The following is a 50,717-nucleotide window of genomic DNA, read 5'->3' as shown; positions in this document are numbered from 1 at the left end:
CGCGATCTCCCGGCCCGCCCCCGGGGTCGTCGGGGTAGTGAGGCTAACCCCCGCGGGCGGGGGGGGCGGGGGGGGGGCCCGGGGGCCCCGCCCCCCCCCTCCGTCCGCTGAGGCCTCCGCCGGGCCGCCCGCTGCCTCAGGCAGCCGTGCCGAGCGCCGGCTGCGCTGCCGTCGCGTCGCGCTCGCCGGTCCGCAGCGGCACGGGCACCTGCGTGCGGCGCTTCCCCAGCAGATGGCCCGCACCCAGGGCGCCGGCGACGACCATGCCGCCGATCACCAGGGCGCCCCTGGCACCGGCGAGTTCCATCAGCAGGCCGAGCAGCGGCGGACCGGCAAGGCCCCAGCCCGTGCTGATGCTGCCCCACACACCGAGGACGCGGCCGCGCATGTGGGCGGGCGGGTCGGTCTGCAGGACGGTCGTGCCGGCGGTGTCCGAGACGGACTCCACGACGGCCATGGGCAGCACGAGCACGAGCAGGACGGCGACCGACGGCGACAGCCCCGCCACCGCCTGGAGCAGCGCGCCGACGGCGGCCAGGGCACCCACCAGCCGCACCGAGGGCTTGCGCAGCCGCGCGCCGAGCACGGCGCCGACGATGCCACCGACGGCGAGGACGGTCGAGACGGTGCCGAAGGCGCCGGCGCCGGCCGCGAGCGGGCCGGTGACGAGGACGGCGAGGGTCAGGCCGTAGTTCCGGCCGAACATCGCGCTGAGTCCGGTGATCCCCGCGAGAGCGACCAGCCTGGGGCGGCGCGCGAAGTAGGCGAGGCCCTGCCGCACGCTCATGTCCTGCGCCCGCCGTCGTGCCGCCGCCTCGGTGCCCTGCGGGGCGGGGACGACGTACTTGACCGCTGCGGCGGCGGGGCGCAGGAACGGGATGACCGAGGCGACGAAGAGGAACGACAGCCCGTTGGCGGCGTAGGCGGCGGCCGTGCCGAGGAAGCCGACCGCGATGCCGGCGAGCGCGGTGCCGGCAAGTCGGCCCGCACTGTGCACCAGCGAACCGACCCCGATCGCGGAGGGCACGTCCTCGGCGGGGACGAGGTCGTTGCCCAGCAAGGCGCAGGCGGGTCCGTCGACCGTGGCGATGGTTCCGGTGACGGCGGCCAGCACCAGCAGGACGGTCAGGTCGAGCCGGTCGGTCGCCACCAGCAGGGCCGTCACGAGGGCGACGACGCCGAGCAGCGCCTGGCTGACGAGGGCGGTGAGTTTCCGGGGCCAGCGGTCGACGGCGGCGCCGCCCGCCAGGCTCACCAGGAGCGCCGGCGCGGCCTGCACGGAGACGGACAGCCCGGCGGCCGCGGCCGACCCCGTGATCTGCAGCACCAGCAGGTTCTGCACGGTGAGCTGCATCCACGTTCCGGCGTTCGACACGAAGTTCGCGAGCGACCACCATCGCATGCTGCGGTACTTCAGGGACCGCCACGGCGAGCTGGAGCCGGCGGCGGAAGGCATGGAGGAGGCAGGAGAGGAAGGCACAGGAACACTCGGAGACAGGGGCGCGGTCGGCGCGGGAGCGGTCGTTCAATCCGGCTGAGCTCGGAACACCGGCTGCGCTGCGCGGCCGCTCCACCTGGATCTGGGCGTCGCCCATCGTGGCAGACGGAACGTGTGAGCCGGGACCGGCGCACAGACAGCGCGAAGATCCACGAAGGGCAACCGACCGTCGCGCTCCGGGATTTGCCGACGCATGTGCACTTGCTCACAGGTTCCTGCGCCCATTGCGTTATGCGACGCACGTCACGGGAACGCGGGAGCTGAAACCTCACCACAGTGGAGGAGTCATGGCTGGTATCAGCCCCCCGGATCTGCAGAAGGCCCTGTCCGGCGCGGAGTACCCGGCCGACCGCGAACAACTGGTCGAGGTCGCCCGGCACAACCACGCGCCCAAGGAGGTCACGGATCGGATCGAGCACCTCGGCAAGGAGCAGTACGAGAACCCGGCCGAGGTGAGCAAGGCAGTCTTCCGGAACGAGTGACACCCACACGGCCCTGGCGGCGGTCGGCCTTGCGCCCGGCCGCCGCTTCGTGTGACCGCGGCGCCTCTCGTGCGCGATCCGCCGCGGACGGTGACATCACGTGACGGGTTGTCAGTTTCGCACATGGCTCAGCGCCAACCGCGAACCTTCCGCTCGGGCACCGCTCACGGGGTCGCCCGGTCCAGCAGCCGGGCCGCTTGTTCGATGCGTTCGGGGAGCCTCTCCCGATGCCTCAGCGCCGCGGGGAGCCGCGCGAGGGCGCCGCGCAGGGCTGTTCCGGCCTCCCGTTCGCCACGAGCCGCTGCGGCGCAGAGGTGAGCGGTGTGCCGTAGCGCGACCTGCACGGGGCGGCGCAGCCATGCGGTGAGCAGGGCGTTGCGCAGTTGTGCGGCCGAGCGGCCGGGGCGCTCGCCGGGGTCGGGGTGGTGCAGGGCCGTCACCGTGGGCACATGGCTCACGCCCCAGCCGCGCGCCGCCAGATCGTAGGCGAGCAGGGTCTCCTCGCCGCCGAAGAACAGCACCGGGTGGTAACCGCCGGCCTCCAGGAACGCCTCGCGCCGGACCACCGCCGCGCAGGCGAGGAACCCCAGGACCGGTCGTCCGGGCAGGTCGGCGGCGGGCGGCAGCGGTGAGGCGGCGAGCACGGAGTTCAGCGGATCCTCGAGGGCGTCGGGGCCGACCAGGATCCGCGCGGCCACGAGGCCCAGGCGCGGGTAGGCGTCGAGGAGGTCGGCGGCTGCGTCCAGGGCGCCCGGCGCCCACCACGAGTCGTCGTCGCTGAAGGCCACGTAGGGCGTCGTGGCGTGCCGTACCGCGAGGTTGCGGCCCAAGGCGCCGGTGTTCTGCCCGGCGGCCAGGAGGTGCGCGGGCACCGGGTGCTGCCGTACGGCCTCCACCGTCCCGTCGACGGAGCCGTTGTCGACGACGACGATCTCCGGGTGTTCGGGCAGCGCGGCCAGCTGGTCAAGGGTGCGCAGGACACTCCGCCGCCGGTTGCGCGTGATCATCGCGACGGTGACCCGGCAGGGGCGCCGATCGTCCACGGCGGGCCATGGGACGACGACTTCGGCCACGGGGTCCTCCAGGTGAGGTGTCGGGAACGGCGGGCAACGGGCCTGGCCTCCCCCGCCCACGCGTACCGCCGGACGCACGGCGAGACCCCCCGCGATCTCCCACGCGCGCAGTCACGCGTCGGCCAGCTTCCGCACGGCACTCACCACCTCCTGTGCCGTGGCGTCGTCCCCGCCCGCCAGGACGGCCGGCACGCCGTAGGGGCCGCGCCGCTCGGGCGGCGGCACCGGAGGGACGAGCGAGACGACCGGCGTGCCGTTGGCCGCGGCGAGGTGGACCGCGCCGGAGGATCCGGCCACGACGACATCGGCGGCCCGCAGTACGCCGGACAGTTGCCGCGCGTCGGTTCGGCCGCCCAGGTCGACCGCCGTACCGCCGCTGACGTACCGGGTCACGGAGGTCTCCTCGGGGCCTCCGGTGACGACGACGCGGTGCCCCGCGTCGGCGAGCAGCGTGACGACCTCCGCGCAGCCGACGGGCGGGGATCCGGCGCCGGGGTGGACGACTACGTAGGGGCCGTTGCCGGTGAGGCCGACGGTGTCCGGCGCGGGCACCACGCGCAGCCGTCCGTCGTCTCCCGCTCGGGGGGCGAAGCCCATGGCCGCGGCCGCGTCGAGTGCCGCCTCGACGTCGTGCCGGCCCGGTGGCCGGGACGGGACGGTCCGGTCGGCGCCGGTACGGGGCACCTGCGCCCGGCTCAGCAGGTCCACGGCGGACGACGGGGTCTCCCCGTAGGGTGCGAGGACGAGGGCCACGTCGTAGGCCTCGTCCCGTAGCCGCCGGACGAGGGCGGCATCGTCGTCGAGCGGCGCCCCGGGCACTTCGAGTACCTCGTCGACGTGCGGCAACAGCCGCGCCGCGGGCACGCCACCGGGTTCGCACAGCACGGCCACCCGGCCGGCCCTGGCGGCCACCGCGCGCACCGCCGGTCCGGCCAGCAGCACTCCTCCGAAGCCGTCGAGTCGCACGACGAGGGCCTTCACGTGAGCCGCTCCCCCGCCGGCCTGCCCGGGTCACCGGCAACGCGCACGCCCGGCCCTTCCTCGGGGCCCGTCAAGGGACCGTCTGTCACCGCGTACTCGCCGCCATGTGAGCGCGGGCCCGCGAAGTGGTCGATCGTCCGCTGGAAACCTTCCTTCCAGGACACCGCGGGCGTCCAGCCGAACAGTTCGCAGGCGAACGACGGATCGGGGCGCCGCCGGGCGGGATCGGGGGAGTGAGCGGTGCCGAACTCCAGGCCCCCGCGGCAACCGGTCAGGTCGATCACCCGGCGGGCGATCTCCTGGACGGTCGTCTCGTCCCCGCCACCGATGTCGACGGGGCGCAGGGACCGGCTCGCGGCGACGCGCAGCACACCCTCGACCACGTCGTCGACATAGCACAGGGAGCGGGCGCCCGTCCCGTCGTCCTTCACGGTGACCGGCCCGCCCGCCAGGGACTGCGCGACGATGACCGGGATCGATCCAGGGCCGTCCGCGCGCATCCGCGGGCCGTAGGTGTCGAAGAGGCGCACGATTCCCGCGTCCGTGCCGTGCGCGACGGCGTACGCGGCCGTCAGGGCCTCGGAGAAGCGGGTGGTCACGTCGTACACCCCGCCGGGTCCGTCGGATTCGGCGTCGTCAGGCGCCTCCTCCGGCGTGGCAGGCCCCAGAGGGTCCCCGCGTACCCGCCCCGTCGAGGCGAGCAGGAACCGCGCCCCGGCCCGGGCCGCGACGGCCAGCGCGTTGCGGGTGCCGAGGCCGGCGGCGTCCAGCGCCTCCAGCGGGCGGTCCCGGCAGTCGGCCGGGGAGGCGGGTCCCGCGCAGTGCAGGACCAGGTCGTAGGGCCCGGCCAGCGCGTCCGGCACACCGAGGTCCGTCACGTCGAGTTCCAGGAACCGGAAGCCCGGCTGGCCGGCGAGGTGCCGGATGTTGTCCGCCGCGCCGGACGACAGGTTGTCCGCGCAGTCGACGCCGACACCGGCTTCGATCAGGCGTTCGCATAGATGCGAACCCAGGAACCCTGCTCCGCCGGTCAGCAGGGCTCGCCGCCAGGGGGGCCGCGTCGCGGGCACCGCAGAAATGGCCGTCGTCGTCATCAGCCCGACCTCCCTTCCGCCGCTGAGGCACATGCCCCCTCGTGCAGCCCCCGCGGTGTCCGCCGCCTTTCGGTGACGGCGGCCCGAGTGCCCCCGCCGGGTCCTTCATACTCGGCCGCCCGCAGCACCCGTGCCACACGAGCCTGCGCGAAGCGGTTCGTACGCGGCAGACGTTCGGGCTCGCCGCACTCGGGACACTCACCAGTGCGGCAACGGCCGAGGCGGCACCGGCAGACGCAGGACCGGTGATCATGCGGGGGAAGGTCGCGGTGGGCGGTCGTCCGGTGCGGCGGGTGCCGCAGCCGGCGGTGCACACGCCCCCGAGTACGCGACGGCCTGACGATCGCCGAGGTGGCGGAAATACGATGCGGCGGCCGGGCTCGGTGCATGCCTTCAGCCGACGATCAGGGACACAGGGACCTCACGGTCTGAGGCCGCTCACGATGTCGGCCGTGGCCGTGAGGCCGCTGTGGATGGTCGGGGCGATGCTCGAACCGGCGAGGTAGAAGCCGAGCAGCAGGCAGACGATCGCGTGCGTGAGCTTGAGCCCTCCGTTGCGCACGAAGATCACCGCCAGGATGAAGAGCAGCAGCACCACAGAGATGGAAATGGCCATCGTCAACCTCCTCCGCCACGTCCGCTTCGCGGCGTTCGGCCGCAAGTGTGGCGTAGCGGAGGGTTCCTCCGGGCGGCTGACCTGTCCCCCGAAAGTGTGGTGTCCGCGACCGGCGGGCGGGTGAGGGCTACGCCCGCTCGTGGGCGTCCAGGAACGCCTCCAGCCCGAGCAGGTCGTCGGTGTTGAGGAAATCGACGTCCGCGGCGAGCAACTCTGCCCACAGCGCGTCCCGTTCCGGCCCCGCGACGTCCGGAGTGGCCCAGAACCGCACCTTCTGCCCGCGCGAGTGCGCCGCCCGCATGATGCCGTGCAGCTTCTGCCGCTCGGCCGCCGGGAACTCGCCCGCGCCCCGCCAGCTGAAGTTCAGGGTCCAGTTGTCGCTGATCAGCGGGACGAAGGAGGCGGGCGCCGGGCTGCCGAGGTCCGCGAGCCGGCCGTCGTAGAAGGCGCGTCGCACCTTCTGCGCCTCCATCGGCCCACGCGCCGCCCGGTCGCCGGAGATGACGGCGGTGACCGGTCCCGGGAGCACCTTGCCGTGGGCGTACGTCGTGAACAGGTGCCGGTAGCGACGCAGATGACGGTCGAGTTCGCGGTAGGTCGAGGCGCCCTCGGTCTTGATGTCGATCAGCAGCTGGAGCGAGCCGCGGTGACCGCGGTGGACCGAGCCGCGGTTGGCCTTGACGCGGGCGGCGAGGGTGTCGAGGTAGAGGGACTCCAGGGTGCGGGCCGGATCGAGGTCCTCGGGGTCGTGGGCGACGAGGAGCTGGTCGCCGACCAGGTAGATGTCGGCCTCGACACTGCCGAAGCGGTGGTCGAGGGCGTCGAGCAGGGGCCGGGGGTGCTCGTAGTCGTTGTGCGCGTGGGCACGCCACAGCGGGCGCGGCGGGCGCGGGCGGGGCGTGCGGTCGTCCGCCAGCGCGCTCGCGCCGGGCAGGGCCACCGCGCCCGCGAGGGCGGCGCCGAAGGTGGTGAGGGCTCTGCGACGGGTGGTGAGGGCCATGCTCTGCCTCCCTGGTGTGGGCGGGGAACGGAACCTCAGCGAGTATGGGGTTCGCCGCCGCTCAACTGGCAGATGCCGGCGAGTGAGTTGGCCGGACCGCCGTCATGAGTTCACTTCACCGGCGTACAGGCACCGAAAAGCCCGCCCCAGGTGGGACGGGCTTTCCTCGGGGTTCCCGCGTGCTTCGGCGGCGCGTCTCCAGGTGTACGTCAGGGGGCCTGAAGGTCCACCAGCTCGGCAAGCGCCGTACGGTGGGCGCCCGCGGAGCCGTACGCGAGGGAGTCCGCCTTGGCTCGCTTCAGATACAGGTGTGCCGGGTGCTCCCAGGTCATCCCGAGGCCTCCGTGCAGTTGCAGCGCCTCCTCGGCGGCCCGCACGGCCACGGGCGCGGCGTACGCCTGGGCGACCGCCACGGGCACGTCGGCGTCCTCGCCGGTCGCCAGCGCGTCCGCCGCGCCGCGTGCCGCGGCCCGCAGGTGGACGACCTCCAGCCACCGCTGGGCGAGCCGGTGCTTGAGCGCCTGGAATCCGCCGACGGGCCGGTTGAACTGCTTGCGGTCCTTCAGGTAGCGGACCGTCTCGGTCAGCGCCCAGTCGGCGAGCCCGAGTTGCTCGGAGGCGAGCAGTCCGGCGCCGGCCCGCAGGGCGCGGCGGACGGCCGGTTCGGCCGCGCCGAGGCGACGGCCCGCAGCGCCGCTCAACGTGACGGTCGCCAGGGGCCGGGTGAGGTCGAGGGAGACCTGCGCAGTGACGGTCGCGGCCGAGGCGTCGACCGCGTACAGACCGCCGTCGTCCGCGGGCACCAGCAGCAGGCCGGCCCCCGTCGCGTCGGCGATGCCCGTCAACTCCCCGTGCAGCGCTCCGTTTTCGAGCCGTACGGTCTTGAAGGCGGCGCCGGGAGCGGTGTGCAGGGCGACGGCGAGCGCACCGACCAGCGTCGCGGACGCCAGCTGCGCCAGCAGGTCGTCGGCCCCGCACTCCAGCAGCGCCTCCGTCGCGACGACGGCACTCGTCAGGTACGGCACGGGCGCGACCGCTCGCCCGAGTTCCTCCAGGACGACGGCGGCTTCCCGGTGGGTGGCGCCCTGGCCGTCCAGCTCTTGCGGGACCAGCAGACCCGCGAGGCCCATGCCGTCGGTGAGCGTCTTCCACAGCGAGACGTCGTGCGGGGCGTCCGACTCGGTGCGCGCGATCACCCCGGCCGGGTCGCAACGGTCGGCGAGCAGGTCCCGCACCGCCGATCGCAGGGCCTCTTCCTCCTCCGAGTAGAGAAGATCGGTCATCGGGCCAGGTCCTTCCAGGCGACGTCCTTGTCGGTGCGCGGCTCGGAAGGCAGTCCGAGGACGCGTTCGGCGACGATGTTCAGCAGGACCTCGCTGGTCCCGCCCTCGATGCTGTTGCCCTTGGAGCGCAAATAGCGGTAGCCGGCGTCGCGGCCGGTGAAGTCCACCAGCTCGGGGCGGCGCATGGTCCAGTCGTCGTACAGGAGCCCTTCCTCCCCGAGGAGTTCGACCTCCAGGCCGCTGATCTCCTGGTTGAGGCGGGCGAAGGCGAGCTTCATGCCGGAGCCCTCGGGGCCGGGCTGGCCCGCGACGAGCTGCTGGCGCAGCCGTTCGCCGGTGAGCCGGGCGACCTCGGCCTCCACCCACAGGGTGAGCAGCCGCTGGTGGAGGTCGTGGGTGCGCAGTTCCGGGCGCTCGCGCCAGGTTGCGGACACGGGGCCGATCATCCCGCCCTCGCGGGGCAGTCGGATGCCTCCGATGGAGACGCGTTCGTTCATGAGGGTGGTCTGCGCGACGCGCCAGCCGTCGCCGACCTCACCGAGGCGACGCGCGTCCGGGATCCGGACGTCCGTGAGGAACACCTCGTTGAACTCGGCCTCGCCGGTGATCTGGCGCAGCGGCCGCACCTCGACGCCGGGGTCGGTCATGTCGCAGACGAAGTAGGTGATGCCCTGGTGCTTGGGGACGTCCGGGTCGGTGCGGGCGATGAGGATGGCCCAGCGGGCGACGTGCGCGCTGGACGTCCACACCTTCTGCCCGTTGACCACCCACTCGTCGCCCTCTCGCACGGCCCGGGTGCCGAGCGCCGCGAGGTCGGAGCCGGCACCGGGCTCGCTGAACAGCTGGCACCAGACCTCCTCCCCCACCCACAGGGGCCGCAGATACCGCTGCTTCTGCTCCCCGGTGCCGTAGCGCAGGATCGTCGGCGCGGCCATGCCCAGGCCGATGCCGATCCGCCGGGGGTCGTTGTCCGGTGCGCCCGCGGCCGCCAACTCGGCGTCGACCACCGCCTGGAGGGAGCGCGGGGCGCCCAGCCCGCCGAGCCCCTCGGGGTAGTGCACCCAGGCCAGCCCGGCGTCGAAGCGGGCTTTGAGGAAGTCGTCACGGTCCGTGGACGCGGGCGGATGCGCAGCCAGCAACTCCAGGGTCCGTCGGCGCAGTTCGGCGGCGTCGGTCATGCGGAGGCTCCGTTCTCCGGGACGACGGCGACGCGGCCGGTGGTCACTCCGTCGGCGACCCGCTGCACGGCGGCCGCGGCCCCGCTCAGCGGCACCCGCTCGCTCACCAGCGGCTTGATCGCGCCCCGGGCCGCCAGTTCGGTGAGCTGCTCGTGGCAGTGCTGGACCAGCTTCGGGTTCTTGGTGTTGTACAGGCCCCAGTGCAGGCCGAGGATCGCGTAGTTCTTCACCAGGGCGTGGTTGAGCGCGGGGCTCGGGATCGCGCCGCTCGCGAAGCCGACGACCACGATCCGGCCCTCGAAGGCGACCGTCTTGGCGGACTGGGTGTACGCGTCGCCGCCCACGGGGTCGTAGATCACGTCCGCGCCCCTGCCGCCGGTGGCCTCCTTGACCGCCGCGACGACGTCGTCGGCACGCCGGTCGATCACGACGTCGCAGCCCAGCTCACGGGCGACGGCGGCCTTCCCGGCGCCGCCCACGACGCCGATGACCGTGGCGCCGGCCGCCTTGCCGAGCTGGACGGCGGCGCTGCCGACCCCGCCGGCGGCGGCGTGGACGAGCAGCGTCTCGCCCGCCTCCAGCCGGGCCCGACGGTGCAGGCCGAACCAGCCGGTCTGGTAGCCGATGTGCAGAGCGGCTGCCTCGGCGTCGTCCAGGGCGTCGGGCGCGGGCAGCAGGGCGGCCGCGTCGGCGACGGCGTACTCGGCGAAACCGCCGTGGGGCAGCGCCGGGTTGGCGATCACGCGGCGGCCGTCCTCGGTCTCGCCGCAGATCTCCACGCCGGGCGTGAAGGGCAGCGGGGGCCGGACCTGGTAATGGCCCCGGCAGAGCAGGGCGTCCGGGAAGTTGATGTTCGCGGCCCGCACCTTCAGCAGGACCTGGCCGTCGCCGGGCGTGGGCGGCGCCACGTCGCCGAGGCGCATCACCTCGCTCGGCTCGCCGTTCTCGTGCACCTGCCATGCCTGCATGCGGGGCCTCCACGGGGGACTGCGTCGTCTGACCGGTCCTCCGCATACTAAGCGGTCGCTTGCCGCGCTGGGAACAGTCGGGTAGGTCACGCCTGCCCGGCAGCAAGAGGAAGACCGCCCGTCGCGTCACGCCTGCTTCGGCCGCGCCCGCACGTGCATCCGCTCCCCCTGCGGCCCGAACAGGCTCAGGAACTCCACCGGCCCCTCCCCCGTCGACCCGAACCAGTGCGGCACGCGGGTGTCGAACTCCGCGGCCTCCCCCGCCGCGAGCACCACGTCGTGCTCGCCCAGCACCAGCCGCAGCCGCCCGGACAGCACGTACAGCCACTCGTATCCCTCGTGGGTCCGCGGCTCCGGTTCGAGGGCGCGCTGCGGCTCCAGCACCTTGAACGCCTGGAGCCCGCCGGGCTGGCGGGTGAGCGGCCAGTGGACACGGCCGTACCTCTCGATCGGCTTGGACCGCACGCGCGGATCACCCACGGCGGGCGCGCCGACCAGCTCGTCCAGCGGCACCTGATGGGCCTGCGCGATCGGCAGCAGCAGCTCCAGGCTGGGCTTGCGCAGACCCGACTCCAGCCGGGAGAGCGTGCTCACCGAGATGCCGGTCGCCTCCGACAGATTGGACAGCGTCACCTCCCGCTCCTTGCGGATCCGCCGCAGCCGCGGCCCCACCCCTGCCAGCACGTCGTCGGTCGTCATGCCGCTATTGCAGATTCGGCAAACACATTTGTCAATCCCGCAGCGGTCGGGCGACTGTCTCCGTGGAGGTGGTCACCATGACCGGAACAACCGAGTCCTACGAAGTGGTCGTCATCGGCGGTGGCGCGGCGGGCCTGTCCGCCGCGCTCGTGCTGGGCCGGGCCAGGCGCCGCACCCTCGTCGTCGACGCGGGCGAGCCGCGCAACGCGCCCGCCGCGCACATGCAGGGATATCTGTCGCGGGACGGTATGTCGCCCGCCGAGTTCCTCGCGACCGGCCGGGAGGAGATCGCGCGGTACGGCGTGGAGCTGGTCCGGGACCGGGCGGTGGACGTCACCCGGGGCGAGGACTTCGCCGTCGAGCTGGCGGGCGGCCGGACCGTGCGCGCCCGGCGCCTGGTCGTCACCACCGGCCTCAGGGACGAACTGCCGGACGTGCCCGGCGTCGCCGAGCGGTTCGGCCGGGACGTGCTGCACTGCCCGTACTGCCACGGCTGGGAGGTCCGCGACCAGGCGTTCGGCGTCCTCGCCACCGGCCCGCAGAGCGTGCACCAGGCACTGATCGTCACCCAGTGGTCGAAGGACGTGACGTTCTTCCTGCACCGGGTCGCCGAGGACGACCTGTCCGACGACGACCTGCGCCGGCTCGCCGCGGCCGGGGTCAAGGTGGTGCCCGGCGAGGTCGAGGGCCTGGTCGTCGAGAACGACCGGCTCACCGGGGTGCGGCTGGCGGACGGCACGGCCCATGACCGGGAGGTGGTGTTCACCGCGCCCCGCGCCGTCGCCCGGACCGCTCTGCTGGAGCGACTCGGCGCCGAGCTGAACGAGACGCCGTTCGGCGCGTACGCCGTGGTGGACGCGACGGGTCTGACGACCGTGCCGGGCGTGTGGGCCGCGGGCAACGCCGTCGGCTTCGCCGAGCAGGTCGTGAACGCGGCGAGCGGCGGCTACCGCGCGGGCGCCACGATCAACGGCGAACTGCTGATGTCCGACCTCGACGCGGCCGTCCAGGTGTAGGCCCCGCGTCCCCGGTGCACCATGACTGCATGCTGCTGACCCGGCTCGCCGACGTGTCCCGGGAGGTCGCCGCCACCTCGGCGAGGTCCCGCAAGATCGCCCTGCTCGCCGAGTTGTTCCGGGACGCGGAGCCGGACGACGTGCCGGTCGTCATCCCGTACCTCGCCGGCCGGCTGCCGCAGGGCCGGCTCGGCATCGGCTGGAAGGTGCTCGGCCGCCGGGCCACGCCGGCCGCCGCGCCGAGCCTGGCCGTGCGCGAGGTGGACGCCCGCCTCACCGCGATCGGCGAGGTCGCCGGCACCGGCTCGCAGACCGAGCGGGCCCGCCTGGTCGACGAGCTGATGGGCGCCGCAACCGCGGACGAGCAGCGTTTCCTGATCGGCCTGCTCACGGGTGAGGTCCGGCAGGGCGCGCTGGAGGCGGTCGCCGTCGAGGGGCTGGCGCGGGCGACCGGGGCGCCCGCCACGGACGTGCGGCGGGCGGTGATGCTGGCCGGGTCGCTGCAGGACGTCGCCCAGGCGCTGCTCGCCGAAGGGCCCGAGGCCCTGGACCGCTTCCGCCTGACCGTGGGCCGCCCGGTGCTGCCGATGCTGGCGCACACCACGTCCTCGGTGACCGAGGCGATCGGCAAGCTCGGCGCCTGCGCGGTCGAGGAGAAGCTGGACGGCATCCGCGTCCAGGTCCACCGCGACGGCGACGACGTACGCCTCTACACCCGCACCCTGGACGACATCACCGACCGGCTGCCCGAGCTGACCTCGGCCGCGCGGGAGCTGCGCGGGGAGCGGTTCGTCCTGGACGGCGAGGTGATCGCCTTCGACGAGACCGGCCGGCCGCGTTCCTTCCAGGAGACGGCCGGCCGGGTCGGCTCCCGGGTGGACGTGACCACGGCCGCGCAGGCGGTCCCGGTCTCCCCCGTCTTCTTCGACGCACTGTCCGTCGACGGCCGCGACCTGCTCGACCTGCCGCTCGCCGAGCGGCACGCGGAGCTCGCCCGGCTGGTGCCCGAGCCGATGCGGGTGCGGCGGGCCGTGGTCTCCGGGCCCGACGACGTGCCCGCCGCGGAGGCGTTCCTCGCGGAGACCCTGCGCCGCGGTCACGAGGGCGTCGTGATCAAGGCGCTGGACGCGCCCTACAGCGCGGGGCGGCGCGGGGCCTCCTGGCTGAAGCTCAAGCCCGTGCACACCCTCGACCTGGTGGTCCTGGCCGCCGAGTGGGGCCACGGCCGCCGCACCGGCAAGCTCTCGAACCTGCACCTCGGCGCCCGCACGGCCGACGGCGGCTTCGCCATGCTGGGCAAGACGTTCAAGGGCATGACGGATGCCATGCTGGCCTGGCAGACCGAGCGGCTCCAGGAACTGGCCGTCGCGTCCGAGGGCTCCCTCGTGACCGTGCGCCCCGAGCTCGTCGTCGAGATCGCCTACGACGGCCTGCAGAGGTCCACCCGCTACCCGGCCGGCGTCACCCTCCGCTTCGCCCGCGTGCTGCGCTACCGCGAGGACAAGCGCCCGCAGGACGCCGACACCGTCGAGACCCTGCTGGCCGCGCACCCGGAGGTCCGCCCGTGAGGTCCCGGCGCAGCGCGGGCCTGCTGCTGTTCCGGCACACCGACGGCGGCCCGGAGGTGTTGCTGGGGCACATGGGCGGACCGCTCTGGGCCCGGCGGGACGCGGGCGCGTGGACCGTGCCGAAGGGCGAGTACGACCCCGAGGAGTCCGCCTGGGACGCGGCCGTCAGGGAGTTCCAGGAGGAGCTCGGGCTGCCGCCGCCGGACGGCGAGGCGGTGCCGCTCGGGGAGGTCCGGCAGAGCAGCGGCAAGATCGTCACGGCGTGGGCGGTGGAGGCCGACCTCGATCCCGGCTCCGTCACTCCGGGCACCTTCACCATGGAGTGGCCGCCGAGGTCGGGGCGCACCCAGGAGTTCCCGGAGCTGGACCGCGTCGCGTGGTTCGGGCTGGACCGGGCCCGCGAGGTGATCGTCAAGGCACAGTCCGCGTTTCTCGACCGACTGGCGGAGCACTCGTCCCGAGGATGACCCGTACGCGTTGCGGCGCCCACCGCCGCGCGGGAAGGTCGAAGCACAGCAGCTCCTCAGGAGGTCAGCCATGCCCATCGCGACGGTGAACCCGGCGAACGGCGAGACGATCAAGACGTACGAGGCCATGGGCGCGGAGGAGATCGAGCGCCGGATCCAGCTCGCCGAGGCCACGTTCCGCACCTACCGGGAGAGCGGCTTCGCCGACCGGGCACGGCTGCTGAACCGGGCCGCGGACCTCTTGGACGAGGACGAGCAGGACATCGCCCGCGTCCTGACCACCGAGATGGGCAAGCCGGTCAAGCAGGCCCGCGCGGAAGCCGCGAAGTGCGCCAAGGCGATGCGCTGGTACGCCGCGAACGCCGAGCGCCTGCTCGCCGACGAGGAGCCCGCCGAGTCCGACGTCAGGGACTCCGGCGCCTCCCGGGTCCACGTCCGCTACCGGCCGCTCGGACCGGTGCTCGCGGTGATGCCGTGGAACTTCCCCCTGTGGCAGGTGATCCGCTTCGCGGCGCCCGCGCTGATGGCGGGCAACGTCGGCCTGCTCAAGCACGCCTCCAACGTGCCCCAGACCGCCCTTTACCTGGAGGACCTGTTCCACCGGGCGGGCTTCACGGAGGGCTGCTTCCAGACCCTGCTCATCGGCTCCGGCGCCGTCGACGAGGTCCTGCGCGACGAGCGGGTCAAGGCGGCGACCCTGACCGGCAGCGAGCCCGCCGGGCGCGCGGTGGCCGCCACGGCCGGGGAGATGGTCAAGAAGACGGTGCTGGAGCTGGGCGGCAGCGACCCGTTCGTCGTGATGCCGTCGGCGGACATCGACAGGGCGGCGCAGGTCGCGGTGACCGCCCGGGTGCAGAACAACGGGCAGTCGTGCATCGCCGCGAAGCGGTTCATCGTGCACACGGACGTCTACGACGCCTTCGCCGAGCGCTTCACCGAGGCCATGAAGGCGCTGACGGTCGGTGACCCGATGGCCGAGGGCACGGAGGTCGGGCCGCTGGCCAGCGAGCAGGGCCGGGCCGACGTGGAGGAACTGGTGGACGACGCCCGGCGCAGCGGTGCGACGGTGCTGTGCGGCGGTGAGCGGCCCGAGGGGGACGGCTGGTACTACCCGCCGACGGTCCTCGCCGGCATCACCCGCGAGATGCGCATCCACCGCGAGGAGGCGTTCGGGCCGGTCGCCACGCTGTACCGGGCGGGCGACCTGGACGAGGCGGTGCTCATCGCCAACGACTCGCCCTTCGGACTGAGTTCCAACGTCTGGACGCGCGAGGAGGCGGATGTCGACCGGTTCGTTCGGGACCTGGAGGCGGGCGGTGTGTTCGTCAACGGGATGACCGCCTCCCACCCGGCGTTCCCGTTCGGGGGTGTGAAGCGCTCCGGGTACGGGCGTGAGCTGTCCGGGCACGGAATCCGCGAGTTCTGCAACATCACGACCGTATGGCACGGAGCGTGAGGGTTCCAGGGCTACGATCCCCTTTGTGAACCGCGAAGTGACCCTGCCTCTGATCGTCGACGACCGCGGTACCTTGCAGGTGGCCGCGTCCGACGTGAGCAAGCTGCTCCGCACGGTCGGCGGCCGGTGGCTGCGGCTCGTCGAGGCCGGGCAGGAGGGGCTCGACGAGGACACCGTGGCTGCGCTGACCATCGAGCTGGCCAAGCTGGCCGACCGTATCGACGTGGCCTGCATCGCGCACAGCAGTGGAGCCGGTTCGTAGCAAGGGTACCGAAAGCCGTCGTCGCCTGGACGGAGTAATCCCGCGAGAGATCGTGGCGCTCCCGGGTGATCGTGGGTTTACACCTTCTCGGAGGTGAACCACCTTCTGACCGGGGCTCAAGAGCCTTCCGGACGGCGAAAGCAGGCACGGTTCATGGCGACTTTGTGCAGACCCTCGGTGTCCGTTCCAGAACACGTGATCACGATGGAAGAGACGCTGGAGCTGGCACGCTCCCGCCACGCGGACCACCCCCAACTCCCGCTGGCCCTCAGGCTGATCGAGAACACCGGTGTGCGCACCAGGCACATCGTGCAGCCGATCGAGGAAACCCTCAAGCATCCCGGCTTCGAGGCGCGCAACAAGATCTACGAGTCCGAGGCCAAGGCCCGCGTACCGGCGGTCGTGCAACGGGCGCTCGACGACGCGGAGCTCCTCACCAGCGACATCGACGTGATCATCTACGTCTCGTGCACGGGCTTCATGATGCCCTCGCTCACGGCGTGGCTGATCAACGAGATGGACTTCTCCAGCACCACCCGCCAGATACCCATAGCCCAGCTGGGCTGTGCGGCGGGCGGCGCGGCCATCAACCGGGCCCACGACTTCTGTGTGGCCTACCCGGAGTGCAACGTGCTGATCGTGGCCTGCGAGTTCTGCTCGCTGTGCTACCAGCCCACCGACATCGGCATCGGATCGCTGCTGTCCAACGGCCTGTTCGGCGACGGCGTCGCCGCCGCCGTGGTCCGCGGCCGTGGCGGCACCGGCGTGCAGCTGGAGCGCAACGGCTCGTACCTGATCCCCAAGACCGAGGACTGGATCTCGTACGACGTCCGGGCCACCGGGTTCCACTTCCTGCTGGACAAGCGGGTGCCCGGCACCATGGAGCCGCTGGCTCCGGCCCTGCACGAGCTGGCGGGCGCCCACGGCTGGGACGCCTCCGACCTGGACTTCTACATCATCCACGCCGGAGGACCCCGCATCCTCGACGACCTCAGCAAGTTCCTGCAGGTCGAGCCGCACGCCTTCCGGTTCAGCCGGGCCACCCTCACCGAGTACGGCAACATCGCCAGCGCCGTCGTCCTGGACGCGCTGCGCAGGCTGTTCGACGAGGGCGGCGCGGAGCACCGGGCACGCGGCCTGCTCGCCGGGTTCGGGCCCGGCATCACCGCGGAGATGTCCGTGGGGCGCTGGCAGATCGACGAGTCGGCGTGACATGAGCCAGGAGACCCTCACCGGGACCGCGCTCCCCGTCCGGCAGTGGCCGGCACTGGATCTGGCCGGAGTCGACTTCGATCCGGTGCTGCGCGAACTGATGGACGAGGGGCCGGTCACCCGGGTCCGGCTGCCGAACGGCGAGGACTGGGCCTGGCTGGTCACCCGCCACGACGATGTGCGCAGGGTGACCAACGACCCCCGGTTCAGCCGTGCGGCGGTCATGGACCGGCAGGTCACGCGGCTCGCCCCGCACTTCGTGCCGGCTCGTGACGCGGTCGGTCTCCTCGACCCGCCGGACCACACCCGGCTGCGCCGATCCGTGGCCTCCGCGTTCACGGCGGGGGGCGTGGAGCGGGTGCGGGAGAAGTCCCGGCGGATGCTCGACGAGTTGGTGGACGGGCTGCTCGGGGGCGGCCCGCCCGCCGACCTCACGGCGGCGGTGCTGAGCCCGTTCCCGATCGCGGTGATCTGCGAGCTGATGGGCGTCCCGGCCGCCGACCGGCAGAGCATGCACGACTGGACGCAGCTGATCCTGTCCGCCACGCACGGCGCAAACGTCAGCGAACGGGCCAGGGACGAGATGGGCGACTACTTCGCCGATCTCATCGGACTCAGGGAGAACAGCACGGGCGAGGACGTCACGTCCCTGCTCGGCGCCGCCCTGGGCCGGGGCGAGATCACGTTGGGGGAGGCCGTCGGCCTCGCCGTGCTGGTCCAGATCGGCGGCGAGGCGGTCACCGGCAACAGCGGGCAGATGTTCTACGTCCTGCTCACCCGGCCGGACCTCGCCGAGCGACTGCGCGCCGAGCCGGGAATCCGCGCCCAGGCCGTCGACGAGCTGCTGCGCTGGATCCCGCACCGCAACGCCGTCGGCCTGTCCCGGATCGCCATGGAGGACGTGGAGATCCAGGGCCGGCTGATCCGCGCGGGCGACGCGGTCTACGTGTCGTATCTCGCGGCGAACCGGGACCCGGACGTGTTCCCCGACCCCGGGACGATCGACTTCACCCGTGAGCCCAACCCGCATCTGGCGTTCGGCTTCGGGCCCCACTACTGCGTGGGCGGCATGCTGGCGAAGCTGGAGTCCGAGCTCCTGGTCGACGCCCTGCTCGACCGGGTGCCGGGCCTGCGGCTGGCCGTGCCGCCCGAGGAAGTGCCCTTCAGGAAGGGCGCCTTGATCCGAGGGCCGCTGGCCCTGCCCGTGACCTGGTGAGGTGAGCACACGGTGACCGCGACCGAAGGACTGCTGGTACCGCCCGGCCAAGGCCGGATCGTCGAGACCCCGGCCCAGCACGTCACGTTCAAGGTGACCGGTGCGCACTCACGGATGGCGTCCACCTTCGAGGTGCTCGTCCCTCCGGGATTCGACGTCGGCGCCCACGTGCACACCCGCAGCGAGGAGTTGTTCTACGTGCTGGAGGGCGAGCTGGACGTGCTCGCCTTCGAGCCACGCGTCCGGACCCCCGACAACTGGCAGAAGTGGGAGTCCCGTTCGGGCAACCAGGTGGTCCGCGCGACACGGGGCACGGTGATCGTCGTACCGCCCGGCTGCCCGCACGCGTTCGCCAATCCGACGGAGACCCCGGCGAAGATGTTCTTCCAGGCGTCCCCGCCACCGGATCACGAGCGGTACTTCGACGAGCTGCTGGAGATCCTCAGGGACGGGGGTCCGCCGGATCACGCGGCGATCGAGGCACTCCGGGCCAGGTACGACATCGAACAGCTCACCCCCCTGAAGCACCGGTGAGCACCGCGCGTCCTACCGGAGAGGCATCCCCGAGAGCGTCCGGGCGATCACCAGCCGCTGGATCTCGCTGGTCCCCTCGAAGATCGTGTAGATCGCTGCGTCCCGGTGCATCCGCTCCACGGGGTACTCGCGGGTGTACCCGTTGCCGCCCAGGATCTGGATCGCCTGGGCGGTGACCGTCTTCGCGGTCTCGCTGGCGAACAGCTTGGACATCGATCCCTCCGCGGCCGTGAACGGCTTGCCGTTGACCGCCATCCAGGACGCCCGCCACACCAGCAGCCGCGCCGCGTCGATGGACGTGCGCATGTCCGCGAGCTGGAACGCCACGCCCTGGTTGTCGATGATCGGCCGCCCGAACTGCTCACGGGTCGTCGCGTAGTCCAGCGCCACCTCGTAGGCTGCCCGGGCCGTGCCCACCGCCATCGCGCCGACGGCGGGACGGGACGCCTCGAACGTGGCCATCGCCGCGTTCTTCACCCTCCCCCACTCCCGGCTTCGCTCGAGCGGGGGGACCCCCATCCCACCCGTCCTCGCCCGCTCGCGGGCGCGCGCCAGCCGCTCGTCCAGCTTCTCCTTGCCGCCGAGCAGGCAGGAGCCTGGCACCCGGACGTCGTCGAGGACGACCTCGGCGGTGTGCGAGGCGCGGATGCCGTGCTTCTTGAACTTCTGGCCCTGGGACAGCCCCGGGGTGTTCGGCGGGACGATGAAGGAGGCGTGCCCCTTCGAGCCCAGCTCCGGGTCCACGACCGCGACGACCACATGGACGTTGGCGATGCCGCCGTTGGTCGCCCACGTCTTGGTGCCGTTGAGGACCCACTCGTCCTTGGCCTCGTCGTACACCGCGCGGGTGCGCAGGGAAGCCACGTCGGAGCCGGCGTCGGGCTCGGAGGAGCAGAAGGCGGCGACCTTGACATCGTTGGCGTCGCCGTACATCTGGGGGATCCAGGTGCCGATCTGCTCCTCGGTGCCGTTGGCGAGCACGCCCACCGCCGCGAGGCCGGTGCCGACGATCGACAGGGCGATGCCCGCGTCGCCCCAGAACAGCTCCTCCATGACCATCGGGATGCCGAGGCCGGTGGCGTCGAAGTACTGCTGCGCGTAGAAGTCGAGGGAGTAGATGCCGACCTTGGCGGCCTCCTGGATGACCGGCCAGGGAGTCTCCTCACGCTCGTCCCATTCGGCGGCCGCGGGGCGGATGACATCGGCGGCGAAGCCGTGCAGCCAGTCCCGGACCTCCTTCTGTTCGTCGTTGAGCTCCATGGTGAACTCGGCCATGTCCCCTCCAGCGGCGCACAATGCATGTTACTTGCGGTAACCGCAGTCTGTTACCGCAAGGTAGGAAAAGTCAACTCACAACGATCCCTCGGCAGCCCGTTCGAGTCGCCGGTCGTGTCAGGTGTTAGTTTGCGCTGGCGTCACCGATTGAGCACGGGTGGGGAGAGCACATGGACACCACGCAGCGGACCGAGCAGCAGAGGTCCGCCGACCGCCGACGGCGCGAGTTGCTGGAGGCCGCCGACCGCGTCGTGCTGCGGGACGGTCCGCAGGCGTCGATGAACGCCATCGCGGCGGAGGCGGGCATCACGAAGCCCATCCTCTACCGCCACTTCGGCGACAAGGGCGGGCTGTACGCGGCGCTGGCCAAACGGCACACCGACGCGCTGCTCGACTCGCTGCGGGCCGCGCTGGACGCTCCGGCGCAGCGGCGCGAGCGGGTGGAGGCCACGCTCGACACCTACCTCGCGGCGATCGAGGCCAGGCCTCAGGTGTACCGCTTCCTGATGCATCCGGCGGAGGGTTCACCGGGAGACCACGGCTTCGACGTGGGCAAGCACTCGGCGCCGTTGCTGCGGCGGATGGGTGAGGAGCTGGCCCAGGTGATCGAGGAGCGGCTCGATCTCGGGCCGGAGAGTCAGCGGCTCGCTCGGGTCTGGGGGCACGGGATCGTCGGGATGATGCATGCCGCCGGGGACTGGTGGCTCGGGGAACGGCCCTGTTCCCGGGCCGATTTGGTGCGGTGTCTCGCCGATCTGCTGTGGGGGCGGCTCGCCGCCGCGGGGGACCGGGTGGGGGGACCGGGCTTCTGAGGCCGTGTGCCGTCCGCCCCGCAGGGACGCCGTCTCACCGGCGCCATGAGGCTCGGGACACCTGCCGCATCAGGCGTCTGTGGCGCAGGCCCCGGACCCGGTCCGCGTAGACCGTACCCTCCAGGTGGTCGCACTCGTGCTGGAGGCAGCGGGCGAAGAAGCCGGTGCCGTGGATCGTGATCGGGTCACCCGTCGTCGTCACCCCCTCCACCACCGCGTGGTCGTGGCGCTCCGTGCCCGCTTCCAGGCCCGGCAGGGACAGACAGCCCTCCGGGCCGCGCATCACCACGCCGTCCGCCTCGACCAGGCGCGGATTGACCACGTGGCCCAGGTGCCGTACGTCCTCGTCGTCGGGGCAGTCGAAGACGAAGACCCGCAGCGGCACTCCGACCTGGTTCGCGGCCAGGCCGACGCCCTGGGCGGCGTACATCGTCGCGAACAAGTCCTCCACGAGTCGGGAGAGTTCGGGGCCGAAATCGGTGACTTCCGTGCAGGGTGTGTGCAGGACCGGGTCGCCGAGCAGGGTGAGGGGCCGGACACGCCCGTGAGCGCCCGGGATGGAGCCTTGTCGCATGCCGGCAAGGGTACGGTCCTCGCTGGCGCGCTCCCCGCGCGCGGGGATCGTGACGGTGCCGCGATTCGGGCAGGTGAGTGGATCTCGATAGGCTGAGGCATCACCACGTTGCCGGATGCTACGGCGCGGCGCGTACGCAAGGAGGATCGAGAACTGATGGCAGGCAACTCGGACCCGCTCTCGCCGCGGGCCAAGCTGGCCGTGACCGCGGGCAAGGCGGTCGCTGCGGCATCACGCGCAGCGGGACGCGGCAGCGGTTCGGTGATCGGTGGCCGGGTGGCCCTCAAACTCGACCCCGACCTTCTGGCCCGGCTCGCCCAGAACCTGGACGTGACCCTGGTGTCGGCGACCAACGGCAAGACCACGACCACGCGGCTCATCGCCGAGGCGCTGCGCGCCGCGGGCCCCGTGGTGTCCAACGCGCTCGGCGCCAACATGCCCGCCGGCATCACCTCGGCGCTGGCAGGCGGCTCGGACGCCAAGTTCGGTGTCATCGAGGTCGACGAGAAGTACCTGGCCGGTGTGGCCCGGGACACCGACCCGAAGTGCATCGCGCTGCTGAACCTCTCCCGCGACCAGCTCGACCGTGCCGCCGAGACACGGATGCTCGCCGAGAACTGGCGTGAGGGGCTCGCCGGCACCAAGGCCGTGGTCGTCGCCAACGCCGACGACCCGCTGGTGGTGTGGGCGGCGTCGTCCTCCCCCAATGTGATCTGGGTCGCCGCCGGGCAGATGTGGAAGGACGACGCCTGGTCCTGCCCGTCCTGCGGCGGTGTGATGCGGCGCCCCGGCGACGACTGGTTCTGCGGCGAGTGCGGCTTCCGCCGGCCCACGCCGAGCTGGGCGCTCTCCGGCGACCACGTGCTCGACCCGCACGGTTCCGCCTGGCCGATCCACCTCCAGCTGCCGGGCCGCGCCAACAAGGCCAACGCCACCTCCTCGGCGGCAGTCGCCGCCGTGTTCGGGGTGCCGCCACAGGTCGCCCTGGAGCGGATGTACCAGGTGCAGGCCGTGGCCGGGCGGTACGACGTGGTGCAGTTCATGCAGCGCGATCTGCGGCTGCTGCTCGCCAAGAACCCGGCCGGGTGGCTGGAGACGTTCTCCCTGATCGACCCGCCGCCGACGCCGGTGATCCTGTCCGTGAACGCGCGCTCCGCCGACGGCACGGACACCTCCTGGCTGTGGGACGTCGACTACACGCGGCTGACCGGCCACCCGATCTTCGTCGTCGGCGACCGCAAGCTCGACCTCGCGGTGCGGCTGGAGGTGGCCAACCAGCACTTCCAGGTCTGCGAGAACCTCGACGAGGCGGTGCAGAAGGCCCCGCCGGGCCGGATCGAGGTCATCGCCAACTACACCGCGTTCCAGGACCTGCGCCGCCGCGTCGGCAACTGACAAGACTTCAGGGGACTTTCGTGAGCGACAACCAACTGCGGGTCGTCTGGATCTACCCGGACCTGCTCAGCACGTACGGCGACCAGGGCAACGTCCTCGTCGTGGAGCGCCGGGCCCGGCAGCGCGGCCTGGACGTGGCACGGCTCGACGTGCGCAGCGACCAGCCCATCCCGACGTCCGGCGACATCTACCTGATCGGCGGCGGCGAGGACCGGCCGCAGCGGCTCGCGGCCGAGCGGCTGCGCCGGGACGGCGGCCTGCACCGGGCCGTCGGGAACGGCGCGATCGTGTTCTCGGTGTGCGCCGGCTACCAGATCCTCGGGCACGAGTTCATCAACGACCTGGGCCAGCGCGAGCCCGGCCTCGGCCTGCTCGACGTGGTCTCGGTGCGCGGCGAGGGCGAGCGGTGCGTCGGTGACGTCCTGGGCGACGTCGACCAGCGGCTGGGCCTGCCCCCGCTGACCGGCTTCGAGAACCACCAGGGCATCACCCAGCTGGGCCCCACGGCCCGCCCCCTCGCCCGGGTACGGTTCGGCAACGGCAACGGCACGGGCGACGGCACGGAGGGCGCGTACAACGACACGGTCTTCGGCACCTACATGCACGGACCGGTGCTGGCCCGGAACCCGCAGATCGCCGACCTGCTGCTGAAGCTGGCGCTGGACGTCAACGCGCTGCCGCCGACCGACGACCACTGGTACGAGGCGCTGCGCGACGAGCGCATCGCGGCGGCGCAGCAGCAGCCCGCCTGAGGCGACGTCCGGGCGGGGTGCGGCACCGCTCGGCAAGCCCGTCTGACGGGTCGTCCGCACAGGTGAGCGCGGTCGTCCAGCAGTCGGACGCACGGTTCGGTCCCGCCCCCCTGTGCCGCTAGGGTGGCGGGGATCGAGCCGGACAGCGTGGTCCGGACCCGGCCCACGTCGAGAAGGTATTTCGGGCTATGCGCATTGGTGTCCTCACCTCCGGCGGCGACTGCCCCGGTCTGAACGCCGTCATCCGGTCCGTCGTACACCGTGCCGTCGTCGACCACGGCGACGAGGTCATCGGGTTCCGGGACGGCTGGAAGGGCCTCCTGGAGTGCGACTACCTCAAGCTCGACCTGGACGCGGTGGGCGGCATCCTCGCCCGCGGCGGCACGATCCTCGGCTCCTCCCGGGTCCGTCCCGAGCATCTGCGCGACGGTGTGGAGCGGGCCAGGGGGCATGTCCAGGAGCTCGGCCTCGACGCGATCATCCCGATCGGCGGTGAGGGCACCCTGAAGGCGGCCCGGCTGCTCTCGGACAACGGGCTGCCCATCGTGGGCGTGCCGAAGACCATCGACAACGACATCGCCGTGACCGACGTGACCTTCGGCTTCGACACCGCGGTGACCGTCGCGACCGAGGCGTTGGACCGGCTCAAGACCACCGCCGAGTCCCACCAGCGGGTGCTGATCGTGGAGGTCATGGGCCGGCACACCGGGTGGATCGCCCTGCACTCCGGCATGGCGGCGGGCGCCCACGCCATCGTCGTACCGGAGCGGCCCTTCGACATCGACGAGCTGACCGCGAAGGTGGGCGAGCGGTTCGAGGCGGGCAAGCGGTTCGCGATCGTCGTCGTGGCGGAGGGCGCGAAGCCGCGGCCCGGCAGCATGGCGTTCGACGAGGGCGGCAAGGACGTCTACGGGCACGAGAGGTTCGCGGGGGTCGCACGGCAGCTCTCCGTCGAGCTGGAGAACCGGCTCGGGAAGGAAGCGCGGCCGGTCATCCTCGGGCATGTCCAGCGCGGCGGTACCCCGACCGCGTACGACCGGGTGCTGGCCACGCGGTTCGGGTGGCATGCGGTGGAGGCCGCGCACCGGGGTGAGTTCGGGAAGATGACCGCGCTGAACGGGACGGACATCGTGATGGTGCCGTTGGCGGAGGCGGTCGAGACGCTGAAGACGGTGCCGTCGGACCGGTACGCCGAGGCGGAGTGCGTGCTGTAGCCGTCCCCCCTCCCCAGTGGGATGCGGTTGCCCCCGGTGACATGGATCGCCGGGGGCAGTTCTAGTCTTGGGGCGGACAGACAGCACAACCCGCACGAAACAGGAGCCGTCGCATGGATCACAGCGGGCACGGCATGACCATGGACTTGCCGCCGTTCACGCTGGGGCGGGGGCTTCAGTGGTCGCCGGAGCCGTTCTTCCTCGTGGCCTGCCTGCTGGGGCTCGCGCTGTACGGGTGGGGCGTCGTCCGGCTGCGGCGGCGCGGGGACAGGTGGCCGGTCGGGCGGACCGTGTCCTTCGTCGCCGGTGTGCTGACCATCGGGCTGATGATGTGCACCCAGCTGAACGACTACGGCATGGTCATGTTCAGCGTGCACATGGTGCAGCACATGGTGATCAGCATGCTCTCGCCGATCCTGATCCTGCTCGGCGCCCCGATCACCCTCGCGCTGCGCGCGCTGCCGCCCGCCGCCCGGGGGCACAAGGGGCCGCGCGAGCTGCTGCTGGCGCTGCTGCACAGCCGGTACATGCGGATCATCACGCACCCGGCGTTCACGATCCCGCTGTTCATCGCCAGCCTCTACGCCCTGTACTTCAGCCCGGTCTTCGACTTCCTGATGGGCTCCAAGCCGGGGCACATCGGGATGATGGTGCACTTCCTCGCCGTCGGCCTGGTGTTCTTCTGGCCGATCATCGGCGTGGACCCGGGGCCGCACCGGCCCGGCCACCTGATGCGGATGCTGGAGCTGTTCGCGGGCATGCCGTTCCACGCGTTCTTCGGCATCGCGCTGATGATGGCCTCGACTCCGATGGTCGGCACCTACGCCGACCCGCCCGCGTCGCTGGGCATCGACGCGCTCGCCGACCAGAACGCGGCCGGCGGTATCGCCTGGGCGTTCAGTGAGATCCCGTCCGTGCTGGTGCTGATCGCGCTGCTGTTCCAATGGCAGGCCTCGGAGCAGCGCCAGGCCCGGCGCAAGGACCGGGCCGCCGACCGCGACGGCGACAAGGAGCTCGAGGCCTACAACGCCTATCTGGCCTCACTGCAGGCGCGCAGCCGCTAGGGGTCGCGTGTCCGGTGCTGGGTGGCACGCACCCTCGGGTTCACCCGAATGGACCAGGGGCCGACGCTCGTCCGGCGGCTCCTGGACGGGTGGGCGGTGCCGGAATTCCGGCCCTCATTTCGCCGTGCGCGCCGTCAGGAGGCAGAACCGGGGCACCATGGGAGGGGACGAACCATGAGGAGGGTGTTGCGATGCCCGGTTCTACGGACGGTTCTACGAAGGCGATGGGGGTGCTCACCGTCGGCGGACTAGTGGTGGTGACCGCCTACACGGTGGCGCTCGGCAGCAACGGCTGGCTGTGGTTCGGCTGGGTCGTGCTGGGCCTGATCACCCTGGGGATGGTGGCCACCCGCAGCACCTGAGGTGGTTCACTCGCGGGTGAGCCGCCCCGCGGAGTGCACCCCCGGCTGGTACTTCGGCAGCCGGGCGGTGACCTTCATGCCCGCGCCGACGGCGGTCTCGATGACGAGGCCGCAGTCGTCGCCGTAGACCTGCCGCAACCGGTCGTCGACGTTGGACAGCCCGATTCCGCCCGACGGGCTGACCTCCCCGGCGAGGATGCGGCGCAGCAGGTCGGGGTCCATGCCGGCGCCGTCGTCCTCGATCACCACGAGGGCCTCGGCGCCGGTGTCCTGGGCGGTGATGCTGATGTGGCACTTGTCGGCCTTGCCTTCGAGGCCGTGTTTGACGGCGTTCTCGACGAGCGGCTGGAGGCAGAGGAAGGGCAGGGCCACCGGCAGTACCTCCGGGGCGATCTGGAGCGTGACGGAGAGGCGGTCGCCGAAGCGTGCCCGGACGAGCGCCAGGTAGTGGTCGATGGCGTGGAGTTCGTCGGCGAGCGTGGTGAAGTCGCCGTGCCGGCGGAACGAGTAGCGGGTGAAGTCGGCGAACTCCAGCAGCAGTTCACGGGCGCGCTCGGGGTCGGTGCGCACGAACGAGGCGATGACCGCGAGCGAGTTGAAAATGAAGTGCGGCGAGATCTGCGCGCGCAGGGCCTTGATCTCGGCCTCGATGAGCCGGGTGCGGGACTGGTCCAGGTCGGCGAGCTCGAGCTGTACGGAGACCCAGCGGGCGACCTCGCCGGCCGCCCGGACCAGCACGGCGGACTCGCGGGGCGCGCAGGCCACCAGGGCGCCGTGCACTCGGTCGTCGACGGTGAGCGGCGCGACCACCGCCCAGCGCAAGGGACAGTCCGGGGCGTCGCAGGTCAGCCGGAAGGCCTCGCCACGGCCCGTCTCCAGCGGGCCGGTCAGGCGGTCCATGATCTCGGCGCGGTGGTGGGCGCCCACTCCGTCCCAGGCGAGGACCCGTGTGTCGTCGGTGAGGCACAGGGCGTCCGTGCCGAGCAGGGAACGCAGCCGACGGGCGGACTTGCGGGCCGTCTCCCCGGTCAGGCCGGCCCGCAGCGGAGGCGCGGCGAGGGAAGCGGCGTGCAGGGTCTCGAAGGTGGCGTGCTCGACGGGAGTGCCGAGGCCGCCGAGGCTCTCGGGGCGGGCCGTACGCCGGCCCAGCCAGAAGCCCGCGGCGAGCAGCGGGAGTACGGCGACACAGAGCCCGGCGATGAAACCGCTCATGCCGACCCCTCCCTCGGACACCCCGGAGCCTGCGAGCAGCCGACCATGCCGTCCCCTCTCGCGGACCCTCCCAGGGCCTGCGAGCAGCCGGCCATGCCGCCACCTCTCCCGGACACCCCCAGAACCTGCGAGCAGCCGATCATGCCTTCACCTCTGCCCGGACTTCCTCAGGGAGATGGAACCGCGCGAGGATCGCCGCCGTCCCCGCCGGGACCCGGCTCGCGGTCGCGAGCGACACCAGCACCATCGTGAGGAAGCCCAGCGGCACCGACCACAACGCGGGCCAGGCGAGCAACGCGTGCAGCGGCCCCGGTCCCGGGAAGCCCGCCATGGTCGCTGCCACCGCCAGGAAGGCCGAACCGCCGCCCACCAGCATCCCGGCCGCGGCCCCCGGCGGAGTCAGTCGCCGCCACCAGATGCCGAGCACCAGCAGCGGGCAGAAGGACGACGCCGACACGGCGAAGGCCAGCCCCACGGCGTCCGCCACCGGGAGCCCGCCGACCAGCACGCTCCCGGCGAGCGGCGCGGCCATCGCGAGGGCCGTGCCGAGCCGGAAGTGCCGCACGCCCCGCGCGGGCAGGACGTCCTGCGTCAGCACCCCCGCCACCGCCATGGTCAGCCCCGACGCCGTGGACAGGAACGCCGCGAAGGCCCCGCCCGCCACCAGCGCGCCGAGCAGATCGCCGCCGACGCCCCCGATCATGCGCTCCGGCAGCAGCAGGACCGCCGCGTCCGCGTCGCCGGTGAGGGTGAGTTCAGGGGCGTAGATGCGGCCGAGGGCGCCGTACACCGGGGGCAGCAGGTAGAAGCCGCCGATCAGGGCGAGCACGGCGACCGTCGTCCGGCGGGCGGCGACCCCGTGCGGGCTGGTGTAGAAGCGGACGACGACGTGCGGCAGCCCCATGGTGCCGAGGAAGGTGGCGAGGATCAGTCCGTACGTGGCGTACAGCGGGCGTTCCTCCTGGCTCTCGGCGGGCGACGGTGTGATGCCGCCGCCGCTCGCGGAGTCGGCCGTGGGGACGGGGGTGCCCTTTTCGAAGGTGAGGCGGGTGCCCTGTGCGATGCGGTGGGTGCCGGCCGGGAGGTCCAGCCGCCGCTCCTCGTACGCCCGCCCGTCGACCGTGCCGCTCACCGTCACCGCCAGCGGCCTGTCGAGCTTCAGGTCGAGGGTGTCGTCGACGCGGACGACGCGCTGTTCGCGCAGGGCGGCCGGTTCGTCGAAGGCGTCGCGGGGGGCGCCGTCGCCCTGCCAGGCGAGGACGAGGAAGAGGGCGGGGACCAGCAGGGCGGTGAGCTTGAGCCAGTACTGGAAGGCCTGCACGAACGTGATGCTGCGCATGCCGCCCGCGGCGACGATCGCGGTGACCACGACGGCGACGATGATCCCGCCAAGCCAGTCGGGCGCTTCGGTCAGGACGGTCAACGTCAGTCCGGCACCCTGGAGTTGGGGCAGCAGGTACAGCCACCCGACGCCGACGACGAAGGCGCCCGCGAGCCGTCGTACGGCCGGGGAGGCGAGGCGGGCCTCGGCGAAGTCGGGCAACGTGTAGGCGCCGGAGCGGCGCAGGGGGGCGGCGACGAAGACGAGGAGCACCAGGTAGCCGGCGGTGTAGCCGACGGGGTACCAGAGCATGTCCGGGCCCTGGACGAGGACCAGTCCCGCTATGCCGAGGAAGGACGCCGCGGAGAGGTACTCGCCGCTGATCGCGGCGGCGTTCAGGCGGGGACCGACGGTGCGGGAGGCCACGTAGAAGTCGGAGGTGGTCCGGGATATGCGCAGGCCGAAGGCGCCGACGAGGACGGTCGCCACGACGACCAGGGCGACGGCGGGGACGGCGTAACCGGAGTACATGAGCCTGGGTCCTCTTTGCGGTCCTTGGTGTCCTGTCGGTGGTCCTGTCAGCGGTCCTCGACCAGGCGGACGAAGTCGCGTTCGTTGCGCTCGGCGCGGCTGACGTACCAGCGGGCCAGGAGGACCAGGGGCGCGTACAGGCAGAAGCCGAGGACCAGCCACTCCAGGCGGCGGGCGTCGGGGGCGGTCGCGAACACCAGCGGCAGGGGGCCGACGAGCAGGACGAGGACCGCGAACACCGTGAGGGCGGCGCGCAGTTGGGTGCGCATCAGGGAGCGGACGTAGGTGTGACCGAGGGTGGTCTGCTCGTCGATCTCGGTCTGCGGGCGGTAGTAGCCCGAGGCACGGCGGGCGCCACGGCGTGGGCCGGTGACGACGACACGGCGTTCGGCGGGCTCCTGGGGCACCGTCACGCCCTCCTCATGAGCAGGTCCCGCAGCTCACGCGCGTGGCGGCGGCTGACCTGGAGTTCCTCGGCGCCGACCACGACACTCACCGTGCCCGCGTCCAGCCGGAGTTCGCCGATGTGGCGCAGGGCGACCAGATGCCGGCGGTGGATGCGCACGAAGCCGCGGGAGCGCCAGCGGTCCTCCAGGGTCGACAGCGGGATGCGGACCAGGTGGCTGCCCTTGCCGGTGTGCAGCCGGGCGTAGTCGCCCTGGGCCTCGACGTGGGTGATGTCCTCGACGGCGACGAAGCGCGTCACGCCGCCGAGTTCGACGGGTATCTGGTCGGGGTCGGGCTCGTGCACGGGGATGCGCGGGGCGGTGCCGCGCTGCTCGGCGGCCCGGCGTACGGCTTCGGCTAGGCGTTCCTTGCGGACCGGCTTGAGGACGTAGTCGACCGCCTTGAGGTCGAAGGCCTGGACGGCGAAGTCCTCGTGCGCGGTGACGAAGACGACCAGCGGGGGCCGGGCGAAGCCGGTGAGCAGACGGGCCAGGTCGAGACCGTCGAGGCCCGGCATGTTGATGTCGAGGAAGACCACGTCGATGGCCTCGGGTCCGGTCGGGCCGGACTCCAGGGCGCGGGTGATCCGGCGCAGCGCCTCGGTCGCGTCGCCGGCGCCCTCCGCGCTGCCGATCCTCGGGTCCGCGTTCAGCAGGTACACGAGCTCCTCGAGGGAGGGGCGTTCGTCGTCGACAGCGAGGGCGCGCAGCATGAACGTGGAGTCTAGGAGCATTTCGTACGCCTGCACACGTGCCGGACGCGGACGTTTCCGCTGGATACAGTGCCCGCATGAACAGCAGGCCGACGCCCTTCGACGAACTGGACCGGAAGATCATCACCGCGCTGATGGCGAACTCCCGGACGAGCTTCGCCGAGATCGGCGCGGCGATCGGACTGTCCTCGACCGCGGTCAAGCGCCGGGTGGACCGGCTGCGGGAGACCGGCGTGATCACCGGGTTCACGGCGACGGTGGAGCCGTCGGCCCTGGGCTGGCGCACCGAGGCCTACGTCGAGGTGTACTGCGAGGGCGCGGCTCCGCCCCGGCGGCTGGCGGAGGTGGTGCGCGGCTATCCCGAGATCGCGGCGGCGATGACGGTGACCGGTGGCGCGGACGCGCTGCTGCACGTGCGGGCACGGGACGTGGAGCACTTCGAGGAGGTGCTGGAGCGGATCCGTACGGAGCCGTTCATCCGCAAGACGATCAGCGTGATGGTGCTGTCGCACCTCATTCCGGAGAGTCCGGAGGCGGGCGCCAGCCAGCCGGCCCCGCCCCGCGCACCAGACGTGCGTTGAGAGGGGAAACTGCGCAGCGATCCTGCGTGAACACGCAGCTTTTGTTGCTTGTCGGGCGTCTTCGCCGTTTCTACCGTGGACTCACCCCAGTCGACACCGCAGGAAGCGGAGGGACCCCTCTGTGCCCGAAACCCGTGTGCCGCGCCGGCGGCGCTTCCTCGTCTGCGAACCCAGACACTTCGCCGTGCAGTACGCGATCAACCCCTGGATGCATCCCGACGTGCAGGTCGACGTCGGTCTGGCCCAGGAGCAGTGGCGGACGCTGATCCGCGTCTACGAGGACCACGGCCACACGGTCGACACCGTGCCGCCGGTGCCCGGCCTGCCGGACATGGTCTTCGCCGCCAACTCGGCGGTCGTCGTCGACGGCCGCGTCTTCGGCTCCCTCTTCCACGCGCCCGAGCGGCGCCCCGAGGCCACCCACTACGACACCTGGTTCAAGGGCGCGGGCTTCGACGTCTACCGTCCGGAGAACGTGTGCGAGGGCGAAGGTGACCTCGTCCCGACGGGACGGTACGTACTCGCCGGCACCGGTTTCCGCACCACCCGCGAGGCGCATCGCGAGGTGCAGGAGTTCCTCGGTGTGCCGGTCATCTCCTTGACCCTGGTGGACCCGTACCTCTACCACCTCGACACGGCGCTGTTCGTGCTCGACGAGGAGAACATCGCGTACTACCCGGAGGCCTTCTCGCCCGGCAGCCGTGAGGTGCTCGCGCGGCTGTACCCGGACGCGGTGCTCGGCACCCGCGAGGACGCGATGACGTTCGGGCTCAACTCCGTCTCCGACGGACGGAACGTCTTCATCTCACCCCGCGCCGAGGGCCTCGCCGCGCAGCTCGCCGAACGCGGCTACGTGCCCGTCCCGGTGGACCTGTCGGAGTTCCACAAGGCCGGCGGGGGCATCAAGTGCTGCACCCAGGAAATCCGGGAGATCCGTTCATGACCGCACCCGCCCGTACCCGCGACTCCGCCGAGCTGATCCGCGCCGAGGAGCCGGTGCTCGCGCACAACTACCACCCGCTGCCCGTGGTCGTGGCCGGTGCCGAGGGCACCTGGGTGGAGGACGTCGAGGGCCGCCGCTACCTCGACATGCTGGCCGGCTACTCGGCCCTCAACTTCGGCCACCGCCACCCCGCCCTGATCGAGGCGGCCCACCGCCAGCTCGACCGCCTCACGCTCACCTCGCGGGCCTTCCACAACGACCGCCTCGCGGAGTTCGCCGAGCGGCTGGCCGCCCTGACCGGCCTGGACATGATGCTGCCCATGAACACGGGCGCCGAGGCCGTCGAGAGCGGCATCAAGGTGGCGCGCAAGTGGGCGTACGACGTCAAGGGCGTCCCCGCCGACCGGGCGACGATCGTGGTCGCGGCGGAGAACTTCCACGGCCGTACGACGACGATCGTGAGCTTCTCCACGGACGAGACGGCACGGGCCGGATTCGGTCCGTTCACGCCGGGTTTCCGGATCGTGCCGTACAACGACCTCACCGCGCTGGAGGCGGCGGTCGACGAGACGACGGCAGCGGTGCTGATCGAGCCGATCCAGGGCGAGGCCGGCGTCGTCATCCCGGACGACGGCTATCTGGCGGGCGTACGGGAACTGACACGGCGCAAGGGATGCCTGTTCATCGCGGACGAGATCCAGTCGGGCCTCGGCCGTACGGGCCGCACGCTCGCCGTCGAGCACGAGGGCGTCGTCCCCGACATGCTGCTGCTCGGCAAGGCCTTGGGCGGGGGCATCGTGCCGGTGTCGGCGGTGGTGGCGCGCCGCGACGTGCTCGGCGTGCTGCGACCGGGTGAGCACGGGTCGACGTTCGGCGGCAACCCGCTGGCCGCCGCGGTCGGCACGGCGGTCGTCGAGCTGCTGGAGACCGGCGAGTTCCAGCGCCGGGCCACGGAGCTGGGCGCGGTGCTGCGAGGCGGCCTGGAAGAGCTGGTCGGCAAGGGCGTCGTCGGCTTCCGGGCACGGGGGCTGTGGGCGGGCGTCGACATCGACCCGGCGATCGGCACCGGACGCGAGATCAGCGAACGCCTGATGCGCGAGGGCGTCCTGGTGAAGGACACGCACGGCTCCACGATCCGGCTCGCCCCGCCGCTGACCATCACCGGCGAGGAGCTGCGGTCCGCGCTGGGCACGCTGGGCACGGTGCTGGGGCAGGCCTGAGCAGCAGGGCGGCGCCGTGGGGAGGGCACCTGGGCACTCCCGGCCGCGCCGCCCGTTCCGCTCCTGCCGGGCCGCCCGCACCGCTCCCACCAGCGCACCCGCTCACGACCCGCTCGTCCGCTCCCTGGACGGGCGGCGTCCCACGCGGCAGCCCCGCCCTCGCAGGGGTGAAGATGGGGACAAGAGGTGGTAGACCACTCTCAGCGACAGAGAGGTCAACCAGTGGGCACATTCGAGGAGCGCGACGTCGAGCGTCGGCCGTTCGACGTGGCGGACGCCGCTCCCGTGCTGCTCGACGCCCAGGGCGTCGTGACGAGCTGGACCAGGGACGCCCAGCGCCTGCTCGGGTACACGCCCGGTGAGGCCGTGGGTCGCGGTGTCGCCGAACTGCTGGCCGCCCAGGACGCGTCGCGCGTGCCGGGGCTGGTCGAGCGGTGCCGCAGGGACGGCGGCTGGACGGGCCTGCTGACCGCCCGGCGTGAGGACGGTTCGCCGGTCCGCGTGATGGTCCGGGTCACTCCGGCGCTGGAGACACAGGGCCCGTCCCGGTGGCTGGTGCTGATGTCGGAGCTGGCCGAGGCCCCCGGCTGGGACATGAGCCGCGACATGCTGGAACAGATGGTGGCCCGCTCCCCCGTCGGCATAGCGATCGTCGACACCGACCTGCGCTACGTCTGGTCGAACATCGCCCTCGCCCAGTTCGGCGGTGGCCCGCCGAGCCGGCGGCTGGGCCTGCGGCTGGCGGACATCCAGCCGGGCCTGGACACCGAGGCGATCGAGGCGCAGATGCGGCACGTCCTGGCGACCGGTGAGTCGGTCGCCGGCTACGAGCTCGTCGGCCACGTACGGGCCGCCCCGTTCCGCGAGACCGCGCACATGATGTCGTTCACCCGGCTCGACGACGGCCACGGCCACCCCATGGGCGTGTACTACACCGTCCTCGACATCACCGACCGGCACCGCGACCGCCAGCGCCTGGCCCTGCTCGACCGGGCCGGCGAGCGCATCGGACGCACCCTGGACATCACGCTGACCGCGCAGGAGCTGGCCGACGTGGCGGTCCCGGACCTCGCCGACTTCGTGACCGTCGACCTGCTGGAGTCGGTGCTGCACGGCGGGGAACCGGAGCCCGGCCCGCCGCGCGACACGGAGCGGGTGCCGCTGCGCCGCGCCGGCCAGCGCTCGCTCGACCGGAGCGTCACCGAGGCCGCCGTGGGCATCGGGGAGGTGGCGACGTATCTGGCCGGGTCGCCGCCGATCCGCTCCCTGACGACGGGCATGCCCTGGCTGGGGGCACGGCTCGACCCGCTCGCCGAGGAGTGGGCCACGGACGCGCCCAGCACGCGGCGCTCCATCTTCCTGGAGCTGGGCCTGCACAGCGCGATGATCGTGCCGATCCGCGCGCGGGGCGTCACCCTCGGCGTCACCACGTTCTTCCGGCGCCGCAGGCACGAGCCCTTCGACGAGGGCGACCTGAGTCTGGCCGAGGACCTCGTCTCCCGGGCGGCCGTCTGCGTCGACAACGCCCGGCGCTACACCCGCGAGCGGGACGCGGCCCTGGTGCTCCAGCGCAGCCTGCTGCCGCACCGGCTGCCCCAGCAGGAGGCCGTCGAGGTGACGGCCTGCTACCGGCCCGCCGACGAGCTGACGGGCCTCGGCGGGGACTGGTACGACCTGATCCCCCTGTCGGGGGCACGGGTCGCCCTCGTCGTGGGCGAGGTGGCCGGGCACGGCATCCAGGCCGCGGCGGCCATGGGGCGGCTGCGGACCGCCGTACGCACCCTCGCGGCGCTGGACCTGTCGCCGGAGGAGGTGCTCGGCCATCTCGACGACCTGGTGGCGATGGGAGCGCCGGAGGAGGGTGTCGTACCGGACGCGGGCGAGGTGGAGAGCGGCGACGGCGCACCGCGGGACGAGGGTCACGGCGGCTCCGAGTCGGTCGGATCCGGCTGCCTGTACGTCGTCTACGACCCGGTCGGCGGCCGGTGCACCATGGCCGCCGCCGGGCATCCCGCGCCGGCGGTCGTGGGGGCCGACGGCAAGGTGGTGTTCATGGAGCTGCCGCAGGGTCCTGCCCTCGGCGTCGGCGGGCCGCCGTTCGAGTCGGTGGAGGTGACGCTGGCCGAGGGCAGCACGCTCGTGCTGCACACCGACGGGCTGCTGGCCAGCGACGGCGAGGCGTGGGCGACCGACGTGGGCCGGGACCGGCTGCGCGGCGCGCTGGAGCGGTCCGCCCCCTCGCTGGAACGGCGCTGCCGGGCCGTGATCGACGCGTTGGTGCCCGCGCGCCCGCACGACGACGTGGCCCTGCTGCTGGCACGCACCAGGCTGCTCAGCTCGGAGCAGGTGGCGACCTGGGAGCTGCCCGTCGACCCGGTCGTGGTCGCCGACGCCCGCAAGGCGGCCTGCCGACAGCTGTCCGCGTGGGGTCTGGACGAGCTGGCCTTCACCACCGAGCTGGTGGTGAGCGAGCTGGTCACCAACGTCATCCGGCATGCCGTCGGCCCGATCCGGTTGCGGCTGATCAAGGCGGCCACGCTGGTCTGCGAGGTGTTCGACAGCGGCGCCACCGCACCGCATCTGCGCCACCCGCGCACCACGGACGAGGGCGGGCGCGGGCTGCTGCTGGTCTCACAGCTCACCCAGCGATGGGGCACCCGGTTCGTCCCCGACGGCAAGGTCATCTGGGCGGAGCAGCCGCTGACCGGCCTTGCGGACTGACGCGAAAGGCCGTTTACCGCCGCGCCGTGGAAAATGGGTGAGACTCCGTGGTGAGGCGGCAGCCATGAAGGACGCGGCAACCGACTACGGGGCGGTCTTCCAGGCACTGCCCGGCATGGTCGCCCTGCTCACGCCCGACCTGGTGTACGCGGACGCCAACGAGGAGTTCCTGCGGATGTCCGGGCGCCGCCGCGAGGACGTCGTCGGCCGCTATCTGTTCGACGTCTTCCCCGACAACCCCGACGACCCCGCCGCGACGGGCATGCGCAACCTGGAGGCCTCGCTGCGCCGGGTGCTGGCCACCGGCGAACGGGACACCATGGCCCTGCAGCGGTACGACGTGGAGAGTCCCGGCCGGTCCGGGCAGTGGGAAGCGCGGTACTGGAGCCCCGTCAACGCGCCGGTCCTGGGCCAGGACGGGACGGTCGTGCTGCTGGTGCACCGGGTCGAGGAGGTCACCGAGCTGATCGAGGCCCGCGGCGGCCCCGGCGGGAGCAGGGCCCGGGTGCTGGAGGCCGAGCTGTACACCCGCGCCCGCGACCTGCAGGAGCTCAACGAGCGGCTGCGCGTTGCACACGACTGGGAGCGTGAGGTGGCACTGGCGCTCCAGAAGGCGATGCTGCCCGCCCGTCGGCAGCTGGGGCACCACGGGGCGGCCGTGCGCTACCGGCCTGCGGTGGGCGCGCTGCACGTGTGCGGGGACTGGTACGACGTGGTCGACCTGGTGGGCGGCAACCGCATCGCGGTCTCGGTCGGCGACGTGGTCGGCCACGGTCTGGCCGCCGCGGGCGTCATGGGCCAGCTGCGCAGCGCGCTGACCGCGGCTTCACGGGTGGCGGCGGGCCCGGCCCAGGCACTCGACGTGCTGGGGCTGTTCGCGCATGTCGTCGACGGCGCCGAGTCGGCCACGGCGGTGACGACGTTCATCGACTGCGACATGCAGACCATCACCTACAGCAGCGCCGGCCACCTGCCGCCGGTGCTGGTGCACCCCGACGGCCGCGTCGAGTTCCTGGACCGGGCCACCGATCCTCCGCTCGACGCCCACCCCGACCCGCGGCCCCGCCCGCAGGCCGGCACCGGCTTCACGCCCGGCTCCACGCTCGCCCTGTACACCGACGGACTGGTGGAACGGCGGTATGAGGACATCGACAAGGGGGTGGCCCGCCTCGCCGAGTCCCTCGCTCGGCACCGGGACGCCGATCCCGAGGGCCTGGCGGACGCCGTCCTGCACGAGCTGCTGCCTCCCGAGGGTGCCACCGACGACACCGTGCTGATCGTCGTGCGGCTCTGACCGTCGGCGGGGCCGGGACGCACGTCGTTCCCGGCCCCGCACGGGGCATGACCTACGGCTTTCGCGCCACCGCCCCGTACATGGCGATGTCCTCGTCCCGGATGCCCTCCTCGCCCTCGCCGTCCGGGCGCCACTTGTGGACCTGGACGATGCCGGGCTCGGCGAGTTCCAGGCCGTCGAAGAACTCGTGGGCCTCGTCGATCGTGCGCAGCCGCATCGGCATGTTGCGGGCGGCGTACTCGCGGGCGACGCGGCCCACCTCGTCCGGCGCGAACTCTGCCGTGCCGATGGACATCGCCAGGTAGCTGCCCGAGGGCAGCGGCTCCAGCAGGCGGCGGACGATGCCGACCGCGTCGTCCTCGTCCAGGATGAAGTGGACGATCGCGATCACGGTGAGGGCCACCGGCTGCGTGAGATCGAGGGTGTCGCGCAGCTCGGCGGCGCCGACGATGCTGCCCGGCTCGCGGAAGTCGGCCTCGATGTACGCGGTCCGCCCCTCGGGGGAGCTGGCCAGCAGTCCCTGGGAGAGGGTGAGGACGATGGGGTCGTTGTCCACGTAGACGACGCGCGACTCGGGCGCCACCGCCTGGGCTATCTCGTGCAGGTTCGGGGAGGTGGGTATGCCGGTGCCGACGTCGAGGAACTGGCGTACGCCCGCCTCCTCGGCGAGCCAGCGCACGGCGCGGTTCATCCAGTCGCGGTTGGCCCGCATGTGGATGGGCAGGGCGGGCCACTCCCGTGACATGGCGTCGCCCGCCTCCTTGTCAGCGGGGTAGTAGTCCTTGCCGCCCAGGATGTAGTCGTAGATCCGCGCGGAGTGCGCGTTCTCGGTGTCGATACGGTCGGCCGGCCATCCGTTGTCAGGCAACGCCGTGTCTCCCATTCGGGTCGGGGGGTGCGGGGAACGCTCAGCTACAGCAACGGGGTGAAGAGCCCGGAGAACAGGTTAAGAGAGCCTGGTCGAACAGCAGGACGATCAGAGAAGGAAGTCGGCCTCACCCGACTTCACACCCGTCAGGAAGGTCGTCACTTCCAGGGGCGTGAAGACCAGCGCGGGTCCCTCGGGGTCGGTCGACTGGCGGACGGCGACCCGCCCGTCGGCGAGCCTCAGCACCTCCACGCAGGCGCCTCCGGCGTCGTCGCTCCACGGCTTGGACCAGCCCTGGGCGCCCAGTTCGGGGGCGGGCATGCCGTTGTGTACGGGGCGTGTGGGGTGGTGCACGTCAGAGCTCCTTGCGTATCGCGCCGAGTTGGACCTCGGTCTTGCCGGCGGGCGCCGCCTGGGCGCCCAGCCGGTCCAGGGCCTCGCGGTACACCACGACGTCGTCGCTCCTGTCCAGGTAGACCGCGCCCACCAGGCCGTTGAGATAGACGATGTCGGGCAGTTCGCGCGCCCGGAACCGGAAGAGGTGGAAGGCGCCCGCCCGCATCGCGGGGTGGGGCCCGTTCGCGAACCGCATGATCTGCAGGGTCACGTGCGGCAGCCGGTTCACCTCGATCAGGTGGTCGATCTGTGCGCGCATCACGTCCGCGCCGCCGACCGGCCAGCGCAGCACGGTCTCGTCCATCACGACCCACAGCCGCGGCGGCGCCTGGCGGCTCAGCAGCTCCTGGCGGCGCATCCGCAGTGCGACCCGGCGTTCGGTCGCCTCGGCCGGGGCGTGCGGATTACCGGCGCCGAGCAGGGCGCGGGCGTAGCTCTCCGTCTGCAGCAGGCCGTGCACGAACTGGTTCTCGTAGGCACGGATCTGCAGCGCCGCCTGTTCCAGGCTCAGATACGCCGCGAACCAGTCCGGCAGCACGTCACGGTAGGTGTGCCACCAGCCGCGCTTGTTGGCCTCACGCACCGACTTCAGGAAGGTGTCGATCTCCTGCTGGTCCGTCACACCGTAGACCTGGAGCAACTTCTCGGCGTCCGGTAGCCGGAGCCGCGCCACCTTGGCGGCCTCCATCCGGCGGATCGTGGAGTGGCTGACACCGATGGCGGCGCCCGCCTGCTCGTAGGTCAGTCCGGCCCGGGTCCGCAGCTCCTCCAGCTGTCTGCCGAGGATCATGCGCAGCACGGAAGGAGCGCCGCCCCAGTCGGTTTCCGCGGTCACGCCCTACCCCCTCACGCCGTCGGCTCCCGGGCCACCGTCTCACGCGGTCACATTCGGAGTGCCATTCGATCATTTCCTGGCGAGAGCAGCATGCACCTGGCCAATTGCAATTTTCAACTTGCGGCTTGCGAGCAGTTGTCGGCGAGTGCCACAGTGGGCTCACTGTCCACGGCTTCGCGAACAGTGCGACGGAACGGTCGAGTTGGGGGAGACCGGGCCACAACTCGCTGTCCCGCGGCGCGTTTTCTGCACCCCGTCCCCACCACGCGCAGCCGGCCGACCCGACAGCTGTACGGCGATGACGCACATGGCAGACGAAAGGCGTACGGCGATGGCTCCGCCCTCCCTCCCCCACCCGCTGGACCACCTGCCCGGGCATGAACTCCCCGACCGCGCGCCCACCGCACGACAGGCCCTCCGCCTGGCCGGCACCGATCCCCTCGGTCCGCCGCACGGCTCGGAGCACACGCTCCGGGCGCCGTCGAAGGCGACGCGCTCCCCGCAGCCACCCGGAGGCGAGTTCACCGGTCGACTCCCCGGGCCGAAAGGCCCCGACCGGCTCGCCTCCGGGGACCAGCCCGCCCACCGGGCCCACACCTTCGTCCTCCCGGCGACCCCGGAGTCGGCCGGTGTGGCCCGAGGGGCCGTGCGCCAGACCCTGACGTCGTGGCACACCCACGCCGACGACGTTGACAACGCTGTCCTCGTCACCTCCGAGCTGGTCACCAACGCGGTGACGCACTCGGGCAGCGAGCGGATCGTGTGCCGGCTGCACCTCACCGGGCGCCGGCTCCGCGTGGAGGTCGAGGACCAGAACCTCGGGTCCACCCTCCCGGCGTCCCGGCAGGCCTGCTCCGACGACCAGAACGGCCGCGGGCTCCTCCTGGTGGAGGCGGTCTGCGACGACTGGGGAGTCCGACCCGCCCCGAACCGCACGGGACGCGTCGTCTGGGCCGACCTGACGACGACCCCTTCCGTTCCCGCCCCGCCCTCTCCCACACCCCCCGCCCGGCCCATCCCCCACTCGGCCGAAGGATCCGTCCCCCATGTTCCGACCGCACAGCCGTGACCCGCACCCGTGCCGTTCCGCGGCGCCCCCCCACCCCACGCCCGACCGGCGCGATCATCTCCGCCTGCCGATCCCGCCACAGCTGCCCACGACCCTCGGCCACGACGCCGTGGGCACGTCACCGGAACACGGCGAGACCATCCTGGAGGCGCTCCCCCGCGTCGGCTGTGTCTTCGCCGACGACCGTCACTGGTGGTGGATCGTCCCGTCCGGATCGCACATCGGGATCACCTGGCCGCCGAGCACCACGTACGCGATCGGTGCCCGGATGGGCGACCCGTCCTGGACGGCCACCCGCCCGAGGCCGGGCGCGAGCCACCCGCGCCTGCTCCACTCCCCCATGGACGGCTCGCCGTACACGCCTCCGATACCGCTGTATTTCCTCACCTGCCGCCTCACCGGCAGCAGCCCGCGCTGGTCGCTCGGCGCAACCGATTGAAGAGCCACCGGTACGGCGCACTCCCACGGCGCCGTACCGGTTTCCCACCCTCCCGCCCGCGCCTACACTGACACCTCACGACGTGCTGGTTGACCTGCGAGAACGCTGCGGGGCGCCGAACCTACGGAGTGAGGAGCCACCCGTTGTTCTACTACCTGCTCAAATACGTCCTTCTCGGGCCGTTGCTCCGACTGGTCTTCCGGCCCCGGATCGAGGGTCTGGAGCATGTGCCGGCATCGGGTCCGGCGATCGTCGCGGGCAACCATCTGTCGTTCTCCGACCACTTCCTGATGCCGGCGATCCTCAAGCGCCGCATCACCTTCCTGGCGAAGGCGGAGTACTTCACCGGCCCCGGCGTCAAGGGCCGGCTGACGGCGGCGTTCTTCCGCAGCGCCGGGCAGATCCCGGTCGACCGCTCCGGTAAGGACGCCGGTCAGGCCGCGATCCGTGAGGGCCTCGGGGTGCTGAGCAAGGACGAACTGCTCGGCATCTACCCGGAGGGCACCCGCTCGCACGACGGCCGCCTCTACAAGGGCAAGGTCGGGGTCGCGGTGATGGCTCTCAGGGCCGGGGTCCCGGTGATCCCCTGCGCGATGATCGGCACTTTCGAGGCCCAGCCGCCGGGCAAGGTCGTCCCTCGTCTCCACCCCGTCGTCATCCGCTTCGGCAAGCCCCTCGACTTCTCCCGCTACGCGGGCATGGAGAACGAGAAGGCCGTCCTGCGCGCCATCACCGACGAGATCATGTACGCCATCCTGATGCTGTCCGAGCAGGAGTACGTCGACCAGTACGCGGCCGTCGTCAAGGCGGAGGCCTCGCAGAAGGCGGAGCAGCGGGAGCGCAGGTTCCGGCGCACGCCGCTGCGCTGACCCCCCTCTGCTCTGAGCCGAACTCCCTGGCCCACCCGGTCGTCGCGGCCTACGGTCGCCTCATGAGACGTGCTGTGGTGATCGGAGCGACAGGCCAGATCGGGCGCCCGGCGGTACGGGCCCTCGCGCGGGACGGCTGGGAGGTGACGGCCGCCTCCCGGGGCGGCGGACGGGACGAGAGCTGGCCCAAGCCGGTGCGGGCGGAACGGCTGGACCGGGACGACGACGCGGCGCTGGCCGCGCTGATCGGCGACGACTGCGACCTCGTCGTCGACGTCGTCGCCTACGGGGCCGAACACGCCCGGCAGCTCACGGGCCTGGCCGGGCGGATCGGATCGGCGGTGGTGATCTCCAGCGTGTCGGTGTACGAGGACGACAAAGGCCGCGGCTTCGACACCCAGGCCGAACCGGACGGCTTCCCCGAGTACCCAGTGCCGATGCCCGAGAGCCAGCGCACGGTGGCGCCCGGCGAGTCCTCGTACAGCACCCGCAAGGCGGCTCTGGAACGGGAACTGCTCGCGGCCGGCGACCGGTTGCCCACCACGCTGCTGCGGGCCGGCGCGGTCCACGGCCCGCACTGCCGCACGCCCCGCGAGCTGTACTTCGTCAAGCGAAACCTGGACGGGCGCGCCCGTCGTGTCCTCGCGTACGGCGGCCGAAGCCGTTTCCACCCGGTGAGTGTGCACACCCTGGCGGAGCTGATCCGGCTCGCCGCGGCCCGCCCCGGCTCGCGGGCCCTCAACGCCTGTGACGACGAGGCGCCGCCGGTCCTGGAGATCGCGACGGCGATCGACGCCGTGATGGGTGTCGAGACGGAGACCGTCCTCCTCGACGGTCCCCCGCCGGCCTCGTCGGTGGGCGACACCCCGTGGTCGGTTCCGGTGCCGGTGGTGTGCGACATGTCGGCGGCACGACGGGAGCTGGGCTACCGACCGGTGGTGCGGTACGCCGAGACGCTTCCGGAGGCGGTCGAGTGGATCGAGCGCCAACTGACCGGGCGGGGCTGGCGCGAGGCGTACCCGAAGATGTTCCAGGCGTACGGCGACCTCTTCGACTACGCCGCCGAGGACGCCTGGTTCCGCGAGGGGCAGCCGACTGGTCCGCCGGCCGCCCCCGGCACCGTATGACCGCCGATGCCTACGGCTTGGGCGTGGCGTGCGGGGCGCACGTCACGTCCTTGGTGTCCAGCTCGCCGGTGAGCAGGTAGGCGTCCACCCGGTCGTTGACGCAGGAGTTGACCAGGCTGGTGACGCCGTGCGAGCCGGCGTCCTTCTCGGTGATGAGACGGGAACCCTTGAAACGCCGGTGCAGTTCGAGGGCGCCCTCGTACGGGGTGGCCGCGTCGCGCTCCGACTGCACGATCAGGACCGGGGGCAGGCCCTTGCCCGTCCGCACGTCCAGCGGGGTGCTCTGCTTGACCGGCCAGGTGGCGCACGGCAGGTTCATCCAGGCGTTGGCCCAGGTCATGAACGGGTGGTCGCGGTGCAGCCGGGTGTTGTCGCGGTCCCACTGGCGCCAGCTCGTGGGCCACTTGGCGTCCGCGCACTCGACGGCGGTGTACACGGCGTTGCCGTTCTCCGCGTCGGCGTTGCCCACGGTGTCGGACAGGTCCGGGGCGGCCGCGTCGACGAGGGCCTGGGTGTCACCGGCGACGTACTTGCTGAAGACGGTGGCGACCGGCACCCACGAGGAGTCGTAGTACGGGGCGCTCTGGAAGAAGGAGATCAGCTCGGCCGGACCGACCACGCCGCCGAGGGGGTTCTTCTTCGCGGTGGCGCGCAACTGGAGCCACTTCTCCTGGACCTCGGCGCGGGTGTCGCCCAGGTGGAAGGTGGCGTCGTTCCTGGCGACCCAGCCCTGCCAGTCCTTCCAGCGCGTCTCGAAGGCGACGTCCTGGTCCAGGTTGGCCTGGTACCAGATCTTCTCCCGCGACGGGTTGACGACGCTGTCCACGACCATGCGGCCGACGTGACGGGGGAAGAGGGTGCCGTAGACCGCGCCGAGGTAGGTGCCGTACGAGACGCCGAGGAAGTTGAGCCGCTTCTCGCCGAGCGCGGCCCGGACGACGTCCAGGTCACGTGCGGTGTTCGGCGTGGTCATGTGCGGCAGCATCGCGCCGCTGCGCTCGTGGCAGCCCTCGGCGTACTCGCGGGCCAGCTTGCGCTGGGCGCGCTTGTCGGCCTCCGAGTCGGGCACCGGGTCCGGCTTCGGCGCCTTGACGAACTCCTGCGGGTCGACGCAGGAGATGGGCGCAGACTTGCCGACGCCGCGCGGGTCGAAGCCCACGAAGTCGTACGCCTTGGCCACCTTCGCCCAGACGGCGTTGTTGGTGGTGACCCGGCGCGGGAAACGCAGGCCGGAGCCGCCCGGGCCGCCCGGGTTGTAGACGAGGGCGCCGAGACGCTCGTCGTCGGTGCCGGTGTTGTCGATGCGGTCGACGGCGAGCTTGATCTGCTTGCCGTAGGGCTTGGCGTAGTCGAGCGGCACGGTGACCCAGCCGCACTGGATCGGCTTCTCCAGTCCCCAGTCGGCGGGGCAGTCCTTCCAGTCCACGCCGGCCTGGGCGGCGCGGGCCGCGGCGACCGTGACGCCCCATGACTCGTGGCCCTGACCGTGGCGGGCCTGTTCGGCGCTGGCGCTGGCGGTGGGCGCGGCCACCGCGCCGGCTATGAGCGTCGCCGCGACGAGCAGTCCGGCGGAACCGATCGCCGCTGTCCGCCTCTTCGGCCTGATGTCCCTCAAGTGGGCCTCCCGTACACCGTTTCGATGGGTACGGGTGATCCTGTCCGCTGTGAGGTCGCTGAGAAAGGGGCCGTCCCCCTTCTTTGCCAATCCGATAACCGGATAGGCAAGTTCGCTGACCGGATTGTTATCCGAACGAGGCCAACACCATCTCCAGCGTCCGCCGCAGGCGCCGCGCGTCCGGCGCGACAGCGGTCACCAGCGCGGCCGGCCCGGCGAGCGGCAGCACCGCGGCGCCCTCCCCCACGACCCGGGGCGCCACCGGACGCTCCTCGAACTCCGGTCGTACTACGAGCAGTTGACCGACGGCACGATGGCTGCCCAGCCCGGCGGGCCCGTCCCAGCCGCCCGGGGCGCCCGGACCGCAGGACAGCTCCTGGTCGAGGACGGTCCACCCGGCGATCCGCACGGACAGACGGCTGGTGAGCCGTCCGGGTTCCTCACCCGTCCGTCCGAGCACCTGCTCCTCACGCAGGACGAGACGGGCACCCGGGCCGAGGTCGGCCCGGGTACGCACGTGCAGGTCGCTGCCGCGCGCGGAGATCAACTGCTCCGGCAGCCAGCACAGCTCGCCGCCGTCGGCCACGGTCAGCCGGACGTCGTAGCGGGCGCCGCCCTTGGCCTGCCCCGGCAGCGCGAGGGTGGCGGCGGCCGACCCGACGTGCAGCCGGGCCCCCTCCTCCACGCCGGCCTCGACCGTGAAGTGGTCGCCACCGAGGGGGCCGCTCATCGCGCCGACCAGCGTCACCCGGGCCTCGCCCGCACTCCCGCGCGTCCGGCGCGGCGCCAGCGGCCCCTCTCCCGCAAGTACCGGCAGTGCCGTACCGCCGCGTCCGTCGGCGCGGGCGACGATCCGGGCGGTGGCGCGTACTCCGGTGGCCGTCGCGCTCATGCCGTCCACGCGGCGAGCCGCCCGCGCACCCACTCGGCCACGTCCCGCACGCCGCTGCCGTCGCGCAGCGACTGGAACACGACGGGCAGTTCGGCGCGCTGGGCCTTGGCGTCGGCGGCCATCCTGGCCAGGTCGGAGCCGACGTACGGGGCGAGGTCGGTCTTGTTGACGACGAGCAGGTCGGCGGTGGTGACGCCGGGGCCGCCCTTGCGCGGGATGTCGTCGCCGCCGGCCACGTCGATGACGAAGACCTGTGCGTCGACAAGGCCCTTGGAGAAGGTGGCGGTGAGATTGTCCCCGCCGGACTCCACCAGGATCAGGTCCAGCGGCCCGACCTCGTCCTCCAGGTCCTCGACCGCTTCGAGGTTGGCGGAGATGTCGTCCCGGATCGCGGTGTGCGGACAGGCCCCCGTCTCCACGGCGGTGATCCGCTCCGGCGGCAGCACGGCCTCCCGCAGCAGGAACTCGGCGTCCTCACGGGTGTAGATGTCGTTAGTGACGACGGCCAGGGACAGGTCGTCCCGCAGCGTCCGGCAGAGCGCGGCGACGGTCGCGGTCTTCCCGGACCCGACGGGCCCTCCGAGCCCGATCCGCAGGGCCCGCCGCCGCCCGTCGGGCCGGCGGGCATCGGCGCTGACGGCGGCGGGGCTGTGGTGGGGGTGGTCGAGATGCATGGCAACGGCTCCTTCGGTGACTGGCGTCGGCCCTTCAGACAGAAGCGGGGGCCCGAGGGGGGCGGCAGCCCCCTGGCGGGGTGGAAGGGGCGGAGCCCCTGGGGGATGGGCAGCGCAGGGGCGGCGGGGGCGAGAGACCCTCACGAGGCGAACAACCGCACCCCCCACCCCGCATGCGCCTCCGCCCCGATCTCCAGCAAAGGCGCCGATCCCGCGGGCAACACGTCGGTCCCCTCCTCGACGACCCCCCGCGCCATCTCCGCCGCCCGCCCCGCCACCCGGTCCACCTCCGGTGCCAGCCGGGCCAGCGCCCCGGTCGCCTCGAACGGATCCAGACTCAGCAGCCGCACCGTCGCACCGGCCGGCCCACTCACACACTCGTACGCAGCGCAGTAGGCCGCGTCGATCGCCCCGAGCCCCGCCGCCCGCGCCACGAGGCCCAGCACCACCGGGTGATGCGCCCCCTTGGGAAACGCCCGCGCGACGGCGTCCAGCTCACCGGACGGCCAGGTGACCCGCGCGGCCCGCAGCAACTGCCGCCCCAGCCGGCGCGCCGCGAGCCGCAGCGCCGGAGACGGCGTCCGCGCGTCCGCCGCCGCGTCCAGCTCCTCCGGATCGACACCGAGCGCCGCCGTCGCCGCGAGGGCCGCCGACACCAGTCCCGTCGTGTGCAACCGGCCCCGGCAGAACTCCTCCAGGCTCGCCGCGCCCGTGACCCGCCCCGCCTTCACCGCTGCCTCGGCCCCGCCGGAGTGCGCGTGCCCTCCGGCGGGGAAGCGGCCGTCGGCCAGGACGAGAAGTGCCGCGCGGGACATCAGAAGAGGAAGTAACGCTGGGCCATGGGCAGTTCGGCCGCCGCAGTCGCCTCGACGAGTTCGCCGTCGATGTGCACGGCGAAGCTGTCGGGGTCGATACGGACCTCGGGCCGCGCGTCGTTCTCCCGCATGTCGGCCTTGGTGACCGCCCGCGTCGAGTCGATGGCCACGAACCGCTTGCCGAGCGCGAGCCGCTCCGGCAGCCCGTCCTCGACGGCGAGGGGCGCCACGAAATTGAACGAGTTCGCGGCCGGAGCCCGCCCGATCGCCCCGAACATCGGCCGGGGCAGGATCGGCTGCGGCGTCGGGATCGACGCGTTGGCGTCACCCATCTGCGCGTAGGCGATCATTCCGCCCTTGATCACGAGGTGCGGCTTGACCCCGAAGAACGCGGGGTCCCAGAGCACGAGGTCGGCGAGCTTGCCGGTCTCGACAGAACCGATCTCCCGTGAGAGGCCCTGCGCGAGCGCCGGGTTGATCGTGTATTTGGCGACATAGCGACGTACTCGGTGGTTGTCCGCGCCGCCGTCCCCGGGCAGCGCGCCCCTGCGCCGCTTCATCACGTGGGCCGTCTGCCAGGTCCGCATGATCACTTCGCCCACCCGGCCCATGGCCTGGGAGTCGGACGAGATGATCGAGATGGCACCCAGGTCGTGCAGTATGTCCTCGGCGCCGATCGTCGAGGGCCGGATGCGCGACTCGGCGAAGGCCAGGTCCTCGGGCACCGCCGGGTTCAGGTGGTGGCACACCATCAGCATGTCGAGGTGTTCCTCGGCGGTGTTGACGGTGTAGGGCCGGGTCGGGTTGGTGGAGCTCGGGAGCACGTACGACTCGGAGACCACGGACATGATGTCCGGCGCGTGCCCGCCGCCCGCGCCCTCGGTGTGGTAGGCGTGGATTCCGCGTCCGCCGATCGCGGCGAGGGTGTCGGCGACGAAGCCGGCCTCGTTGAGGGTGTCGGTGTGGATGGCGACCTGGATGCCTGTGCGGTCGGCCACCGTGAGGGAGGCGTCGATCGCGGCCGGCGTCGCGCCCCAGTCCTCGTGGATCTTCAGGCCGAGCGCGCCGCCCCGGATCTGCGACAGCATCGCGTCGTGCGAGACGGTGTTGCCCTTGCCGAGCAGACCGAAGTTGAGGGGATATTGCTCCATCGACTCCAGCATCCGGGCCAGGTGCCAGGGGCCCGGCGTCACGGTGGTCGCCTTGGAGCCCTCCGCGGGCCCGGTGCCGCCGCCGACGAGGGTGGTGATGCCGGAGGCGAGCGCCTCGTCGGCGATCTGCGGGCAGATCAGATGGACGTGCGCGTCGATGGCGCCCGCCGTCAGGATCCGCCCGTTGCCCGCGACGACCTCGGTCTCCGGTCCGATGACCAGTGCCGGATGCACCCCGTCCATCGTGTCCGGGTTGCCCGCCTTGCCGATCCCGGCGATCCGGCCGTCGCGGACACCGACGTCGGCCTTGACGACCCCCCAGTGGTCGACGATCACGGCGCCCGTGATGACGGTGTCCGGCGCGCCCTCCGCGCGCGTCACACGCGACTGCCCCATGGACTCGCGGATGACCTTGCCACCGCCGAACACCGCCTCGTCACCGGCGAGTCCGGGCCCGCCGCTGCGGTCCTCCTCGATCTCGATCAGCAGATCGGTGTCGGCGAGCCGGATGCGGTCACCGGTCGTCGGGCCGAACAGGTCGGCGTAGGCGGCACGCGAGATCTCAGGCATCGAGGGCACCTCCCGTCTCCCCGCGCAGTCCGGGCACCACGCGGGCACCGGCGAGCGGGACGAGTTCGACGTCGACCGGGATGCCGGGCTCGAAGCGCACGGCGGTACCGGCGGCGACGTTGAGCCGCTTGCCGCGCGCCGCGGCGCGGTCGAACTCCAGGCCGGGGTTGGCCTCGGCGAAGTGGTAGTGGGAGCCGACCTGGACGGGTCGGTCGGCGGCGTTGAGCACGGTGAGCCGGGTGACCTCGCGACCCTGGTTGTACGCAATGGGGCCGTCGGCGAAGTGGATCTCTCCTGGGATCATCGAGGCCGCCTCACACGATCGGGTCGTGGACGGTGACGAGTTTGGTGCCGTCCGGGAAGGTCGCCTCGACCTGCACGTCGTGGATCATCTCGGGGATGCCCTCCATGACGTCGTCACGGTTGAGCAGTTCGCGTCCGGAGGCCATGAGTTCGGCGACCGTGCGGCCGTCACGTGCGCCTTCGAGGATGTGCGAGGTGATGAGGGCGACAGCCTCGGGGTGATTCAGCCTCAGCCCGCGGGCGCGGCGCTTCTCCGCCACGTCGGCCGCCACATGGATCAGCAGCCGCTCCTGCTCGTGCGGGGTAAGTTGCACGTCCCACCTCACCTCCTCGCCCCGGACCGTGCGGGGCCCGGCTGCCGCGGCCACCGGCAAGGTCCCCGATGGCGTGGAGGGGCAGGCTAGTCGGCACGCGTTTCGCGCACGTTAACCAAGCTGTGACCCACGGGTCGCGGCCCCCTCGCCCCGCATGCTCGTCAGCGCCCGCAGTCCGTCACGGAGGACCTCGACGGGCACGGGTCCGAAAAGGGACTGCTGTGCGAGGAAGCCCATCACCGAGGCGATCATCGTGCGGGCCACGTCGTCCGGGGTGACGTCCGCATCCATCATCCCGACGCTCTGGTAGCTCTCCACGATCCGCGCCCAGGCCCCGCGCACCGAGCCGTAGCCCTCGCGCAGCACGGCCGCCAGTTCCTCGTTGCGCAGCGTCTCCGCCCACACCTGGATGACGAGTCGCGGAAAGGCGGGCCGCCCGTCGACCGTCAGGTTCTCCCGGGCGGCGAGCGTCCGGCCGAGGACCGCCGCGACGAGCTCGTCCGGCGGCGCGGGCGGGCTCTGCCGGGCGGCCTCCGCGAAGGCCTGGTGGACCGACCCGAGCACCTCGCCGACGATCGCGGCGATCAGTTCCTCCATGCCGCTGAAGTCGCGGTAGACGGCACCCTGGGGGTCCTCACCGGCGACTGGTGGGCCGAGGCCGCCGCCCTCGGGCTGTCGACGCTGCCGGTGAGCAGCGCGGTCGCCGGGCTCGCCGCGCTCCTGGGCCATGCCGGGATCGGCATCTCCGCGGGCACGCTGATGCTGGTCGGCAACCCGTTCTCCGGGGCGGGGTCGGCGCCGCAGATGCTGCCCGAGCCGGCCGGGGCGATCGGCCAGTGGCTGCCGCCGGGCGCGGGGACGACGCTGCTGCGCTCGGTGTCGTACTTCGACGGCGCGGCGGCGCTCGGCCCGGCGCTGACCCTGATCTGGTGGGCCGCGATCGGGCTCGGCGCGGTGCTGCTGGGCAGCGCTCTGAAGTCCCGCACCGGGGTGGCGAAGCGGTCCGTGGCCGAGCGGGAGCCCGCACCGGCGGGCTGACCCGAGCCGGCCGTGCGCCCCGCTGTGGCGGACGGGGCGCACGGCCTCTTCACGCTGCCCGGCCCGCGGGTGATGGCCGGTCAGCGGGTGCTGTGCGAGCCCGTCGAGGGTCAGTCCGGTGTTCTGGGCATCCGGGGCGTCAAGTCGGCGGGGCTGCGCACCCGGCTCGGCGAGATGCCGCCTGATCCACCGGGTCGTCCCGCACCGCAAGGACGTGCGGGGCCTCTTCGAGCATCTCGACCCGGCGTGCGACGGCGACACGTATCGTGGACTGCGCGCCGCTCAGGCGCTGGTGCGCAGGGCCGTCGAACCGCGCGACGCACTCGCGCCGATGCACCGGCGGGGCGAGAGCGAACTCCCCGCACGCATCCTCGCGCGGGCGCTGCGCGTGCTGGACGGTGAACGCCGCGCGGCGCGTGTCCCCGTTGCACCGCGCTCCGACAGTTGCGGCAAGGGCTGATCCACCCGCCGTCGCCCCGGACCGCCGGGAGTCATGACGGAACGTGCGGGCGGGAGTTGAAACGGACCAAAAGGACTACCGCCGTCCGGATGACCTTCACCTCCTGTCTCGGGGCCCTTGCGGTTGCGCAACGAGGGCTGCTTCGGGGCGGAATGAGTCCTTCCATCGCTGGTCCGGGGTCGCGTGGCGCCCTTGACACCCGTTCGCACAGGAGGCTGTCCACCCGAACGGGTGAGTGGTGAGTAACGC

At 72.3% G+C, this 50,717-nt stretch carries 52 protein-coding genes and 1 pseudogene; 26 read left to right on the top strand and 27 right to left on the bottom strand.

Going from position 1 to position 50,717, the window contains the following annotated elements; genetic code table 11:
• Positions 1–136 precede the first annotated feature (136 nt).
• Positions 137–1,456 carry an MFS transporter gene (locus AB0O67_RS02935; protein WP_365445056.1) on the bottom strand — a complete coding sequence of 440 codons (1,320 nt, stop codon included), beginning with the start codon at positions 1,454–1,456 and terminating at the stop codon, positions 137–139.
• Positions 1,457–1,785: 329 nt separating this feature from the next.
• Between AB0O67_RS02935 and AB0O67_RS02930 the strand changes: the two genes are divergently transcribed.
• Complete coding sequence (locus AB0O67_RS02930) at positions 1,786–1,980, top strand: DUF2795 domain-containing protein (protein WP_365445053.1); 195 nt, start codon at positions 1,786–1,788, stop codon at positions 1,978–1,980.
• 164 nt (positions 1,981–2,144) lie between these two features.
• Here AB0O67_RS02930 and AB0O67_RS02925 read toward each other — a convergent pair whose 3' ends face one another.
• The 9 genes from AB0O67_RS02925 to AB0O67_RS02885 all read right to left on the bottom strand — a co-directional run bounded on the left by AB0O67_RS02925 (position 2,145) and on the right by AB0O67_RS02885 (position 10,872).
• Entirely contained in the window at positions 2,145–2,987 is an 843-nt protein-coding gene (locus AB0O67_RS02925; protein WP_365445087.1) for a glycosyltransferase, read from the bottom strand.
• Between the two features lie 177 nt (positions 2,988–3,164).
• Positions 3,165–4,034 carry a glycosyltransferase family 9 protein gene (locus AB0O67_RS02920; RefSeq protein ID WP_365445050.1) on the bottom strand — a complete coding sequence of 290 codons (870 nt, stop codon included), beginning with the start codon at positions 4,032–4,034 and terminating at the stop codon, positions 3,165–3,167.
• A complete protein-coding gene (locus tag AB0O67_RS02915; protein ID WP_365445047.1) occupies positions 4,031–5,128 on the bottom strand; it encodes an NAD-dependent epimerase/dehydratase family protein in 1,098 nt (365 codons plus the stop codon). The genes AB0O67_RS02920 and AB0O67_RS02915 overlap by 4 nt, the downstream gene beginning before the upstream one ends.
• Before the next feature lie 421 nt (positions 5,129–5,549).
• Positions 5,550–5,744 carry a hypothetical protein gene (locus AB0O67_RS02910; RefSeq protein ID WP_365445044.1) on the bottom strand — a complete coding sequence of 65 codons (195 nt, stop codon included), beginning with the start codon at positions 5,742–5,744 and terminating at the stop codon, positions 5,550–5,552.
• 127 nt (positions 5,745–5,871) lie between these two features.
• Positions 5,872–6,744: a phosphatidylinositol-specific phospholipase C/glycerophosphodiester phosphodiesterase family protein gene (locus AB0O67_RS02905; RefSeq protein ID WP_365445041.1), complete on the bottom strand. Its 873-nt coding sequence runs from the start codon at positions 6,742–6,744 to the stop codon at positions 5,872–5,874.
• A gap of 209 nt (positions 6,745–6,953) precedes the next feature.
• A complete protein-coding gene (locus AB0O67_RS02900) occupies positions 6,954–8,027 on the bottom strand; it encodes an acyl-CoA dehydrogenase family protein (RefSeq protein ID WP_365445038.1) in 1,074 nt (357 codons plus the stop codon).
• Positions 8,024–9,205: an acyl-CoA dehydrogenase family protein gene (locus AB0O67_RS02895; RefSeq protein WP_365445035.1), complete on the bottom strand. Its 1,182-nt coding sequence runs from the start codon at positions 9,203–9,205 to the stop codon at positions 8,024–8,026. The genes AB0O67_RS02900 and AB0O67_RS02895 overlap by 4 nt, the downstream gene beginning before the upstream one ends.
• Positions 9,202–10,173 carry an NADPH:quinone oxidoreductase family protein gene (locus AB0O67_RS02890; RefSeq protein WP_365445032.1) on the bottom strand — a complete coding sequence of 324 codons (972 nt, stop codon included), beginning with the start codon at positions 10,171–10,173 and terminating at the stop codon, positions 9,202–9,204. Before AB0O67_RS02890 ends, AB0O67_RS02895 begins: the two co-directional genes overlap by 4 nt.
• 126 nt (positions 10,174–10,299) lie before the next feature.
• Positions 10,300–10,872 carry an XRE family transcriptional regulator gene (locus AB0O67_RS02885; protein WP_365445029.1) on the bottom strand — a complete coding sequence of 191 codons (573 nt, stop codon included), beginning with the start codon at positions 10,870–10,872 and terminating at the stop codon, positions 10,300–10,302.
• Positions 10,873–10,949: 77 nt separating this feature from the next.
• Between AB0O67_RS02885 and AB0O67_RS02880 the strand changes: the two genes are divergently transcribed.
• The 8 genes from AB0O67_RS02880 (at position 10,950) to AB0O67_RS02845 (ending at position 18,603) form a co-directional block, all read left to right on the top strand.
• The gene (locus tag AB0O67_RS02880; protein WP_365445026.1) at positions 10,950–11,888 is read left to right on the top strand and encodes an NAD(P)/FAD-dependent oxidoreductase; all 939 of its coding nucleotides are present in this window, start codon (positions 10,950–10,952) and stop codon (positions 11,886–11,888) included.
• A 29-nt stretch (positions 11,889–11,917) separates the two neighbouring features.
• Complete coding sequence (locus AB0O67_RS02875; protein WP_365445023.1) at positions 11,918–13,456, top strand: ATP-dependent DNA ligase; 1,539 nt, start codon at positions 11,918–11,920, stop codon at positions 13,454–13,456.
• Positions 13,453–13,923 carry an NUDIX domain-containing protein gene (locus AB0O67_RS02870; RefSeq protein WP_365445020.1) on the top strand — a complete coding sequence of 157 codons (471 nt, stop codon included), beginning with the start codon at positions 13,453–13,455 and terminating at the stop codon, positions 13,921–13,923. Before AB0O67_RS02875 ends, AB0O67_RS02870 begins: the two co-directional genes overlap by 4 nt.
• A gap of 70 nt (positions 13,924–13,993) precedes the next feature.
• Positions 13,994–15,379, top strand: coding sequence for an NADP-dependent succinic semialdehyde dehydrogenase (locus tag AB0O67_RS02865; protein WP_365445017.1), 1,386 nt, complete (start codon positions 13,994–13,996; stop codon positions 15,377–15,379).
• Between the two features lie 25 nt (positions 15,380–15,404).
• Complete coding sequence (locus tag AB0O67_RS02860; RefSeq protein WP_365445014.1) at positions 15,405–15,641, top strand: DUF6213 family protein; 237 nt, start codon at positions 15,405–15,407, stop codon at positions 15,639–15,641.
• A 153-nt stretch (positions 15,642–15,794) separates the two neighbouring features.
• Complete coding sequence (locus tag AB0O67_RS02855; RefSeq protein ID WP_365445011.1) at positions 15,795–16,853, top strand: type III polyketide synthase; 1,059 nt, start codon at positions 15,795–15,797, stop codon at positions 16,851–16,853.
• A gap of 1 nt (position 16,854) precedes the next feature.
• Positions 16,855–18,069 carry a cytochrome P450 gene (locus tag AB0O67_RS02850; protein ID WP_365445008.1) on the top strand — a complete coding sequence of 405 codons (1,215 nt, stop codon included), beginning with the start codon at positions 16,855–16,857 and terminating at the stop codon, positions 18,067–18,069.
• 12 nt (positions 18,070–18,081) lie between these two features.
• Positions 18,082–18,603 (top strand): cupin domain-containing protein, encoded by a 522-nt coding sequence (locus AB0O67_RS02845; protein WP_365445005.1) that lies wholly within the window; start codon positions 18,082–18,084, stop codon positions 18,601–18,603.
• A gap of 12 nt (positions 18,604–18,615) precedes the next feature.
• Here AB0O67_RS02845 and AB0O67_RS02840 read toward each other — a convergent pair whose 3' ends face one another.
• The gene (locus AB0O67_RS02840) at positions 18,616–19,878 is read right to left on the bottom strand and encodes an acyl-CoA dehydrogenase family protein (RefSeq protein WP_365445002.1); all 1,263 of its coding nucleotides are present in this window, start codon (positions 19,876–19,878) and stop codon (positions 18,616–18,618) included.
• 170 nt (positions 19,879–20,048) lie between these two features.
• Between AB0O67_RS02840 and AB0O67_RS02835 the strand changes: the two genes are divergently transcribed.
• Positions 20,049–20,690, top strand: coding sequence for a TetR family transcriptional regulator (locus tag AB0O67_RS02835; protein WP_365444999.1), 642 nt, complete (start codon positions 20,049–20,051; stop codon positions 20,688–20,690).
• Positions 20,691–20,724: 34 nt separating this feature from the next.
• On the opposite strand, the gene def is transcribed toward AB0O67_RS02835, so the two are convergent.
• Entirely contained in the window at positions 20,725–21,264 is a 540-nt protein-coding gene (gene def / locus AB0O67_RS02830; RefSeq protein WP_365444996.1) for a peptide deformylase, read from the bottom strand.
• A 156-nt stretch (positions 21,265–21,420) separates the two neighbouring features.
• Here def and AB0O67_RS02825 point away from each other — a divergent pair, with 156 nt between their 5' ends.
• The 5 genes from AB0O67_RS02825 to AB0O67_RS02805 all read left to right on the top strand — a co-directional run bounded on the left by AB0O67_RS02825 (position 21,421) and on the right by AB0O67_RS02805 (position 26,051).
• Positions 21,421–22,659 (top strand): MurT ligase domain-containing protein, encoded by a 1,239-nt coding sequence (locus AB0O67_RS02825; protein ID WP_365444993.1) that lies wholly within the window; start codon positions 21,421–21,423, stop codon positions 22,657–22,659.
• A 20-nt stretch (positions 22,660–22,679) separates the two neighbouring features.
• Entirely contained in the window at positions 22,680–23,411 is a 732-nt protein-coding gene (locus AB0O67_RS02820) for a glutamine amidotransferase (RefSeq protein WP_365444990.1), read from the top strand.
• A gap of 188 nt (positions 23,412–23,599) precedes the next feature.
• A complete protein-coding gene (locus tag AB0O67_RS02815; protein WP_365444987.1) occupies positions 23,600–24,625 on the top strand; it encodes a 6-phosphofructokinase in 1,026 nt (341 codons plus the stop codon).
• A gap of 113 nt (positions 24,626–24,738) precedes the next feature.
• Entirely contained in the window at positions 24,739–25,689 is a 951-nt protein-coding gene (locus tag AB0O67_RS02810; RefSeq protein WP_365444984.1) for a cytochrome c oxidase assembly protein, read from the top strand.
• Between the two features lie 191 nt (positions 25,690–25,880).
• Complete coding sequence (locus AB0O67_RS02805; RefSeq protein ID WP_141310231.1) at positions 25,881–26,051, top strand: hypothetical protein; 171 nt, start codon at positions 25,881–25,883, stop codon at positions 26,049–26,051.
• A gap of 6 nt (positions 26,052–26,057) precedes the next feature.
• Here AB0O67_RS02805 and AB0O67_RS02800 read toward each other — a convergent pair whose 3' ends face one another.
• From AB0O67_RS02800 to AB0O67_RS02785, 4 genes are all read right to left on the bottom strand, one after another.
• Positions 26,058–27,263, bottom strand: coding sequence for a histidine kinase (locus tag AB0O67_RS02800; protein WP_365444980.1), 1,206 nt, complete (start codon positions 27,261–27,263; stop codon positions 26,058–26,060).
• 139 nt (positions 27,264–27,402) lie between these two features.
• Positions 27,403–29,115 carry a cation acetate symporter gene (locus AB0O67_RS02795; RefSeq protein WP_365444977.1) on the bottom strand — a complete coding sequence of 571 codons (1,713 nt, stop codon included), beginning with the start codon at positions 29,113–29,115 and terminating at the stop codon, positions 27,403–27,405.
• A 47-nt stretch (positions 29,116–29,162) separates the two neighbouring features.
• The gene (locus AB0O67_RS02790; protein WP_365445084.1) at positions 29,163–29,522 is read right to left on the bottom strand and encodes a hypothetical protein; all 360 of its coding nucleotides are present in this window, start codon (positions 29,520–29,522) and stop codon (positions 29,163–29,165) included.
• Between the two features lie 2 nt (positions 29,523–29,524).
• Positions 29,525–30,274, bottom strand: coding sequence for a LytTR family transcriptional regulator DNA-binding domain-containing protein (locus AB0O67_RS02785; protein ID WP_365445081.1), 750 nt, complete (start codon positions 30,272–30,274; stop codon positions 29,525–29,527).
• 77 nt (positions 30,275–30,351) lie between these two features.
• On the opposite strand from AB0O67_RS02785, the gene AB0O67_RS02780 reads away from it, so the two are divergent.
• The 5 genes from AB0O67_RS02780 to AB0O67_RS02760 all read left to right on the top strand — a co-directional run bounded on the left by AB0O67_RS02780 (position 30,352) and on the right by AB0O67_RS02760 (position 37,033).
• A complete protein-coding gene (locus AB0O67_RS02780; RefSeq protein WP_365444974.1) occupies positions 30,352–30,855 on the top strand; it encodes an Lrp/AsnC family transcriptional regulator in 504 nt (167 codons plus the stop codon).
• A 121-nt stretch (positions 30,856–30,976) separates the two neighbouring features.
• Positions 30,977–31,798, top strand: a complete 822-nt coding sequence (ddaH, locus tag AB0O67_RS02775; RefSeq protein WP_365444971.1) for a dimethylargininase — start codon at positions 30,977–30,979, stop codon at positions 31,796–31,798.
• The gene (gene rocD / locus AB0O67_RS02770; RefSeq protein WP_365444968.1) at positions 31,795–33,018 is read left to right on the top strand and encodes an ornithine--oxo-acid transaminase; all 1,224 of its coding nucleotides are present in this window, start codon (positions 31,795–31,797) and stop codon (positions 33,016–33,018) included. The genes ddaH and rocD overlap by 4 nt, the downstream gene beginning before the upstream one ends.
• Positions 33,019–33,240: 222 nt before the next feature.
• The gene (locus AB0O67_RS02765) at positions 33,241–35,739 is read left to right on the top strand and encodes a SpoIIE family protein phosphatase (protein WP_365444965.1); all 2,499 of its coding nucleotides are present in this window, start codon (positions 33,241–33,243) and stop codon (positions 35,737–35,739) included.
• Between the two features lie 64 nt (positions 35,740–35,803).
• Positions 35,804–37,033 carry a SpoIIE family protein phosphatase gene (locus AB0O67_RS02760; protein WP_365444962.1) on the top strand — a complete coding sequence of 410 codons (1,230 nt, stop codon included), beginning with the start codon at positions 35,804–35,806 and terminating at the stop codon, positions 37,031–37,033.
• 52 nt (positions 37,034–37,085) lie between these two features.
• Here AB0O67_RS02760 and AB0O67_RS02755 read toward each other — a convergent pair whose 3' ends face one another.
• The 3 genes from AB0O67_RS02755 to AB0O67_RS02745 form a co-directional block, all read right to left on the bottom strand.
• A complete protein-coding gene (locus AB0O67_RS02755; RefSeq protein ID WP_365444959.1) occupies positions 37,086–37,901 on the bottom strand; it encodes an SAM-dependent methyltransferase in 816 nt (271 codons plus the stop codon).
• A 108-nt stretch (positions 37,902–38,009) separates the two neighbouring features.
• On the bottom strand, positions 38,010–38,222 hold the full coding sequence (locus AB0O67_RS02750) for a DUF397 domain-containing protein (protein ID WP_365445078.1): 213 nt from the start codon (positions 38,220–38,222) through the stop codon (positions 38,010–38,012).
• A gap of 34 nt (positions 38,223–38,256) precedes the next feature.
• Positions 38,257–39,132, bottom strand: coding sequence for a helix-turn-helix transcriptional regulator (locus AB0O67_RS02745; protein WP_365444956.1), 876 nt, complete (start codon positions 39,130–39,132; stop codon positions 38,257–38,259).
• A 307-nt stretch (positions 39,133–39,439) separates the two neighbouring features.
• Between AB0O67_RS02745 and AB0O67_RS02740 the strand changes: the two genes are divergently transcribed.
• The 4 genes from AB0O67_RS02740 to AB0O67_RS02725 all read left to right on the top strand — a co-directional run bounded on the left by AB0O67_RS02740 (position 39,440) and on the right by AB0O67_RS02725 (position 42,636).
• Entirely contained in the window at positions 39,440–40,201 is a 762-nt protein-coding gene (locus AB0O67_RS02740) for an ATP-binding protein (protein WP_365444953.1), read from the top strand.
• A complete protein-coding gene (locus AB0O67_RS02735; RefSeq protein ID WP_365444950.1) occupies positions 40,179–40,640 on the top strand; it encodes a hypothetical protein in 462 nt (153 codons plus the stop codon). The genes AB0O67_RS02740 and AB0O67_RS02735 overlap by 23 nt, the downstream gene beginning before the upstream one ends.
• Before the next feature lie 143 nt (positions 40,641–40,783).
• Positions 40,784–41,509 carry a lysophospholipid acyltransferase family protein gene (locus AB0O67_RS02730; RefSeq protein ID WP_365444947.1) on the top strand — a complete coding sequence of 242 codons (726 nt, stop codon included), beginning with the start codon at positions 40,784–40,786 and terminating at the stop codon, positions 41,507–41,509.
• A gap of 74 nt (positions 41,510–41,583) precedes the next feature.
• Entirely contained in the window at positions 41,584–42,636 is a 1,053-nt protein-coding gene (locus AB0O67_RS02725; RefSeq protein WP_365445075.1) for an NAD(P)-dependent oxidoreductase, read from the top strand.
• Between the two features lie 10 nt (positions 42,637–42,646).
• Here the strand turns inward: AB0O67_RS02725 and AB0O67_RS02720 are convergent, their stop codons facing one another.
• The 8 genes from AB0O67_RS02720 to AB0O67_RS02685 all read right to left on the bottom strand — a co-directional run bounded on the left by AB0O67_RS02720 (position 42,647) and on the right by AB0O67_RS02685 (position 49,567).
• Complete coding sequence (locus AB0O67_RS02720; protein WP_365444944.1) at positions 42,647–44,251, bottom strand: alpha/beta hydrolase; 1,605 nt, start codon at positions 44,249–44,251, stop codon at positions 42,647–42,649.
• Positions 44,252–44,378: 127 nt separating this feature from the next.
• A complete protein-coding gene (locus tag AB0O67_RS02715) occupies positions 44,379–45,143 on the bottom strand; it encodes an urease accessory protein UreD (protein ID WP_365444941.1) in 765 nt (254 codons plus the stop codon).
• Positions 45,140–45,817, bottom strand: coding sequence for an urease accessory protein UreG (gene ureG / locus AB0O67_RS02710; protein WP_365444938.1), 678 nt, complete (start codon positions 45,815–45,817; stop codon positions 45,140–45,142). The genes AB0O67_RS02715 and ureG overlap by 4 nt, the downstream gene beginning before the upstream one ends.
• Positions 45,818–45,957: 140 nt before the next feature.
• Entirely contained in the window at positions 45,958–46,632 is a 675-nt protein-coding gene (locus tag AB0O67_RS02705) for an urease accessory UreF family protein (protein WP_365444935.1), read from the bottom strand.
• The gene (locus AB0O67_RS02700; RefSeq protein WP_365444932.1) at positions 46,632–48,353 is read right to left on the bottom strand and encodes an urease subunit alpha; all 1,722 of its coding nucleotides are present in this window, start codon (positions 48,351–48,353) and stop codon (positions 46,632–46,634) included. Before AB0O67_RS02700 ends, AB0O67_RS02705 begins: the two co-directional genes overlap by 1 nt.
• Entirely contained in the window at positions 48,346–48,657 is a 312-nt protein-coding gene (locus AB0O67_RS02695) for an urease subunit beta (protein WP_365444929.1), read from the bottom strand. Before AB0O67_RS02695 ends, AB0O67_RS02700 begins: the two co-directional genes overlap by 8 nt.
• A gap of 10 nt (positions 48,658–48,667) precedes the next feature.
• A complete protein-coding gene (locus tag AB0O67_RS02690; protein WP_365444926.1) occupies positions 48,668–48,970 on the bottom strand; it encodes an urease subunit gamma in 303 nt (100 codons plus the stop codon).
• Between the two features lie 111 nt (positions 48,971–49,081).
• Positions 49,082–49,567 carry a TetR family transcriptional regulator C-terminal domain-containing protein gene (locus AB0O67_RS02685; RefSeq protein ID WP_365444923.1) on the bottom strand — a complete coding sequence of 162 codons (486 nt, stop codon included), beginning with the start codon at positions 49,565–49,567 and terminating at the stop codon, positions 49,082–49,084.
• 27 nt (positions 49,568–49,594) lie between these two features.
• Between AB0O67_RS02685 and AB0O67_RS02680 the strand changes: the two are divergent.
• Positions 49,595–50,008, top strand: a pseudogene (locus AB0O67_RS02680) (ABC transporter permease); the annotation flags it as partial.
• A 181-nt stretch (positions 50,009–50,189) separates the two neighbouring features.
• Entirely contained in the window at positions 50,190–50,468 is a 279-nt protein-coding gene (locus tag AB0O67_RS02675; RefSeq protein WP_365445072.1) for a hypothetical protein, read from the top strand.
• Positions 50,469–50,717: the final 249 nt, after the last annotated feature.

The sequence above is a fragment of the Streptomyces sp. NPDC086077 genome (genome assembly GCF_040686175.1).
Taxonomy (GTDB): domain Bacteria; phylum Actinomycetota; class Actinomycetes; order Streptomycetales; family Streptomycetaceae; genus Streptomyces.
Note: the sequence above shows the minus strand (reverse complement) of the source record. Positions and strands in the feature narration are given on the sequence as shown.

What these genes read in the sequence shown, in the direction of transcription:
- AB0O67_RS02935 (WP_365445056.1), bottom strand. Translation starts at nt 1,456, where the DNA reads ATGCCTTCCGCCGCCGGCTCCAGCTCGCCGTGGCGGTCCCTGAAGTAC.
- AB0O67_RS02930 (WP_365445053.1), top strand. Translation starts at nt 1,786, where the DNA reads ATGGCTGGTATCAGCCCCCCGGATCTGCAGAAGGCCCTGTCCGGCGCG.
- AB0O67_RS02925 (WP_365445087.1), bottom strand. Translation starts at nt 2,987, where the DNA reads ATGATCACGCGCAACCGGCGGCGGAGTGTCCTGCGCACCCTTGACCAG.
- AB0O67_RS02915 (WP_365445047.1), bottom strand. Translation starts at nt 5,128, where the DNA reads ATGACGACGACGGCCATTTCTGCGGTGCCCGCGACGCGGCCCCCCTGG.
- AB0O67_RS02910 (WP_365445044.1), bottom strand. Translation starts at nt 5,744, where the DNA reads ATGGCCATTTCCATCTCTGTGGTGCTGCTGCTCTTCATCCTGGCGGTG.
- AB0O67_RS02905 (WP_365445041.1), bottom strand. Translation starts at nt 6,744, where the DNA reads ATGGCCCTCACCACCCGTCGCAGAGCCCTCACCACCTTCGGCGCCGCC.
- AB0O67_RS02900 (WP_365445038.1), bottom strand. Translation starts at nt 8,027, where the DNA reads ATGACCGATCTTCTCTACTCGGAGGAGGAAGAGGCCCTGCGATCGGCG.
- AB0O67_RS02895 (WP_365445035.1), bottom strand. Translation starts at nt 9,205, where the DNA reads ATGACCGACGCCGCCGAACTGCGCCGACGGACCCTGGAGTTGCTGGCT.
- AB0O67_RS02890 (WP_365445032.1), bottom strand. Translation starts at nt 10,173, where the DNA reads ATGCAGGCATGGCAGGTGCACGAGAACGGCGAGCCGAGCGAGGTGATG.
- AB0O67_RS02885 (WP_365445029.1), bottom strand. Translation starts at nt 10,872, where the DNA reads ATGACGACCGACGACGTGCTGGCAGGGGTGGGGCCGCGGCTGCGGCGG.
- AB0O67_RS02880 (WP_365445026.1), top strand. Translation starts at nt 10,950, where the DNA reads ATGACCGGAACAACCGAGTCCTACGAAGTGGTCGTCATCGGCGGTGGC.
- AB0O67_RS02875 (WP_365445023.1), top strand. Translation starts at nt 11,918, where the DNA reads ATGCTGCTGACCCGGCTCGCCGACGTGTCCCGGGAGGTCGCCGCCACC.
- AB0O67_RS02865 (WP_365445017.1), top strand. Translation starts at nt 13,994, where the DNA reads ATGCCCATCGCGACGGTGAACCCGGCGAACGGCGAGACGATCAAGACG.
- AB0O67_RS02855 (WP_365445011.1), top strand. Translation starts at nt 15,795, where the DNA reads ATGGCGACTTTGTGCAGACCCTCGGTGTCCGTTCCAGAACACGTGATC.
- AB0O67_RS02850 (WP_365445008.1), top strand. Translation starts at nt 16,855, where the DNA reads ATGAGCCAGGAGACCCTCACCGGGACCGCGCTCCCCGTCCGGCAGTGG.
- AB0O67_RS02840 (WP_365445002.1), bottom strand. Translation starts at nt 19,878, where the DNA reads ATGGCCGAGTTCACCATGGAGCTCAACGACGAACAGAAGGAGGTCCGG.
- AB0O67_RS02835 (WP_365444999.1), top strand. Translation starts at nt 20,049, where the DNA reads ATGGACACCACGCAGCGGACCGAGCAGCAGAGGTCCGCCGACCGCCGA.
- def (WP_365444996.1), bottom strand. Translation starts at nt 21,264, where the DNA reads ATGCGACAAGGCTCCATCCCGGGCGCTCACGGGCGTGTCCGGCCCCTC.
- AB0O67_RS02825 (WP_365444993.1), top strand. Translation starts at nt 21,421, where the DNA reads ATGGCAGGCAACTCGGACCCGCTCTCGCCGCGGGCCAAGCTGGCCGTG.
- AB0O67_RS02815 (WP_365444987.1), top strand. Translation starts at nt 23,600, where the DNA reads ATGCGCATTGGTGTCCTCACCTCCGGCGGCGACTGCCCCGGTCTGAAC.
- AB0O67_RS02810 (WP_365444984.1), top strand. Translation starts at nt 24,739, where the DNA reads ATGGATCACAGCGGGCACGGCATGACCATGGACTTGCCGCCGTTCACG.
- AB0O67_RS02805 (WP_141310231.1), top strand. Translation starts at nt 25,881, where the DNA reads ATGCCCGGTTCTACGGACGGTTCTACGAAGGCGATGGGGGTGCTCACC.
- AB0O67_RS02800 (WP_365444980.1), bottom strand. Translation starts at nt 27,263, where the DNA reads ATGAGCGGTTTCATCGCCGGGCTCTGTGTCGCCGTACTCCCGCTGCTC.
- AB0O67_RS02795 (WP_365444977.1), bottom strand. Translation starts at nt 29,115, where the DNA reads ATGTACTCCGGTTACGCCGTCCCCGCCGTCGCCCTGGTCGTCGTGGCG.
- AB0O67_RS02785 (WP_365445081.1), bottom strand. Translation starts at nt 30,274, where the DNA reads ATGCTGCGCGCCCTCGCTGTCGACGACGAACGCCCCTCCCTCGAGGAG.
- AB0O67_RS02780 (WP_365444974.1), top strand. Translation starts at nt 30,352, where the DNA reads ATGAACAGCAGGCCGACGCCCTTCGACGAACTGGACCGGAAGATCATC.
- rocD (WP_365444968.1), top strand. Translation starts at nt 31,795, where the DNA reads ATGACCGCACCCGCCCGTACCCGCGACTCCGCCGAGCTGATCCGCGCC.
- AB0O67_RS02760 (WP_365444962.1), top strand. Translation starts at nt 35,804, where the DNA reads ATGAAGGACGCGGCAACCGACTACGGGGCGGTCTTCCAGGCACTGCCC.
- AB0O67_RS02750 (WP_365445078.1), bottom strand. Translation starts at nt 38,222, where the DNA reads ATGCCCGCCCCCGAACTGGGCGCCCAGGGCTGGTCCAAGCCGTGGAGC.
- AB0O67_RS02740 (WP_365444953.1), top strand. Translation starts at nt 39,440, where the DNA reads ATGGCAGACGAAAGGCGTACGGCGATGGCTCCGCCCTCCCTCCCCCAC.
- AB0O67_RS02735 (WP_365444950.1), top strand. Translation starts at nt 40,179, where the DNA reads ATGTTCCGACCGCACAGCCGTGACCCGCACCCGTGCCGTTCCGCGGCG.
- AB0O67_RS02715 (WP_365444941.1), bottom strand. Translation starts at nt 45,143, where the DNA reads ATGAGCGCGACGGCCACCGGAGTACGCGCCACCGCCCGGATCGTCGCC.
- ureG (WP_365444938.1), bottom strand. Translation starts at nt 45,817, where the DNA reads ATGCATCTCGACCACCCCCACCACAGCCCCGCCGCCGTCAGCGCCGAT.
- AB0O67_RS02705 (WP_365444935.1), bottom strand. Translation starts at nt 46,632, where the DNA reads ATGTCCCGCGCGGCACTTCTCGTCCTGGCCGACGGCCGCTTCCCCGCC.
- AB0O67_RS02700 (WP_365444932.1), bottom strand. Translation starts at nt 48,353, where the DNA reads ATGCCTGAGATCTCGCGTGCCGCCTACGCCGACCTGTTCGGCCCGACG.
- AB0O67_RS02695 (WP_365444929.1), bottom strand. Translation starts at nt 48,657, where the DNA reads ATGATCCCAGGAGAGATCCACTTCGCCGACGGCCCCATTGCGTACAAC.
- AB0O67_RS02685 (WP_365444923.1), bottom strand. Translation starts at nt 49,567, where the DNA reads ATGGAGGAACTGATCGCCGCGATCGTCGGCGAGGTGCTCGGGTCGGTC.